This is a genomic window from Chloroflexota bacterium (assembly GCA_026706485.1).
GTDB lineage: Bacteria > Chloroflexota > UBA11872 > UBA11872 > UBA11872 > JAJECS01.
In genome coordinates this window covers 1-57,671 of sequence record JAPOYR010000009.1, presented here as the reverse complement: position 1 = coordinate 57,671, position 57,671 = coordinate 1, and the positions used below count along the sequence as shown (strand labels likewise).

Below are 57,671 nucleotides of genomic sequence, written 5' to 3'. Positions count from 1 at the left end.
CGGCGAGGTCCAAGCCTGCCAGGATCCCGCCGAGCCCGAGGCCGACGAGCGGGAAATAGGCGCGCGCCGGCCCCATGGGTCCCGCATGCCTCGGCGCGAACGGCAGCACCGTCAAGAATCCAATGGCGAGCCGCAGGTTTCTCACGGAGTCAGTTCGCCGGCTCGCGGTCGGACACGCCGGCCTCGTCGAAGGTGGCCATGTCGCTCAGGCAGGCGGCGGCGACCTCGACCAATCCCGCCGCCAGCAGCGCGCCCGTGCCCTCGCCGAGCCGCATGCCGAGATCGAGCAGCGGCTGGAGCTTCATGTGCTCGAGGGCGATGCGGTGGCCGCGCTCAGCCGAGACGTGGCCGGCGATGAGGTAGTCGCCGACGGTGGGGCAGAGGCTGTGGGCGATGAGGGCCGCGGCGCCCGACACAAATCCGTCCAGCACCACTGCTCGCCGTGCCAGCGCCCCGCCAAGCGCCACGCCGGCCAGCACGCCGATCTCGAAGCCGCCGACCTTGGTGAGCACGTCCAATCCGTCGGCAGGGTCCGGTTGATTCACGTCCAGGGCGCGCTCGACACAGGCAGTCTTGTGCGCCAGCTCGGGGTCGGTGCGTCCCGTGCCGCGCCCCGTCGTTCGCTCGGGAGACGCACCGGTGACGGCGGCGGTGATGGCGCTGGCGGATGTGGTGTTGCCGATGCCCATGTCTCCCGTGCCAATGATGGCCGCCCCGCGCTCAGCGGCCGCCATGGCCAGATCGACGCCGGCCCGAATGCAGGCTTCCGCCTGGTCGCGGGGCATGGCAGGCCCTTGGGTGATGTCGCCAGTGCCCCGCCCCGGCGCGACGACGCGGAGGTCCGGATGCTCAGGCAGCGGAACGGCCACGCCGGCGTCGACGATGACGAGGTCCACACCGCGGGACCGCGCCATGACATTGATGGCCGCGCCGCCGGCCAGGAAGTTCAGCACCATCTGGGCGGTCACCGCCTGGGGATAGCCGGTGACGCCCTGCGCCACCACCCCGTGATCGGCAGCCGCCACGATGAGCGTCGTATTCCCCACGGTTGGCCGGTCGGTTCCGAAGATGCCCGCCAGTTGGACCGACAGGTCCTCCAGCCGTCCCAGGCTGCCCGGGGGCTTGGTGAGTCGCTGCTGGCGCTGTCGTGCTGCCCGCCGCGCCCGACGGTCAGCGGGACGGACGTTGCCGACGACGCCGCCGAGCGTCACGACTAGAACTCAATCCCCTGCTGGGCGCGGATGCCCTGCTCGCGGTACGGGTGCTTGATCATCCGCATTTCGGTCACGAGGTCGGCGCAATCGATCAGCTCCTGCGGCGCATAGCGCCCCGTGATGATGACGTGCATGCGCGCCGGTCGCTGCTTGAGGGTGTCCACGACGTCGGCCACCGGCACCCATCCGTAGTGCATGGTGTAGGTGAACTCGTCAAGCACGAGGATGTCTTCCTCACCCTCCAGGATGGCTTCCTTGCAACGCCCCCACTGCTCCACGGCCAGGGCCTGGGTGCGATCCATGTCCTTGGAGAGCCAGGTGAACCCGTCGCCAAGCGCCTCGATGGGGATTTCGAGCCGCATGGCCGCGCGGTGTTCGCCAAACGTGGCGCCGGTGTGCTTGATGAACTGGAACATGCGGATTTTGAAATCCCGTCCCCAGGCGCGAAAGATCACCCCTAGGGCCGCCGTGGTCTTGCCCTTGCCTTCGCCGGTGTTGACGATCACCAGCCCGTGGCGCTTGCGACGGGTCTTGGCAACCTCGGCGGGCGGCGTGTGTGGATCGCGGCCGCTCATGCTCGGCCTGCAGTCGCGCTCGGTGCGACGGCGTCGGCCGGAGCGTCTTCACGGTCGCTCTGGCCGTTGGCGCCGGCGGCTGGGGTCGGAGCTCCGTTGCTTTCGGATGGACCGATCACGCTGATCGCCAGCGATCCCGTGACGGGATCGCGGTAGACGGCCGACTCAACGCCGAACGCGGATTCGATGATCTCCGGCACCAGCACCTCCTCCGGGGTTCCTTCGGCAAGCACCCGGCCGGAAGCGAGCAGGATCAAGCGATCGCAGTATCGCGCCGCCATGCTGAGGTCGTGGATGGCGGCCACTGCCGTCAGCCCCTCATCCACGAGTCGACGGACCAGATCCAGCACGCGCAGCTTATGCAATACGTCCAGGTTCGCGGTCGGCTCGTCCAGTAAGAGCACGCGGGGCTGCTGCGCCAGGGCTCGCGAAACGAAGACGCGCTGGCGCTCGCCGCCGGACAGCGTGTCCAGCGACCGTGACTCGAATTCCTCGGTCTCGGTCAAGCGCATGGCCTCTCGAGCAATGTCGTCGTCGGCCGGACCCTCGATCTGAAACCGCCCCAGATGGGGGTAACGCCCCATGAGCACGAGCTCGCGCACCGTGAAGCCATGGGTGTAGGGGGCGAGCTGCGGCACAAGCGCCAGCTTGGCCGCAGCCTCCTTGGCCGAGAGTGACGCCAGGTCCGCGCCCTCGAGCCAAACTCCGCCTTCGCACGGACGAAGGACACCCGCCATAGCGCGGAGAAGCGTGGACTTCCCTGCGCCGTTCGGTCCGATGACGCCAACCAGCTGACCCTGATCCGCACTCACGTTCACCCGCTCCAAGAGCGATTGGGCTTCGACTCGGAAGCTCAGATCGTCGGCGCGGAGCGCCGTGGATGGTGCCACTTGCGTCATGGGCTATTCCGCCAGACTAAACGGTGGGCTCTCGAAATCGGCGAAGTCCTCGGGCCACAGGAGCCGCGCCAGGTCCTCGGCGCCCCGGATGTTCCAGTACGAAAGCGTCGTGAAGTGCTTGCCCTCGACGATGTGAACAGCCTGGTTCTTGATTGCCGGAAGCTCGGCCAGCGCCTCATTGTCAAAGAGGCTCTGCCTGAATTCCTCCGCTCCGAACTCTTTGGGCTGGGCGATCACGATGATCTCAGGATTCATGGCAATCACGCCTTCGAGGCTGGTGGTCTGATTGCCTTCGACCCCGGCGTCGGCCGCCGCGTTCAATCCGCCCGCCGCTTCGATGACGCCGCCTTCGGTCGAGTCCGCACCAGCCACCCACAGCTTGTCGGAGTACTGGGTGAGCGTAAGCACGCGCGGGCGGGCTTCGACGGCGCCGGTCACGGCAATGAGGGCCTCATACCGGTCGCGCACCTCGGTCGCGAACTGAACCGCTCGTTCTTCTTCCCCGAAGATATAGCCCATCAAGAGGATGTTGTTGATGCGGGCCTCCGGGTCATGCTTCAGCTCAGTCTGGATCACCAGCACGCCGGCCTTCGAGAGGGCTTCGACGCCGTCGGCCGAGAAGAATGGGCTGGTGACGACGATGTCCGGCGCCTCGGCAATGATCGTCTCCGGGTCGCGGGAGATCTGGGTCTTGTCCTGGAGCAAATGGGCGACGTTTGAGTAGGTGGCGTTCTGAGAGGCGCTGCCGACCGCCACGAGCCGATCCAGCGGGACAAGGGCCAGGGTCATTTCATCGTGCCCAACCGAGGCCGTGATGATGCGCAGCGGCTTGAACGGGATGCTGACCACGCCGTTCAGCCCCTCGACTTCGCGGGGCCAGCTGAAGTTGGTGGGGTCGACGATGCCGCGAACGCTCTCAAACGCCCGCGCAACCTCCGGCGACAGCGCCATCGCGTCCTCGGTCGGAGTCGGCTCAGCGGTTGCCTCGGGCGTCGGCGTTGCCGTCTGGGTAGGAGTCGGTGCGGCGGTTGGCGCCGCGGTCTGCGTCGGGGTTGGCGCGGCAGTCGGCTCCACGGTCGGTGCCGGGGTAGTCGCCGCAACCGCCTCAGTTGCTGACGACGTTTCCGGATCTGGGCCGCAGGCCGCGAGAGCCAGTGCGAGCGCTACGAGGACTAGGGTCAGCACGGCGAGAGTGCGAAGTCGATGCATGTCTACGGGCAGTCCTTTCGGTGGGCCGACCCCGTCGTTGGGTCAACCTTGGGGCGATGCCGATTCACGGCGAGTGCGGACGCGGGAAGGTGAGTGGCTAAGGGGATGGCAAGTGGCGGCCCTTCCGTTGCTTGCGCCTCACAGCGCCTGCGCCTGACGTTTGTTTCGAATCAGCAGAAGGACGAAGAACGGCGCGCCGACGAATGCCGTGAGCACGCCGACCCGAAATTCCGCGGGCTGGACGATGGTCCGAGCGACGGTGTCGGCAACGATCACGAAGACCGCGCCGGCAATAGCGCTGAGCGGAATCAGCACCCGGTGATCGGGGCCCAGCACCAGCCGCAGAATGTGGGGCGTCACCAGGCCCACGAAAGCGATAGTCCCGCTGACGGCCACGGCCGCACCGGTTGCCAGCGCCGAGGCGGCGAGCAGCATGGCGCGCGTCAGGCCGACTCGAACCCCCATGGCGCGCGCCTCGTCGTCGCCCAGCATCAGCAGATTGAGGTCGCGAGCGGCCAGGAGGATGACGGCTGTGGCGACCAGAATCAGCGGCGCCGAGATCTGCGCGTGTTCCCAGGCGCGCGAGTCGAGGCCGCCCGCGAGCCAGAACAGGATTTCCCGCAGCGCTTCGTTGTCGGGCAGGACGATGATGATCGTGGAGACGATCGCGCCGAGAAACGCATTCACGGCGATGCCGGCCAGCAACAGAGTGGCCATGGAGAAATGGCCGCCGACGGCTGCAATGCCGTAGACGAGAAACGTGGCGGCAAGAGCGCCAACGAAGGCGAAGGCCGGCAGGGCCAAGAAGAACAAGCCCGTCGCGCCGGTGGCAATCGCAATCACCGCGCCGAGTGCGCCGCCCGCGGAAACCCCGATGATCCCGGGGTCGGCCATCGGGTTGCGAAACAGTCCCTGCATGGTGGCGCCTGCAACCGCCAGCGCCATGCCGACCACGGCGCCCACCAGGATTCGCGGCAGCCGGATTTGCTCGATGACGAGGTGCTCAGTGCGGCCGACGTCGGCGAGCTCGATCCCGACAAACGAGAGCACGATTGACGCCACGTGGTCGACCGGAATGTCGACCGGCCCCAGGCTGAGCGAAACCAGGGCCGCCGCAAGCGCGAGCGCCGCGAGCACGGCGCCGCCAACGACGAGGCGGATTGAGATGCCAGCCTGGCGATAGTTGCGCAGCGACGTCGGTCGCGCGGCCCCGAGCAAGCCTCACCTCCAGCGGCTCTCCGCTGGAGACCTGGGCTTCCGTGTGCCAGGTGCAACGACCTGACCGCGAGGACCCTCTCTATGGCGGAGAGTGGTCACCTCTCGCTCAGGCAGGTCTCCTGGCTTACGGGCTTAGGTGGTCTGCCGGGCCCTTCCCATCTGACGGTCGACAGTGGGTTCCGGCTCCAAAATCCCGCTTACAGTGGCGCAACCGCGGCGGATTTTCACCGCCTTCCCTATTCTCCCTAGGTGGGCACCTGAACGAACGGTGTTTGGGTATTCAGTTGGCGCGAAGTATTTCCGGCATCGTCGAGGCCTGTCAAACAGCCACCGTGGCGGGTCGCAGCCGCGATTGCGACCGCTCTACATTCCACCCGACGATTGCCGGACAGGGATCATCAGCCGGGCGAATCCTGTCATCGGCAGACGGTGGACAACCAGCAAACATGTGATGCACATGTGTTACTGTTTGTCACATGCCGAAGATGATTCAAGTGCGGAACGTCCCAGACGAGGTGCATCGCGAGGCGAAGGCGCGCGCCGCCCGCGCCGGACTGAGCCTCTCGGATTTCATGCTTCGCGAGCTGGAGCATGCCCTGTCGGTTCCCCCTGTTGAAGAGGTGTTGGCGCGCATCGCCGCGCGGGAGCGCCCGCAGCTCTCCGAGTCGCCGGCTGAAATAATTCGGTCTGAGCGCGAGCGGCGGTGATCGTTGCCGACGCGTCGGCAGTCGTCGAGATGCTGCTGGGATCCGGGAGTCCTGCGGGCGATTCACTGGCGCGGCGATTTGCCCGTCGCGAATCGATCTGCGCACCACATCTGCTAGACGCCGAAGTAGGTCAGGCTCTGCGCCGGTTAGCCCTGCGGGGCGAAGTGTCTGTCGCCCTTGCCCACGCGTCGCTCGAGGACTTGGGAAGGCTGCCAATCCAGCGATTTCCGCATGCGGAGTTGCTCTCCAGGGCATTTGCGCTCCGATCAAACGTGACGTTCTACGACGGCCTGTATCTGGCGCTGGCCGAGGTCCTCGTGGCACCGTTGGTTTCGTGTGATGCCGCCCTGCGTGACCTGCCCGGCTGCAGGGCGACGGTCGAGATCCTTCCGACGGGCGCGAGATCGGGCCGAGGACCAGATTCCTGAGCCATGCCCCTGGGCGACCCTGACGACCCGTTCGTGCGGCCGACGGCGCGGGTGATTCTGCTCGATTCCCGTGACCGCGTGCTGCTGATCCTGGCGACGGTCACTCCCGGCGGCGACCACGGCCCGGAGTCGTTTTGGCACATGCCCGGCGGATTGATCGAACCGGGCGAGACCGCCGAACAGGCCGCCACGCGCGAGTGCGCCGAGGAGACCGGCATCCGCAACATCAGTGTCGGCCCATGTGTCTGGCATCGCCGGCACGTGGCCCAGTGGCACGGGCGCTGGTACGACTGGCGGGAGCGCTATTTCCTGGCGCGCACCGATCAAATTCGAACCACGCCGAGCCACATGGAGGGCCCGGAGCTCGAGGAGTTTCGCGAGCACCGCTGGTGGACGGTCGACGAGGTGCAAGAGTCGGATGAGACCTTCGTACCCGGCCGCCTCGCGGCATTGCTCCCGCCACTGTTGGCAGGCGACCCGCCGAGCGAGCCGATTGACACGGGCGTGTGAGCCACCATCCAGCCTTGTGCAAGAATCGCCAGCGGACCGAAGCCCGGGGCGGTGGACGCGCCGCTGGCCGCGGGGCACCGACGGTGTTGGGAGGGTCTCATGGCGGCAAACCTGAAGCGGCTGATCGCTGTCTACCTGTTTGGCGTGGGGGCCATGGTGGCCATCCACTTCCTCGTCACGCGGTTTTACGACCCGGCATGGGAGGACGCTTCGCTGGCCGCGTGGAGCGTCATGAATCCCTTGCAGGTGATCGCCGTGGCGCTCACGGTAGTGGTGACATTCCTGCGCAAACAGCGCATGTGCGCCGCCCTGTCCGACCAGACGGTGACCCGGGAGTACCTGGAAGCGAACATCCTGTTCTATTTCTCGGTTCCATTCCTCCTGGCGCTGCTGTGGAACTGGTTCGGCGTGCAGTTTGCCGATCCGGCGCACAGCTCGGAGCTGCTGTGGATCTTCCTCGACGTCACGTTGCCGGTGTTGCTGGGCGTCACGGGGCACCAGCTGCTGAGCGAGGCTTCCGGGAAAGCCGGATAGCCAAGCGTCCGTCGACAACCTAATTCCACACACCTGCGCGGATAGTGCAGGGCGACGCTCGAGTCGCCCGTCATCGCGAGATCCCTAGGCTTGCGGCGCACCAACCCGCAACGAAATCGCGGCTAGGACCAAGCAGCTATGCTCGCGCGGCTTTTTCGCTCATCTCATAGCGAACGCGATCGGCATTCGCCAGCATTTTTTCGATAAACGCGATTAACTGCGATAGTTCGTCATCAGTGATTCGACTCATGGTCGTAACATAGAATGAATCTATTTTTGCCATGACACGTGCCGCGATATCGCGGCCTTCGTCTGTCATTTCAATCGACACCATCCGCCGGTCGGTTTGAAGGCGTGACTTTCGCACGAAGTTTCTCTCTTGGAGGTTGGACACGATCCGGCTAATCCGTCCGGTATCCAGCGCAACGTGTTTCTGGACTTCCGAAACCGTGATTGGCTCGTTCATGAAGCACACAGCAAGCACCGAGTAGACGCCCACAGCGAGTCGGTCTTGCGCCAACTCTTCTTCGATGCCGCGGTACATCATGTGCACGACGCTCATGATGTTTTCCTGCAGATGACCGATCTGCGCCTGCAATATCTCGTCTTGAATCTCGTCCTTCACTGGGCTCCACCAGATTCCGCCGGCTCTCCTGACGCTGACAGCTTCTGCATGACGGCCGTGCATGCCGCGAGTTCCTCTTGGCTAATGTCGCCCACAAGGCCCTTGTAGAACCTCAGGGCGCTCTGCATGAGTTCCGGCATCAGCTCCCGGCCTCTATCCGTCACTTCAACTCTCACGATGCGCCGATCATCCGCGAGGTGCGCCTTTGCCATGAGACCCTTGTCCTCGAGTCTAGATGTCGTCCGACTAATTTGCGTGTAGTCAATTGGAAGCATCGACTGCAAGTCCTTGATCGTAGTTGGTCCAGTAGCGAGGCAAACCCCGAGAATCGTGTATTCCACCGCATCGATTTGATACGGGCCCAGTTGCTGCCGGAGTCCTTCGACAATGGCCAGCGTCAGTCGCCTCAATCCATCCTGCAATTGAACGGCTTGGGCATGCACCGACGGGTCGAATTGCTGGCCTTCCAAGCTAACTCGTGACCATTCGGCAACGAATCTTACGATTCCAAAGCGGCAGCCCTGAGATCGTAGCATATTGGTGCCTGGGCGCACTCGATCGAAAGATGCGGGACGTGCCACTAATCTGGGATTAGTTCTGTTTAGTCTGGCAACTACTTGACGGGCGAGTGAGAGATTCCCAGACCCTTAGTGAGGCTCGATTCGTCGTCGAGCGAACCGGCGAGGATCTGGGCTATTCTCCGTCCAGGCCGCTCCCGCGTGTTGCCTGGTCAGCATGACCTCGGAGCGTTCTCATTCACTACGCTGCAGAGCCCTCCAATTGAAAGGCATTGGAACTGTCGATGAAGATCACCAGCCATACACAAGGCTCCCCCTGTTGGGTCGACCTGGCGACCACGGATCAGGCGGCGGCCAAGGCGTTCTATGCGGACCTGTTCGGGTGGGAGTGCCAGGACAACCCGATGGACGAGAGCGGCAACGTCTTTTACACGATGGCGATGGTGGACGGCGCGTTCGTGGGCGGCATGTACGAACAGCCGCAGGACCAGCGAGAGGCGGGCATTCCGCCGCACTGGATGATCCACCTGGCGGTTGACGACGTGGACGCCATCGCGGCGCGGGTGCCTGAACTGGGGGGATCGGTCGGCGCGCCGCCGTTCGACGTCTTCGAGGCAGGCCGCATGAGCATCATCAGCGATCCCGCGGGCGCGCACGTGGCGTTCTGGCAGGCCAAGGGGCACATTGGCGCCGGCGTGAAATCCGAGCCGAACACGATCCACTGGTGCGAGCTCCTGACCCAGGACCCGGACGCCGCCACCGCGTTCTATACGAAGCTGCTGGGCATGGAGTCCGAGACGATGACGATGGCGCAGGGAGGCGACTACACCATCTTCCTGTCCGATGGCGTTGGCGTGGCCGGAACAATGGCGATGCCCGAGCACTTGCGAGAGCAGAACATTCCCGCACATTGGAGCGTCTACTTCCAGGTGACGGACGTCGAGGCCATGGTGAGCAAGGCGGTCGCCAAGGGCGGCGACGTTGCCCTTCCGCCCATGGACATCGCCATGGTGGGCCGCATCGCCTTCCTGCTGGACCCGCAGGGGGCGGGATTCGGGCTCACGCAGCCGGAATGACGGACGGCCCGGCCGAGTCCCTCTAGCGTTGCCCCTGCGCCAGCCGTTGCGGGAGGCAAGGTGGATTCCCGCCTCCGCGGGAATGACGGAATTGGGCGGCGGTCCGATAGATCCTGCCGACGGGCTCTCCACGAACGAGGCATGCCGACCGCGAACCGTGCCAAGCCTCCCGAAATGGTGGATTTGTGACTGAGGTACGCGCGCCGCAGCAGGTACGCTACGGGGCCGCCGACCCCCATGCCCGTATCGAGTGCGGGGCAGGCTCCAACCTTCCCCATCGCAGGGGAAGGAGTTCATGAGGCACTCATGCAACCGCCAGCTAGCTATGCCGAAATCGTGGCGCGGGTGGTTGCGGCCTGCGACGCGCCGCAGCTGACGCTGTCCCGACACCCAATCGACGAGTTGGGCCTGGATCTCCTGCGCGTGGACGTGGCGCCGCAGACTCCGGCGCTGGCGCACGTGGGGTTGTTTGGCGGCGTCCACGGGGACGAGCCCGCGGGGTTCATCTCAGTGCTCGAGTTCCTCGAACGGCGTCGCTGGGCCGACCACCCGGGCATTGCATTCAGCGTCTTCCCCTGCCTGAACCCCACCGGCTGCGCGCTGGGAACCCGGGAGAACGCCGACGGCATTGACATCAACCGGACGTACGACCGCGACGAGGTGCCGGAAGTACGGGTGCTGCGGGCGATGATCGAGCACGACGCGTTCGACGCCTTCATTGACGCTCACGAGGACCCGGAGGAGGACGGGTTCTACGTCTACGCATTCCTCGAGGACCGCGCATGGCATCCGGAGATCGTGGAGGCCGTGGCCGAGCGCGGCCCGGTCACCGGCAAGTCGGAGGTGGACGAGACGCCGGTCTCGGGCGGCTTGATCTCCGTGGGCGAGGACCGATCACGGGAGGAAGCGTTTCAGGAGTACATGGAGGGCGGCGACTGGCCGCTGCCGTTCTACCTGTACTCGCTGGGCATGCGCTCGGGCATGACCACCGAGACGCCGGGGCAGATCGAGCTGGCCACTCGGGTGGCGATGCAGCACGCGGCGCGGGAGCGGCTGTTGGAGTTGCTGACGTTCGCGCGCGGAGCGGGAACCTGGTCCGCGGCGAAGGAGCGGGTTTGAAACCCACCCCTGCCCGAGGCATTCAGCGAGGTCGCCAGCCCAGTCCCAAGCCCCCGAGGCCCCTCACCCCAACCCTCGCCCTGTGGGAGAGGGGACTCAGGGCAGCGCGCCTACCACCCCAGCGCGTAGCCGATAGCGCCCTTGGCGGATACCGCCCCGGCAATGACGCCGTCGGGGCCGCCGTATTGGATCGCCATGGGCTTGCCGTTGGCCCAGCCGTTGGTCACTTCGATTTCGTGGCCGCGTCGCTCCAGCTCGGCAACTACCTCAGTGTCGATTCGACCTTCGGCCACCACGCGACCCGGATAGGCCTGGCGCGGGTAGAACGACGACGGGAAGTGCACCGAGTGCACCGTGGGCGCGTCCAGCGCTTCCTGCAGACTCATGCCGAAATGGACGTGGTTGAGGAAGAATTGCAGCGTCCACTGGTCCTGACCGTCGCCGCCGGGCGTGCCGAACACCATGTAGGGCTCGCCGTCGCGCATGACGAGCGATGGCGTGAGGGTGGCGCGGGGTCGCTTGCGCGGGGCCAGGGCATTGGGCCGCGCCGGATTCAGGTAAAACATCTGGCCGCGCGTGCCCAGCGGAAACCCCAGCCCGCGAATCACCGGCGAGGTGCCCAGCCATCCGCCACTGGGGGTTGCCGCGACCATGTTGCCCTCGGCGTCCACGGCGTCCAGGTGGGTGGTGTCGCCCAGGTGCGCGTGGCCGAGGCCGAGGTCACGCACCTCGCGGGCCTCGAGCTGCAAGGCCTGGCGGTTGTCCTCGGCCACGTCGATGGTGGCGTACGTCGGCACGCCGTTCCCGAGATCACCGGGCCGCATCTCCAGGGACGCCCGCTCGCCGACCAGCGAGCGGCGTTGAGCGGCATAGTCTTCGGATAGCAGCCGGTCGAACGGCACGTCGTCGAAGCGCGGGTCGCCGTAGTAGGCCTCGCGGTCGGCGAAGGCCAGCTTGGAGCACTCGATCACTGTGTGCAGGTAGTCCGCCGAGTTGTGGCCCATCGCCGCCAGATCGATCCCCTGTAGCAGCGACAGTTGTTGCACGAACACCGGGCCCTGGGTCCAGCTGGAGCACTTCGAGACCTCCAGGCCGTGGTAGGTGAAGCTGACGGGCTCCTCGAAATCCGCCTCCCACTCGGCGAAGTCCTCGTAACTGAGGAGGCCCGAGTGCGCCGAGCCGCTGGCGTCTTCGACTGGGTTGGCCGTGATGAAGTCGATGATGCGCTCGGCGATCTCGCCCTTGTAAAAGGCGTCGCGCGCGGCCTCGATGCCGGCCACGCGCCCGCGACCGGCAGCGTCCTGCTCGGCGCGGCAAAGGATGCGCAGCGTCTCGGCCCACGCGGGATTGCGAAGCAGGGCGCCGACCTCGGGCGCACGCCCCGACGGCAAGTAGACCTCGCCGGTGCTGGGGTAAAGCTCGGTGTACTTGGCTTCGTTGCCCGCCAGGCTGTCGTGCAGGCCCGGGTAGACGGCAAAGCCATGCTCGGCCAACTCGATGGCGGGCTGCGCGATCTCGGCGAAGCTCAGGGTTCCAAAGCGGGCCAAGGCCGCGGTCCACGTTCCGACCACGGCGGGCACGCAGGCCGGCAGATAGCCGTCGCCGGGGATGAGATCGATGCCGTGCTCGCGGCACCAGTCGATGGTGAACGCCTGCGCCGACCAGCCCATGCCGCTGAGCGCGTAGACTTTGCGCTCGCGCGCCGAGTAGATGAGCGTCGGCACTTCGCCGGCCAGCCCGTTGCTCTGGGGCTCGAGCAGGTTGAGGCAGAAGCACATCGCCGCGGCGGCGTCGATGGCATTGCCGCCCTGCTCCATGATGCGGAAGCCAGCGGCCGTGGCCAGATAGTGACCCGACGTGACGACGCCGCGCCGGCCCATGACCACCGGGCGCGTGGCATGCGCCGGCCGCTGCCCGGGGCTGTCGTCGCCGAGAAACGTCGTGACCGTCATGGGCTACTGAACCATCGCGGAGGACGCCGGCCACCGCGTGCGGTGGCCGGCGTCCTCACGTCGATAGGTCTAGCTCGCCGTTTCGGTCGCGCGCAGCTCGTCGGACCAGTCGCGCCAGAGGTCGCCGTCCGGGTAGGCCAACGCCTGCTCGTCCGGGAGGGATTCCTCGGTCTTGTCGTAGGCGTAGATCGTGGCCTGACGGATGATGTCGCTGCTCGTGTTCTGCCCCGCCATGTGCAGCATGTTGGCGTGCCAGAGGACCACCGAGCCGCAGGGTCCGTGGGTGTCCACGACCGGCGTGTCTTCCTTGATCTCCGAGATCGGCGGCGTGACGTAGCCGTCGAACTTGCCCGCGGAATGCCGCAAGCTCAGCCAGTCGTCGTTGGACGGGATGTCGCCGCGGTGCATCGCGGACCACCGGTCCCAAATCCGCTGATGGCTGCCGGGCCACAGGTGCAGACCGCCGGCGCCAAGCGGCAGATCGTCGAAGTAGGCCGCGATCTGGAGCCGCCGCCGGCTCTCATACATGCCTTCCGCCGCGTGAGCCGAGGGGTACCTGGCGCTCGGCTGGACCTTGGCGTACGGGTACTTGTTGACGCGGCCGCCCGGGCTGTTGGGCAGCGTGCAATAGAGACCACGCGATCCCTGGGCAGTCGCCCACACGGGACCGGTCTTGGGCAGGCGCAGCTGCTCGGTCTTGCGCGTGGCCTTGCCGAGCCACTTGTCGGACTCCGGACCCAGGTGGACCTCCATGCTGGTGATGTGGTCCTCGGTCAAGAGCGCCGGGCCGATGGTGGTGTTGGTCTCGTCGAGACCGTTCGGCCAGATGACCTCACCGTCGCCGAGCAGCTGCTCCGCGATGTCGAACATGGCGCGGGGCGCCAGGTCGAGCAGCAGCTCTTCGGCACCGTTGCGAATGTAGAGCCGGTGGCCGCCGCCGCCGAAGTAGGGGTCGCCGCCGCCCTCGGGACGCTTGTAGCCTTCCCGCTCCTCGTCGGAGAAGGGCAGCCAGGTCGCGGGGTCGTCCCGCTTCATGCTGGGTCGGTGCTCGGCGATCAGCTCCCACATCTGCTCGCGGGTTTGGCGGCAGAGCTCGAGGTCGAGCACTGCCGGCAAGACCAGGAAGCCGTCGCGCTTGAACTGGGCGATCTGCTCGGTGGTGAGCCGCGGAACCTGCGCCACGCTGTTGGATGGCGTTGCCATGGGATCCCTGCCTCGTTGAGAGACGAGTGTGCGGATGCTTGATTATGGCCTATCGACGCGCGGCTGGGGAGTAAAACTGCCACGCGCGCCGGTCTTTTTTCGATCCGATGCGTGCCATTTGGCGGCGAGGCGTTACCGGCTGGCGCCAGGCACTGCGAATGCCACGACGCGATTGCCGGAGTCTGGCCCGCTATCTCGAGCTTGACCCGTCCTCGCCACATCAGATTTGCTGCCCGACCCGGCGGCGCGGCACCGTGTGTAGGGTTGCGCCTCACCTGACGGGGGCTTGGTATGCGCCTCGATGAGCTTGCCCTGACGCCCGAAGACTACGCGCCCAAGCCACCCACCGTGCCGCGGCTCAAGATCGGCATTATGGGCTGCGGCGACGTCGCCAATTCAGCTCACCTGCCCGCCTACCGCGACTTCGGATACGAAGTCGTCGCCTGCATGGACACCGATGCCCAAGCGGTCGATTCGACCCGCAGCCGCTGGGGCATTCCACGGGGCGGCACGAACCTCGCCACGCTCCTCAACGATCCAGAGGTCGAGGTGGTGGACCTTGCCGTGCACGCCAACGTGCGGTCCGAGGTCCTCGTCGAGATCGCGGCGGCGGGAAAGCCAATTCTTTCGCAGAAGCCGCTCGCCATGGATTGGGCGTCCGCCCAGCAAATGGTCGGCGGCGTCGCGCAGGCCGGCGTGCCGCTGATGGTCAACCAGCAGGCGCGCTGGGCGCCCGCTCATCGCGCCATCAAGGTGCTGCTCGACCGTGGCGTCTGCGGCCCGCTCTACAGCGTGGCCCACGTGCGGAGGTCCTGGCAGGACCATCCGGACCGCTGGTGGCGCCACCTGCAGGATTTCAATGTCGTGGACCACGGCGTCCACTACATCGACCTGGCTCGCTACTTCACGGGGCGTTCGCCCGACGCCGTGAGCTGCACGACCAGCCGAGTCCCGGGCCAGCTCGCAGTCTCACCCCTTTGTCACTCGCTGCTCATGCACTTCGACAGCGGCGACCTGCTCTGCACCGAGCATTTCAACAACATCGTGCCCAATCCGGCGGCTCATGCCGACACCTGGTACCTGGATGGGCTCGACGGCTCGATCATGGGCACGCAACAGTGGGTAAAAGTCTCTCGCAGGGACACGCCCGACCGCCGGGTGCGTTTCCCAATCGGGGGCCGGTGGTTCCCGGACGCCTTCGGCGGCAGCATGGCCGAGATGATGACCGCGCTAGCGGAAGGCCGGGAGCCGCTGACCTCCGGCCGCGACAACCTGCATTCGATCAAGATCGCCTTCGCCGCCGTCAGAAGCAGCGAGGAAAGCCGCACCGTTCGACTGAGCGAGTTCGACTGAGCTCGATCCAGACTCCGACCACCAGATTGCCGTTCGAGCGGCCCGACCGGCCTCGCTCGCGGACTACTCGTCCTCTTCCGGGAGCAGCAGCACGCGCAGATAGCGCTCGTCGGTGAGGTAGAGCCGGGCCGCGGCGGAGACCTGCTCCAAGGTCACGGCGTCCAGCCGTTCTTCAAAGTCGAGGATCCCCGAGAACTCCCCATCCCGCTGCACGACGGTCTGGATCTGGCCACGCCAGAAGCCGTTGTCGCGCAACTGCTCCTCGCGGGGCGTGCGCAGCAGCTCCTTGGCCGTGTCCAGGTAGTCCTGCTCGCCGCCGTCGCGCAGCCAGGCGATTTCCTCGAAGATCGCGTCAAATAGCTCGTCCGCACGGGCGGGGTCGCTGCCGAAGATCACATAGAACAAAAACTCGGGTTCCGGAAACCGGGTCGCCCTAGTGATGGCCCCGACGCTGTAGGTGCCACCGAGCGCCTCGCGCAGACTCTCGCGCAGCCGGATTTGGAGCATCTCGCCCACCAACGTCAGCGCGAGCGCCTCTTGACGGCTCCATTCCATGTCGCCGGCGAACACCACCGCCGTCCGGCTCCGAGGTTCGATGCCGATGCGGACGACGTGCTCCTCCAGCCCAGACGGTCGCTCGACTCCTACGTCGCGCCACTGCTCGACGCGCCCCGTGGTCGGCAGGCTGGCCACGTATGTCTCGGTCAGCGATCGCAGGGTGTCCCAGTCGAAGGCGCCAACGAACACGAAGGTGGCGTCACCCAGGTCCGCGAACCGGTCGACGTAGACCGCTTCCGCGCGCTCCAGGCTGAGCTCGTCGAGCAGCTCGAGCGTGAGCGGCCGACGCCGGAAGTGATTCTGACTGTACGCCGTGTTTAGCGCGTCGGCGAACACGGCGTCCGGTTGGTCGGCGCGCGTCTCCGCGGTGCTGCGCAGGCTGGACTCGTAGGTCGAGTAGTACACCGGATCCAACCTGGGCTCGGTGGCATAGAGATAGATCAGCTGGAATAGCGTCTCCAGGTCTTCCGGCGATGAGCTGCCGTTGAAGCCCTCATAGAGCTCGCTGATGTAGGGCGACACCGAGACCCGCTTGCCGGCGAGCAGCTTGCCCAAGGCCACGTTGTCGTACGGGCCCACGCCGCTGCCCGAGACCATTGCGGCGGCGTACGTGGCGGATACGTGGTCGGCATCGTCCACCAGCGAGTGTCCGCCCGGGCTGAACGCGCCGAAGATGACCTCGTCATTCTTGAAATCGGTCTGCTTGGCGATCACGGTGATCCCGTTGGACAGCGTCCACTTGACGGCGTCGATGGACTCGATGGCTTCCTCGCTAGTGATGCTGCCGGCCGTCGGGATGGCGGCCATGAGCGGCACGTCGGCCACCTCGTCCTTGTAGGGCTCGACCACCAGCGTGTCGGCCGCGGCGAGTCTTGCCTGCAGCTCGGTCTCCAGGTCCTCGTCCGACTTGTCGCCGCTTCCTTCGGGTCGCATCACCAGGAGCACCGTATCTCCGGGCTCGCTCCAGGTCGCGGCCACGGCGTCGACATCCGCCAGTGAAATCTCCGGCAGCAGCGCCTGGTAGAACTCCCACTCAGCCTCGATGCCGGGAACCGGCGTCCCGCTCAGGAAGTGGTCCGCGTACTCCTGGGACAGATTGGCCGACTCGCGCTGATCACGTTCCTTGTAGACGCTTTCCACGGCGCTCAGCAGGTTGGCCTTTTCGCGAGCCAATTCGCTTTCTGTGAACCCGTGCTGGCGGGCGCGCTGGGTCTCCTCCAGCAGCGCCGCGAATCCTCGCTCGACTCCGTCCTGCTCCACCCACGCCGCAAACTGCACGAGGTCTACCGGCTGGACGAATCCTCCCCGCAGGGCATTGGCCCCGATATACGGAGGATCATCGACCTGACCGCGCTCGAATAGCCGGGCGTTGAGCATCATGAACGCCAGGCGCTCCACCACGATGCGCCGCAGCGCCGCCAGGTTGTCGCCTGACTCGGGCGGCAGCTTTCGCACCAGGAACATTTGCGTCGCGGGCGCCTCGGGATCGCTGAACACATTGACCCGCGGCTCGTCGTGCTCGGGCACGCCATAGCGAGGTCGATCTGTCGGCGGCCCGACGGCGGCCGCCGCCTGGCCTGCCTCGCCCTCCGGAGGCGGCGCAAAGTATTGCCGCACCTTGGCTTCGATCGCCTCGGTGTCGAAGTCCCCCACGGCGATGACGGCCATCAGGTCGGGCCGATACCAAGTCTGGTAAAAGTCCACCAGACGCTGTGGGGGAGCGTTTTCGAAGACTTCGGGCAGCCCGATCGGGTCCCGCTCGTTATAGCGCGAGTCGCCGAAAATCAGCGGAAACCAGTTGTCCTGGAACCGCGCGCCGAAGCCTCGAAACAGGCGCCACTCTTCCAGGATCACGCCGCGCTCGAGCTCAACTTCGTCCGGCGCAAAGGTGATGGCGAACGCCCACTCACTGAGGATCTGAAACGCCTTCTCGAGGATTTCCGGATCGTCAGTGGGGATCTCGACGAAATATCGCGTGACATCGAATCCCGTTGACGCGTTCACGTCGGGCCCGAAATTGCTGCCGATGGACTCCAGGTACTCGACGATTTCCTGCTTGGCGAAGCGCTCGGTGCCGTTGAATGCCATGTGCTCGACGAAGTGCGCCAGGCCGCGCTGATCCTCCTCTTCGAGGATCGAGCCGGCCTTCACGATCAGCGAGATGTGGGCGCGCTCACGCGGCTCCTCGTTCTGCCGGATGTAGTAGACGAGGCCGTTGCTCAAGGTGCCCCGCACCACGCTGGGATCGAAGGCCAGCGGCGCGTCGGGGTCGGAAGGCACGGCAACCGCGGGCGTGGGCTCTGGCGTAGGCGTCGGCTCAGGAGTAGGAGTGGGTGTGGGTGTGGGTGTGGGTTGGGGAGTCGGGGTCGGCGTGGGCTCCGGCGTTGGTGTCGGGGTGGGGTCCGGAGTCGGCGTGGGTGTTGGCTCGGGTGTTGGAGTCGGGGTGGGTTCCGGGGTCGGCGTAGCCGTGGGTTCCGGAGTCGGAGTCGGCGTGGGCTCGGGAGTCGAGGTGGGCGTGGCGGAAACTGGCGTTGGGGTGGCCGTCGGTGCCACAGCCACGCGCGTGACGACGGCCGTGGGCGTCGGTTCGGGAGTCGGCGTCGGCGCGACGGTTACGGGCGTGGCGGTGGCGGTGGGCGTCGGATCCGGGGCGGGTGGCACTTCGTCGCCGCACGCCGCAAGTACGACCGCGAATAGCGCGACCGCGGAAATGATCGCCGCCAGGTTCAGACGTGTGCGCATGGAAGTCACTGTGCGTTGTTCAATCGAGTGTTCGCCGGCACTCGTCGACTTTCAGGGAACTGTCTGCGATGCATGCGCCGCGGGCGGCGCCTCCACGGCGCGCGATCGTAGCAGGCTGGCCCACTCCCGCGACGGTGTCTCCATTCGGCACGGTGCTCCCTCGGAGGAGACGCATATCCACGCCGGCGGGTGCATGTGACCTCAAGAGACTGGGGCCGAGAATTCGGACCACGTCAACCTTGCCGGATTGGCGGGGCTTTCTCGGTAAGTCTTGGTCCGGTTCGCGGTTGACTCGGCGCAGTCTTGCGAGTCGCGGCAACGGCTGACTGGTCGCCGTCCCGTGCCCGGCTTCGGACGCGTCTGGGAGACTCATCCGGCTCGATGCATCCGGTTGCACGCCGATCAACGTCCTTCGAATGGCGAGTACTCCGGTTTACCGAACGTGGGTTCCGTATTCGCTGAGGCCATGCGCCCAAATGACCCGCAGGTCAGGTCGGAGTAATCGATTCGATTCCGGGGATCCTTCCACGCTCATAGGGCATCCGGAGCTACGAAGTAGTGGAAGTGGCTCTCACGGGATCTATTGATTCTCCAGGATTCCCACCTGCTGCAGAAACCTCCGCACGGCTACCGCACACTCCTGCGGTTTTTCGAGTTGCAGGAAATGTGTCGTGTCGGGAATGAACTCATGGTCCACGTCCGCGTCCTCGTATTCGAACGACGGGTCGCTCGGGTCCTGTGCGGCGGGGTCTGCGGCTACGGTTTTGACGGGAAACCTCATGGCGCCGAAATCGACGGTCACCGCATACGTCGAGGCGTGGTCCCAGATCTGCGCCTCGAACTCGGCGGGACACCGGAGCTCGAACCCCTGGCCGGTCGCCGACTCCTTGAGGGTCGTTCTTGCCACAAGTTCGAAGACTCCCGGAACGGCACGCTGAAAATAGGGCAAATAGGTATGAAGTTCCGCCAGCTCTTCCCTGGACCGGAACCATTGTGTCCGCCGTCTGAGCATGTCGGCTGTGTCCTTAGCCCGTGATTCGAACGCCCGGTACATGGAGCCGCTGTTGCAGAGGGGTGGGGCGAAAAGCACCAAGGCGGAGTAGCCGTCTCCCCGCGACGGCGCATGAAGGCATGCCAAGGCTGAGATCGAGTGAAACACGCCAACGGTGGGTTTCTCGCCGTAGCGACGGCCAATCGCCTCACGAATGCGGTCGTGGTCTCGTGCAAAGGTGTCGACGCGGTGATCCATCTGGGCGCCGACTTTGTTCCAACCGTGATTCCGCAGGTCGTGGACCAGCAAGTCGAAGTCGCGGCTCAGGAGCGACCAGAATGGATAGTAGAGATCGATGGCAAGGCCGTTACCGTGGCTCAGCACCAGCCTCGGACCCTCCGGGTTTCCGTGGCGTCGCAGCATGATCACGGTGTTGTCGTCCACCTGGACTGGGTGAACCGACAACGGCTTTGGAATCTCCCAGACGGCTGCGAGAGGTCCTCTCACGGAAGGCTCCCTCCTGCTAGAGCGATCATGGACGCCAGGATCGATCGGCGGATCGAGCTATGGACGAACCAGACCGTCAGCGCCGCGTTGACGTAGACGAGCCGGCGTGGTCTGCGGGAACATCGGAGATTCGCCGTCAGGGCAACCTCAATTTAGGTCGCCGAGACGGCTCTGTCAGATTCCAGACCACGGAGCACAACGAGGCGACGTATCTCGTGCTCGACGCTCCCTAGCTCGTTCCCATCTCCGCGATCAGCCCATGCCAGCGCGCAAGGAACAGCCGGCGCCATTGGGTCCCAGCAGCCCGTAGCACTCGCCCGCCTCAATGGCCAGCGACGCGCCGTCCAGCGCGATGATCGGTTCGGCGGCGCGTTTGCGCGCTTCGCGCCGGCGCAGGAACTCCCAGGGCCGCCGGCGCGGCACGCGCGGCTCGAACTGCTTGGTCAGGGTGTCGGTTTCGACGCGCGGCATGGTTTGCGTCCCCGCGCCTGCGTCGATCCGCTCGATGCGATGGGGCCGAGCGGTCATGGGATCGTACCAACCCGGATTGTCAGTGCCCGACGCCGGAGCGGAGGTGCGACTCTTGACGCGGCCGAAGCTGCCATGTCCGCGCACGAGGCAGCCGAAGCACGACTTCCGGATGAGCGCTGTCCCGGCCGCCTACGACGAAGCTTGCCTCTGCGACTTATGCGCCGGCGGAGTCGGCTTCGGTACGCTGATGGCCCGCGTTTTCAGTCGCGAGCAGATCGAGTCTTGCGCATCACGCTCGTCCGGCACGCCGAGTCCGAGGCGAATTCCTTGAATATGTACGGTAGTCAGACCGATACCGGGCTGACCGACCGCGGCCGCCGGCAATGCGCCTTCCTGGCTCAGCAAAGGGATCGATTCGACGGTGCGCGGATCATCGCCAGCGACCTCGCGCGCGCGACCGAAACGCTTCGTCTCGTCCTTGGGTCCGCAGTGGACGCGACCCTCGAGCAAGTCTGGCGCGAGCGCGATTTTGGCGGCGCCGCCGGGATGACGGCGGATGCGGCGCGCGCTCGCTATCCCGCACTGTTCGATTTCGAGGGTGGCGGATGGTTCGCGGCCAAGACAGAGGACGGTGAGTCCCTCGCCGACGTGGATCGTCGCGTCCGCGTCGCGCTCGAGGAGATCGTGGCGCGCGACGACAGCCACGTCGCCGTCTTCACCCACGGCGGCCCCATACAGCTTTCGATTTGCGCAGTGCTCGGCCTGGACCCGCGCACGCACATGCGGCGATTCAACGTCGAGAACACCGCGATTGCGACACTTCAGAGTTCGCCGTGGGGTGTCGTAGTCACTGGGTGGAATGAGGTGTCGCACCTGCCGTCCGCGGAGCGCACGGGCGTATTCGAGGCCTAGGAAACCTCTGATTTAGTCGCGGGTTGGCCAAGAACCGGACCCGGCTGTGCCTGTTGTTCGGGTTCGCCAATCTGCCGCTCGCGGCACGCGCCGCGCCGGCGTAAGCGGGCGCATTGCGCCCCGCGCGGGGACGATCGCACCCCCGCAACGGATAGAGACGGCGGATCGAGTCAGCGCGCTGCCCCCAGGCCGTGATCCCGGACCCGCGCTCAAGCCTAGGCGCTCAGGCCCCCCTGTTGTTCAGAGGTTTCTTAGAAGTCCCACGCAATTCCTAGTTCCGGCCGTGACTCTTTCAGGCGCACCAGGGGGCGTCTGCACTCCAGCGGTTAAAACTGCGGATGGGCTGGCCGGCCAGCCGGGCGCGGGCGTCAAACCAGAGGTCGCGCCAGGCGTTGTGGTCGGCGAGGGCGGATTCCGGGTTGGAAGCGCTGCGGGCGACGAAGTCGGGAAAGTCGGCGCGGCCGTTGATCTGGCCAGTGGGCTGATAGCGCAGGTCCATGCTCCAGCGCACGCTGTCGCTGAGGTTGGGAAGAGCGCAGTGGGGCGTGAAGCGAGTCATCAGGAGGACCGAACCGGCGCGCATCGGGAGCGGCAAGAAGTCGTTTTCATCCAGTGCCTGTGGAGTTATCGCCAGGCCCTCGTTGCCGGGGCAGTGATTGAGGATTCCGCCCCGGTGGCGCCGTGGCCAGACGCCAAGGCAACCCATCTCGGCGGAGACGTCGGTGATTGGCATCCAGACGGTGAGAACCTCGCTGGCGTCGGCATCGGCGGATTGCACGCCGATATCCTGGTGGGCCGACGTGGTGAGGGTGTTTTCATCAGGGATGCCGTTCCATTGATTGTCAGTCCTGGCGAGTGAGAGAGGGGTTTTGACGCGGATGTGTTGGATTGGGCTGGAGGTTATCTCGGGTCCGATGATCGACTCGACAAGGTCGAGCAGGATCGGGTGTGTGAGGATGCTAAAGGCGCCGTTCCCGAGGTAAATCGGGGTGTCGGAGTCAATTGATCTCCTCTGTGGGAGAGAGATGTCGAATTCTTGGGCGGGAAAGGCGCCGGGGGCGCGGAGAACCTGTAGCACACGCTGCCCGAAGGACTCCTCAGAGTCGTAGTGTTTGATGTCGCCGGCCTCAAGCAGGCGGCGAGCGATCCGGTCGAGAATGTTTCCGAGCTCTTCGTTGAGCAACTTGAAATCGCGGGCCGGGTCGAAGACATCATCGATGACGAGATACCCTTCGCGGTCAAAGAAGTCCCTTTGGCTCGTGCTGAGACCCCGCGCGTTGGCGATCATCCGTCCTTCCTCCTGTGGCGCGTTGAGCGACGTGGTGACGGTCACAGCCTAAACTCCTCAAGGGATATCGGGCGGCACAGGGGTCTCCGCCGCAGGCCGGTCGGCCTGCGGCGGAGATTGGTTGCTGTGTCAACCGCCGAAATCGAGCTCGACCGGCTCAGCGTCCTTGAAGAAAAACTGCTCGGGGCGCGCGGGGCCCGGGCTATAGGCCGCTTGCCCATATGGGAGAACCTCCGCCACATTCTCAAGCCGGTTGCTCCGAACTCGCACACCAATGAGCGCCGGCGACAGGCCGACCGTCCCGATGACCCACAGGTTGTCCACCATGATGCGGTGAATCTCCTTGCCGAGTTCCCGGGCTTCTTCGACGGAGACTCCCTTGGCTCGCTGGTGGAGTTCCTGCTGGCGCCGGATCTCACTGCCCGCGGGCGGCTCCAACCCTCTGGCACCGCCAGTCTCGTACCAGATCCCGTAGAGCGGGGCGGCAGAGGCCGCGGAGGCCATGAGGGACGATCCCGGGTAGAGGAGCGGTGTGTCGTTCCCGTGCAGCGACCAAATCCAGATTTGCAACTCGCCATTTGCCCGTCGCACGTTGAACAAGCTGCGCTCGAGCACCTGAAAGTTGACGCGGATTCCGAGGTTCCGCTCCCACATCTGACCCACGGACTCAGCGATACCTGGAAAGTCCACAAAGGACGCCGCGACCGAGACAAGATCCAGAATCAACGTGCCTTCGCCATCGCTGCGCAATCGGAAACCGTCGGCATCGCGTTCTGCCAGGCCCAGCTCGTCAAGGATCGCGTTGGCCTTCGCAGGATCGAAGTCGGCATACTTCGTGCGGTACTCGGGCTCGGGGGCGTAGGGCGAGCCAGGGGCTGGCGAGGTCGTGCCGGGCGAACCCAGGCCCACCCAGTGAATCTCGTTTAGCTCGTCGCGGTCGATGCCGTGCGACAGCGCCCGCCGGAAGTCAAAGGTCTCAAGCCACTTCTTGATCTCCGGGTCATCACCTTGCCACGCCTGGTTGAAGTGAAAGCCACCCTCGGTGCCGTGGTTTCCGTTATAGAAGCTCACGGTGTAGCCGCCTCTGATTTCGTTGGCCTTCAAGACGGGTACGTTGCCGATGACGATGTGCCGGACCTGAAAGTCAAGTTCGCCAGCTACGGCCCTGAGGTTTAATACCTCCAAGTCCTCGGCAAGATCGGTCCGGATTCGGTCAATGTAGGGCAGCTGATTGCCCTCGATATCCACAGCGTGATAGTAGGGATTTCGCTCCAGCAATACCTGCGGTGTGCTGTTAGCGGTTAGAGGCTTCCAGGCGGTTGTCACCGGACACCCCGGGTTGCGCACGGGGTGCGCGACCGTCTTCATGTGCTGGACCCAGTTTTCGTAGCCGGCGTCGCTGGCCAGCTTCGCGGCGTTGTCGTCACCGACGTGCTTGGGGTGAAACTGGGATAGGTAGTGCTTGGGTGCCCAGATGCTATTTCCGAGGTGACTCGAGGAGAACGCGCCGCCAGGCGGGTTCGAAGCCAGCTGCTCGACGAAAACGAAGTTGGGTGCGCCGAAGCGGACTCTGACCGTGTAGTCGTCCACCTTCTCCCACGTACCCTGTTCACCTTGGGAGTCGGCATTCCAGGTAGACCCGCCTGGGTGGTAGTCGTCGTTCAGATACAAGTCCTCGTACCAAAACATGACGTCGTCAGCAGTAAGCGGCGTGCCGTCGGACCAGCGGTGCCCCTCGCGCATGAAGAAAGTAAAGGTGGTCCCGCCGTCACTGACCTCCCACCCCTTGGCGATATAAGGGACGACTTTGGTTAGCTGGCTGTTCCAGTACAAGAACGTGTCGTGGAGGATGCGGTCAAAGTTGGCGAGGTCGCCGGGCCCAGTGAACGCCCGGCGCATCGTGCCGCCATACTTGCCAATTCGCCGCAGCGGCCGGTAGACCAACGGCTCCTTTGGCAGCCGCTCCGAGATAGGTGGAAGCCTCCCGGCCTGCACCAACGCGGTCCATTGCGGCGCCTCGGAGAACGACTCCGGAATGAAGCCAGTCACGACGTCGACGTTCTCACCGCTGGCCGGCTGGAGGGCCGGTATCACCCGCTCGGTCTCAATGACCTTTTCTACGACCTTCTCGACCGGAACTTCCTTGATCACGGTGGTCGCGACCGGCACTTCCACTTCCTTGGTGACGATCTTCTCTTGGATCACCACCCTCTCGACCGGGACCTCTTTGATCACAGTCGTCTCGATCGGCACTTCCTTGGTGGCGACCTCAGTCTCGCCACAGGCCATCAGAATCGGCACGCCCGCGACTCCGACTGCGCCGCCTCCGATCAAACGAAGCCAATGTCGACGCGACAGGCGTTTCATAACCAACCTCCCCGGTACCAACCTCGGATGCGATACCCGCTTTGCTCAACAATCACGCTTGCGCCGACCGGAGATGCCTAAAGCCGGTGCGACGATCCCGATGACGATTTCGATATCGTGCGCATCGCGCAATCGTGCGCATAGCGTATGCGAGCACTATTGATGCGTCAACGCAGGCGATGCGTACGCTGCCACCTGTTAGGGCCGTTCAGACTGCGTCTGCCGCTGCGTACGAGTTGTTGTTGAACATCCCTCTCGTATACGGTATCCGGGAGGCGCCGCTGGTTCATCGGACGCGGCGCACCTGGGGTTTGTCAGCGCTCGGCGATCCGTCATCTGTGGTGGTCAACAGTCCGGCGCTTTGCGGTTTCGTTAGGGTTCTCTGCGACGTATGCTGGGAAAGCAGCGAATACAGACGTGAGTTCTCGGCTCTCAGTGCCGCGTGGGGCTGTGCATCGCGAGGGCGTCGTCTGATTGCGGGAAGAGGATCCGGATCCTCCTGCTGACATTGGCGCATGAGCGGACAGACGGCCAGCGCGGCAATATCCCCTGGCGGCTGGGCCGCGTCGGCTCGTGCAGGCGCTCGGTGAGCGGATGCGGCGTTCGCCGTTCAAGTGGCGACAGCCCATCATCGCCAGCATTCACACCAGACCATCGACCGAGTTTCGCAGTTGGCGCACGACACGGGGGGTTATAGACGTGCCAAAGTTCGGCCTGGCCATCTCGTCGAATTATTTCGTGGAAGATGAGCGTGCGGGGGGGTTGGAGCCGATTGTGCGCGGCCTGGCCGCAGCCGGAATCCGCGGCTGCGAGCTCTCTTTCAAGCACGTGGAGCCCCCTGTCGATATCGCGGTGGTGCGATCGGTGCTCGATCGGCATGGCGTGCAGGCCCCAACCATCCACCCACCAATCGGCGCCACGAATCTGGGGGCGCTGGACGAGGACCACCGCCAGGCTTCGGTAGCGGAGATCAGCGCGTGCTTCGAGCCGTACGCGGCGCTGGGCGGCGGCGCGGCGATCGTGCATCCCAGCGGCAGCGGGGTTCCACCGAACAAGTCACTCGAATGGGACGAAGGGAACCGCGCGGCGCACCTGGATGCCTTTCGTCGCTCGCTGGACGAGTTGCTGCGGATGGCCGAGACGCTCGGCATTCGCCTCGCCTGCGAAAACATGCCGTCACATGGCCGGCCCCGGCCGGGGGTCCTGATGGAAGAGGTGCGGGCCGTGATCGACGGCTACCCCGATGAGGTGGGACTCTGCCTGGACACCGGGCACGCGTACATGAGCGGGCTCGATCCAGCGGCCGAAGCGCGCATCGCTGGCGAGCGCCTCATGGCGTTGCATCTGCAGGACACGGACGGCGTGGCGGACCGGCACTGGATGCCTGGCCAGGGAGATGTGGATTGGGCGGAGTTGTACGCGGCGTTGACCACCATGGGCTTCGACGGTGCGTGGACGTTCGAAGTCCACATCGAACCCGCGGCGGCCGCGGCGGCCGCCCGGCGCGTCGCGGACGGCTGGGTGGCCGGGCGGTTCTAGCTCGGCTGCGCCCGGGCCACGCTTGGCCAGCCGCCCGCGCTAGGGCTGAAATGATCCGATGGCAGGCTGGGGCTGAAATGATCCGATGGCAGGCTGGCTGATCCGCCGAACGCTGTTTGCGTTCGCGACGTTGTGGGCGATTTCGATGCTGTCGTTCGTCGTCATTCAAATCCCGCCGGGCGATTACGTGACCTCATACATCGCGCAGTTGCAATCGCAGGGCACCATCTTCACCGACCACGAAGCGCAGGCGCTGCGCGATCTCTACGGGCTCGATCAGCCGGTCATCTTGCAGTACTTCCGCTGGCTGGGCCTGATGGCGCAGGGAAATTTCGGGGTGTCTTTCGAGTTCAACCGGCCGGTTCTGGATGTGATCGGCGATCGATTCCTGCTGACTATTGTGGTGTCGGTAGCGGCGCTGCTGCTCACGTGGATCGTGGCGCTGCCGATCGGCGTCTACTCGGCCGTCAAGCAGTACTCCATCGGCGACTATGCGTTCACCTTCATCGGGTTCATTGGTCTGGCGATTCCGGGCTTCCTCTTGGCGCTCGTGCTGATGTATTTCGGATTTGTTCTGTTTGACGCCAACGTCGGTGGCCTCTTCTCGCCGGAGTACGCCCAGGCGGATTGGAGCTGGGCCAAGTTCTGGGATCTGATGCAGCACATGCCGATACCCGCGCTGGCGCTGGGACTGGCGGGGACCGCGTTCCTGATACGCATCATGCGGGCGAACTTGCTGGATGAGCTGCGTAAGCCGTATTTGGTAACCGCGCGGGCGAAGGGCCTGACGAACAGCCGGGCGGTGCTCAAGTACCCGGTGCGCGTGGCACTGAATCCGTTCGTGAGCATCGTGCCTTTCGTGCTGCGAGACATCGTGGGAGGCAGCGTGATCGTATCGATCGTGCTGAGCTTGCCGACGCTCGGGCCGATTCTCCTGAAGTCGCTGATCGCGCAAGACTCCTTCCTGGCGGGGACGATCATTCTGTTATTGGGCGTCATCACGGTAGTCGGCACGCTGATTTCGGACATCTTGCTGGTGATTCTTGATCCGCGAATCAAGTTTGAGGCGCGCGGTGGCTGAGGACCACACCACCCGAACGATTGAGAGCACAGTGGCCGTCGGCGGCGCGCGCGAGGAAGAGCGCATCTCGGTCGCCACACAGTGGCAACTCACCTGGTGGCGATTCCGCAAACACAAGGTCGCGAACATCGCGGCGATTGTGCTGATCACGTATTACGTGGTGGTGCTGTTTGCGGACTTCTTCGCCTACGCCGATCCGAACTTGCCGGCGGCCAAGCGCGGTCTATTGCCGCCGCAGCCGATTCACCTGTTCGATGACGACGGGTGGAACCCGCATGTGCTCGCATTCGAGGGAAGTCGCGATCCGGAAACGTTCGAACGCGTGTACGAGATCCTGGGCGATCAACCGATCTCGGTGCAGTTCTTTGCGCAGGGATTGGAGTACGAGATCTTGGGCATCATTCCGTGGGACCGGCACCTGATCGGTGTGAGCGACGACGCGGGTGGCACGCTGGCGCAGGAGCATGTGTCGCTGCTGGGCACTGATATTCAAGGGCGCGACATGTGGTCGCGGATCGTTTTCGCGACCAGGATCTCGATGACGATCGGGCTGATCGCGGTGGCGATCAGTCAGATTCTGGGAATCGTGATCGGCGGCGTGTCGGGGTACTTCGGCGGCCTGATCGACACCGTGATTCAACGCATCATCGAAATCGTGCGCTCGATCCCGCAGATTCCGCTGTTGATGGGAATTGCCGCAGCGGTGCCGAAGGACTGGTCGATCGAGCAGATCTACTTCGCGATCACAATCCTTCTGGCGTTGATCTTGTGGACCGAACTGGCGCGCGTGGTGCGCGGCCGCTTTCTCTCGCTGCGGGAAGAGGACTTCGTGATGGCCGCCGAGCTGGCCGGGGCCAGCCGCATGCGCATCATCCTGCGACACATGGTGCCCTCGTTCCTGAGCCACATCATCGCGGCCACGACGCTGGCCATCCCCACCATCATCATCAGCGAGACCTCGCTGTCATTCCTGGGTCTAGGCTTGCGGCCGCCCGCCATCTCCTGGGGGGTGCTGCTGCAGCAGGCGCAGAACATTCAGACGTTGGCGCTGTCACCCTGGCTGCTGCTGCCGGCGCTGCCGGTGATCGTCGCGATTCTGGCGTTCAATTTCCTCGGGGACGGTCTGCGGGACGCCGCGGATCCGTACGGGACCTAGCTGATGGCCACCCTTGCCGCAGGGAAACGGCGGCCACTGCTGCGCGTGCAAGACCTCAAGACCCATTTCTTCCCAGATGAGGGCACGGTGCGCGCGGTGGACGGCGCGAGCTTCGAGGTGTGCGCCGGCCAGACCCTCGGGATCGTGGGCGAGAGCGGCTGCGGAAAGAGCGTGACCGCACGCTCGATATTGCGCATCGTCGAACATCCAGGCGAAATCGTGGAAGGCGAGATTCGTTTTCTGCATCGAACCGACGGACGGGAAGTCGAACTCGATCTGGCGCAGATTTCGGCCGACGGCCCGGAGATGCGGCAGATTCGCGGCGGCGAGATCGCGATGATCTTTCAGGAACCCATGACCTCGTTCAGTCCGGTGCATCCGATCGGGAGCCAAATCGTCGAGGCCATCCGGCTGCACTCGCCGTTGGGCAAGCGCGAAGCCCGTGAACGCGCGGCCGACCTCTTGCGGCAAGTCGGCATCTCACGAGCCGAGGCGCGCCTTAACGAATACGCCTACCAGCTGAGCGGTGGTCTGCGGCAGCGCGCGATGATCGCCATGGCGCTGTCCGCCGAGCCGAGAGTCTTGATTGCCGACGAGCCCACGACGGCTCTGGACGTGACGACGCAGGCGCAGATTCTGGACCTGCTGCGGCAGCTTCAGACCGACCTCGGTATGGCGATCATCCTGATCACGCACAACCTGGGCGTGGTGGCCGAGATGTGCGACAACGTTGTCGTGATGTATCTGGGACGGGTGGTTGAGGAGGGTTCCGTGGATGCGATCTTCCACAATCCCAAGCATCCCTACACACGCCTGCTGCTGCAGTCGATCCCGAGCCTGTATTCAGAGGCGCGTGTCCCGCTGCCCACCATCAGCGGCGCCATCCCGCATCCCTACAACCGGCCCGAGGGCTGCCCGTTCCACGATCGCTGTCCACAATTCATTCCGGGAACGTGCGATCGGCACGTGCCCGAACTCCAGGCGCTCGATGAGCGAACGTCAGATCAATTGGTGAGCTGCTTCCTGTATCACGAGCCCACGGACGAGCGGGCATGACCGTCGAAGGGCCGAACGGACACCCTCTCCTCGAGGTGAAACGCCTCAAGAAGAACTTTCCCATCCGGAAGGGCTTTATGCGCCGCGAGGTGGGCGCGGTGCGAGCCGTGGACGACGTGTCGTTCCACATCGACCGGGGCGAGACGCTGTCGCTGGTGGGTGAGAGCGGTTGCGGGAAGACGACCACGGCCCGCTGCATCCTGCGCGCGATCGACCCGACGGATGGCCAGATTCTGTTCCGGCCAACCGAAGACACGGTGTTCGATGTGGCGCAAAGCACGCGGCGCGAGCTGCGGCGGCTGCGTCGCGACATGCAAATGATCTTTCAGGACCCCTTCAGCTCGCTGAACCCAAGGTTCCCGTTGTTGGAGATCGTCGGTGAGCCGCTGCTGGTGAACGGCATGCGCAGCCGCCGGGAACGGCAGGAGCGGGTGGAAGAGTTGCTGCGCTTGGTGGGTATGCGTCCTGAGTACATGCGCCGATTCCCGCACGCCTTCAGCGGCGGGCAACGGCAGCGCATCGGAATCGCCCGGGCGCTGGCCCTGAACCCCACATTGGTCGTGGCCGACGAGCCGGTATCCGCGCTGGACGTTTCGGTGCAGGCGCAGATCCTGAATCTGCTGCTCGACCTGCAGCAGAAACTCGGGCTCACGTATCTCTTCGTGGCGCACGACCTGAGTGTGGTGAAGCACCTCAGCGACCGGGTGGCGGTGATGTACGTGGGCCGCCTGGTCGAGATGACCGATCGTGAGCGTCTGTTCAACAGCCCGAGGCATCCGTACACGGAGGCCCTGCTGTCGTCGGTGCCGGAGCCGGACCCGCGAAGGCGCTCGCAGCGCATCGTATTGGAGGGCGAGGTCGCGAATCCGGCGGCGCCACCGTCCGGGTGCTATTTCCACCCCCGCTGTCGCTATGCGCAGGACGTGTGCCGGACCGACACGCCCGTCTGGGAAGAGGCGGCGGAGGGTCACTGGGTCGCGTGTCACCGCGCGAAGGAACTGGAGCTGGCGGGTGTGCGCGACCGGCTACCCATGAACACGGCGGCGGGCAACATCACTAATCCCGCGACGAACGCCACGCCAGCGACCTGAGATCTGACGTCTCCTAGCGGAACTGGTAGCCGATCGGCACGTGCCGGCCGCGATCGGCCGCGAGGCTGAGCACGCCGCGCAAGTCGTTGAGCAGAGGAGATTCCGCCGGCACCTCAGCCACGCTCACGAATGGCCTCCGGCGCGACATCCGCGACGTCAATCGCCTCCCCGGTCTCGGAACTGCGCAGCAGCGCCTGCAGCACGGCCATGGTGGCCAGATTGTTACGCCCGCTGCTGGCAGGCTCTTTGCCCAACCGGAAGGAGTCCCTGAAGAAGATGGCGAGGGTCTCCTCTAACCAAGCGTCGTCGTAGCTCGTATCGAGCGTCACCGGTTGCTGGCTGCCGTCGAGCGCAATCTGGATCAGCTCGGCCGCGTCGTCACCGCGCCCCGGATGCGCGGCGCGGTGCACCAAGGTTGCGGCTTCGCAGTCGATCCGAAAGCTATAGCCGGGCTTGTGCGATTCGAAGCTGGACAAGTATTGGACCACGGAACCGTCGTCGAATTCGAGCGTCGCCTGCAGCGAGCTGGGCGCCACGGCATCGCTGAATCCTGGCGAAAAGAGGCGGCCGAAGACGCGCGTCGGACTCCCGGGCATCATCGCGATGAGCGAATCGATGGTGTGGACGTCTGCCCGCCAGAGTCGCGAAGTCCCGTCCTCGGCGGCCGGCTCGCGTGCAGGCAGATCGTGCCGCAGGTATCCGAAGCCGACCCCTCCCAACGCGCCCTGCGCCAAGAGTTTCGCGATGGTGCGTTCCACCGCCGCGAGCCGGTACTGCTGGGCGACCACGATCGCCAGGTCCTTCGCCGCGGCGATCTTCACGGCCTCGGCGGCATCGGCGTAGTTGGTGGTGAACGGCGTCTCGGTAAAGACGTGCGCCCCGGCCCTGACGGCCTCCAAGATGATGGCGGCGTGCGCCGACGCCGGCGCACAGACGAAGACGGCCGCAATCTCATGCGCCTGCAGCGCGGCGGCGAGCGAGGCGTGGCAAGCGAGCTCGGGCAAGTCAGTGAACTCGCGGGCCTCGCCAAACCGCTCCGCGTCCGTGTCCACCAAAGCGACGGGCGTGAAGCCGCCGACCCAATGCGAGGCGCGGAGGTAGCGCATGCCGCGACCGCCCAGGCCGACGTAGGCGGTGGGAACCGGCTCAGGTTGCATGACCGAGAGCGAGATTCCAGAAGAGGCGCACGGGAATTGTAGTCAATGCTCAGCGAACATCGTGACAAGCACGCGGCGCGCCGCTTCCTTCGGATCCTGCTCGAGGTCGCAGGCCACAAGCCGCTGCGGGTCACCATCGATCATCACCCGGCCTACCGCAAGGCGATTCGCTGGATCCTCGGTCGGACGGTTCTCCACCGACGCATCCAGTGTCTGAACAACCTCGCCGAACAGGACCATCGCGCCATCAAGCAGCGCTATTACCCGATGCTGGGCTTCGGGCGTTTCGAGCCAGCAGCGCGATTCTGCGCGGCGTTTGACGAGCTAGGACACTACTTCCGGATACGGCACCGAGGCGGCGCCCATATCCCGCTGCCCGAGCAGCGACGGCTGTTCGTCGCGCGCTGGCAGGCATTGGTCAGCGAGATGGCTGCGGCGTAAGTCGGCAGACCGATGGGGGCTCCTCGTCCCTCACCACCAGCGACCTGAGATCTGACGTATCCGAGCGGAACTGGTAGCCGATCGGCACGTGCCGGCCGCGATCGGCCGCGAGGCTGAGCACGCCGCGCAAGTCGTTGAGCGAAGGCGCAGGCGCCTTGTCAATGTGCACGTGCTTGTCGTGGACGAGAGCCTCCCGCACCCAGCGCAGGTTGTCGTGCGGACGGGTCTCGATGAAGACGACCTCAATCGTTGGGTCCTCCAGTACGTCACGCGCCGCCAAGTGGCGAACGTCGCTGAACGGCGCGCGTTCGCGCTGGCGCTCCCATTCCGCGGCGTCGGGTTCGAACGCGCCCACCAAGTCCATGTGGGGCGAGCGACGAATGGCCTCGGCCTTGCCCCAGGCGTGATCGTGGCTGATGCCGATGAACGCGGCGCGCAGAGGAGATTCCGCCGGCACCTCAGCCACGCTCACGAATGGCCTCCGGCGCGACATCCGCTGTGAGGGCGTTGAACGAACGGGCTGAAGGCTTGATGTCGCGAAACGCCGTGAATCGGCGGCTTTCGCCGATCCACTTCGGTTAGGAGCGGGGGACGGGGCTCGAACCCGCGACATCCAGCTTGGAAGGCTAGCGCTCTGCCAACTGAGCTACCCCCGCCGATGCTTGAATTATCGGGCGGTGCCGGATTCGGGGCAATGGGGGAATGGGCAATCTCGCAATCCGGGCGCCGTGCGGGATCCAGCCTAACCAGGCGACCTCAACTCGCCGGTTGAAGAGGTGGGGTGGATTCCCGTCTTCGCGGGAATGACGGAATAAAGGCGGAAATGACGAAGCTGCCGTGTCACCGGTCCAATGGTGGCCGACCCAGAGGCTCGTATTCGGGAAGAATCGGCCCGCTACTCGACGGCGCCGTGCTCCAGCGCCCAGGATCTGGCCTGGCGCAGCGACTGCATGACCTCGTCGTCCGACACGGACTCTTCGTGGACTTCGTAGGTGGCGTCGCCGAAGATCCCGATATCGAACGTGATCCGCTTGCCGGGATCGCGCGCGACGGTGAGAGGACCGTCGAAACCCTGCTCGGCCAATCCCGCCATGAACGGCTCCAGCGGAGCGACGCCATCTCCCAGATCCACCGGGCAATATTCGCCCTCCGCGGCCACGTCCTTGAGGTGGACCACCTTGATCCGGTCGCCGGCGATGTCGAACAGCTCGGCGGGGTCCTGTCCGCCCGCCGCGAACCACCCGGTGTCCGGACCCGCGCCGATGCGCGAGCCAACCGAGCCGTTCAGCCCCGAGTAGTCCGACGGGCGGCCGAACGGGTAGGGCCACTGGTTGGCGATGGCGAGGTCGATCTGAAACTTCTGGCACAGCGGCTCGAGCTCGCGGGCCTTGCTGAGATTGGCGCATTCGGCCACCACGCGGCTCGCCCCGAGCCGGGACGCGACCTCGAACATGCGCGGCATGCGGGTCCAGTTCTCCTCGGCGCCGGTCGGGTAGTACGCGACGACCTCCAGGCCGGTGCGGGAGATCTCGTGCGCCACGTTGTCGATCAACGCATTGGTCATGGTGTTGTAGTCGCAATGGACCGACGACAGCTCCACAAAGCGATAGCCGGCCTCGGCGATTTTGACGACGGCCGTCTCGATGGGATCGCCGGCGAAGACGCTGGTCATGCAGGCCAGCTTCATCGGGGCGGCGCTCCGTGTCGGACCGTTATTCCCGACTCCAGGATGCCGGCGTGACGCGACCCGGTCGGGACCATGCCGATACCCATCACGGACAAGCCGCAGCGGGACATTCATCAACGCGCAATGCGCTTGAGAACGAGGGCAGGAGCGTCATGGGGCATGAGTCTACCTAGCAGCCGCCGCTCCTGCGAGACGCCCCGCGTGGCACCGACTGCGGGCTGGGTCGACCAGGGCGTACAGTGCTCCTCGCGAGCCGCATAGCTGCTGCCGCCGGTGGGAGACAACGGATGGACGCCGCGTGAATTCGCTGCAGTCAGAGGTTCGCGAACGACTGCGCGGGCCGATTAACTCCGTCCCCGTGGCGTTCAGCGAAGACGGGCAGATCGACTACGCCGCGCTGACGCGCATGATCGATCGGTCGCTGGACGCCGGCTGCGGCGTCGTGATGCTCACCTGGGGCAACAGCCTCATGTCGCTGCTCACCGACGGCGAGGTGGCCGACGTGCATGCCGCAGTGGCGCGCGACGTGGCGGGACGGGCGCTCACGGTGGCCTGCGACAACATGTGGGGGCTGCCGAAGTGCGTGGAATTCGGACGTCACGTGCGCGAGCTGGGGTTCGACCTCTACATGGTACGGCCCCCCATCGCCATGCCTGGCACGCCGAAGTCGCTGGCGGACTACTACACGGCAGTCGCCGCCGAGATTCCGATGATGCTGGTGGGAGACGTGCCGTTCGCTACCTGCGAGTCCCTCGCGACCGTGGCGGGCGTCTGCGCCTTCAAAGAGGATGCGTCGCTGGACTACGCGCATGAGATGGGGATGCGCTGGGGCGACCGCTGGACGGTGGCGGGCGGCGGGGGTCTCAGGCGGCACCATATCCTTGCGTCCCACGAGTGGTGCCCCGCGTGGCTCGACTATTTCGTGTGCAGTCTTCCGGACCCGGCGTTCGACTACTGGGCAGCCAGTCGGGCGAACGATTTGGCGACGGCCTGGCGCCTCGTCTCACGCTGGGAGTTGCCACTGCGCGACTACGCCGCGGCAACCACCTACGGCTGGGACGGGTTGGTGCGGCACGCTCTTCCGGAGCTCTTCGGCACCGCGCCGCGCTGGCGCCGCTCGCCCGCACCGAACCCGAGCGACGCCGAAATGGCGGCGCTGCGCGTGTTCCTCGAAGGGCTGGAGTGGCCGCTGCCCGATGCGTGAGGGCATTGCCGATCGCGCGTTGGCCGCCGAGCCGATCTATCTCACCGATCTGTCGCGGTGCCGCCCGGCGGACGCGCTCTCGCCCAAGCCCCGCCGCAGGCACTGGCGCACGCTCAGCTACACGGCCGACGGCTTCGACGGCGTGATGCTGCTGGCCGGGCCGGAGACGGCGGCGCCCGACATCCACCTGCCGCTCGAAGTCGACGGCTGGCACGCCGTGTCGATCGGGGTGATGCCGGCACGCACGGTCGAAGAAGGCGGCGGCCTGGAGCTCGAGGTCCGACTGAGCGACGAGCCCGTGCCCACGCTGATGAAGCTGCCGCCGGACCGCGAGACGCCGCCGTCGCTGGTGGAGATGTACTGGAAGACCGCCGACCTGACGGGGCGCACCCTCGTCCTGGGCCAGGTTACGGCGCGGATGGCGCCAGGCGATGAACCCGGATCGGTGCAGTGCGGGTCGGCGCGGGTGGCTTATGTCAAGCTGGTGCCGCTCGACACCTCCGAGATCGCCGGCGTCCAGGCGGACCAGGCTCGTCGCGACACCCGGCGACTCTTCGCCCACCAGGACGCGAATGGCCCCCTAGGTCTCTGGCGGCTCACCTCGGCGCGCGACATCCAACGCGAGATCGAGCCCTACCGCGACACCGATTTCTCCCGGCTCTACTGGGAGGTCGGTCGCGGCGATCTAATGTTCTCCCACACCGACTTGGGACGCGAAGCTACCTTCGACGGGCTGGGCGACTTCGCCCGGGTCTTCGACCGCCTGCACGTGGAGAGCCGGCGCGCGCTGCGCGAGCAAGACATCGATCCCTTCGACGTGGCGGTGGAATACGCATACGAAGTCGGCCTCGAAGTCCACGCGGCCTATCGGGTGGCGGGGTTTCGCTTTCCACCGCCCTACGACCATTTCAACTGGGGCAACAGCGTCTACGAGCGCCATCCGGAGTGGCGCGGCGTCAACCGCGAGGGCGGGCTGACACCCCGCCTGGCCTACACCTATCCCGAAGTGCGCGTGAACGTGGTCGGGCTATTGCGCGAGATGTGCCGGCGCCCGATTGACGGCGTTTGCCTGCTCTACTGCCGCCGCCCGCCGCTGGTCGAGTACGAGCCGCCCGTCGTCGAAGGATTCAAGCGGCGATTCGGTCTGGACCCGCGCGCGCTGGACCCCCTGGATCCGCGCTGGCTGCACTACCGCGCCGAGGTCCTGACGGAATTCATGCGCGAAGTGCGGCAAATGCTGGATGAAACTGCCGGCGCGCAGGGGCGTTCGGAGCCGTTCCACCTCTCGGCGGTGGTGCTCAGCAGCGACGCCGAGAACCTGGAGAACGCCATCGACCTGCGGCAATGGGTGGCGCAGGGTCTGGTCGACACGATCATTCCCTATACCTCCGAGCGCGACCTCGACAGCACGACGCCGGCCTGGACCGACCCGGCCTCCATGCAATTCTTCGTAGACCTCGTGCGCGGGACATCGGTGACGCTGGCGCCGAACGTGATGCCGCGGCACATGCCTCCAGGGGACCTGCGCCGGCGGGCCGCGGACATCTATGCCGCCGGGGCCGAGCACATGTTTTTCTGGGACGCGGCCGGCGGCGGGGGCCGGGCGCACTACGGCCCGATGTGGAACGCGCTGCGCCGGCTCGGACACCGCGAGGAAATCGACGCGTGGTGCGCCGACGGCGCGCCGGATATCGACGCGCGCGTCACGCCGCTGCAAACGCTCGGCGACTGGAATCTGGACTACGCGACGCCGGGTTGAACCGTCCGTCCTACCCGACCTCTCATAGGCATCCGTAGCATCCTCCCAATCCGTTCGTTGAACCCTTCGACAAGCTCAGGGCGAACGGATTGGGGCCAATTCGCCTATATATCCAGCGTGTTGGCGCGCTCCCACTCGCTGGTGTGCCCCATGAAGTCGTTCCAATTGGCCATCTTCAGGCTCACGTAACTGCCCACCAGCTCGTCGCCCAGCCCGGCGCGCATCTCCGCGCTGCCGTCCAGATTGCGCAGCGCGTCCAGCAAGTTCAACGGCAGCCGCGGGACATCGACGTCCGCTCCGGCTTCGTACATGTTGTTGTCGAGACGCTCGCCCGGATCGCGCCGCTGCTCGATGCCGTCGAGCCCGGCGGCGAGCAGAGCGGCTTGCAGCAGATAGGGATTGGCGGCGCCGTCCGGCAGGCGCGTCTCAAGCCGCCCGGCGTCGGGAATGCGCACCATGTGGGTGCGGTTGTTGCCGGCGTAGCTGATCGCGTTCGGCGCCCAGGTCGAGCCGGAGGTGGTGGTCGGCGCATTGAGGCGCTTGTAGCTGTTGACGGTGGGGTTGGTGATGGCGCATAGGGCCGGCGCCGCGTGCAGCACCCCGCCCAGGAAGTGATAGGCCGTCTCCGACAGGCCCATCTCCTCGGTTTCGTCCAGAAATACGTTGGTGTCGCCCGAGGCGTCCCACAGCGAGAAATGGACGTGGCAGCCGCTCCCGGTGAGCTGGGTGAACGGCTTGGGCATGAAGGTGGCCCGCAAGCCCTGCTTCTCGGCCAAGTGACGGACCATGAACTTGAAGAACGCGTGGCGGTCAGCCGTGGTAAGCGCGTCGCTGTAGGTCCAGTTCATCTCGAACTGCCCGTTCGCGTCCTCGTGGTCGTTCTGATAGGGCCCCCAGCCAAGCTCGTTCATCACGTCGCAGATTTCGCGGATGAGCTCGTAGCGCCGCAGCAGCGCCATCTGGTCGTAGCAGGGCTTGTCCTGCGTGTCCTGCCCGTCGGCAATGCCCGAGCCGCCGGCCTCAAGAATGAAGAACTCGCTTTCGACGCCCGACTTCATCTGGAAGCCGCGGGCCTTGGCGGCATCGATGACCTGGTTGAGCACCACTCGCGGCGCATGACCCACGGGCGCGTCGTTCATCACCAGATTGGTCGCCACCCAGCCAAGCTCGGGCTCCCAGGGAAGCTGGATCAGGCTGGCGGGATCGGGCACGGCCCACAGGTCAGGATCGGCCGGGGTCATGTCGAGGTGGGCAGCGAAACCGGCGAAGCCGGCGCCCTCGTCCTGCATCTCCTCCACGGCGTGGGCCGGCACGAGCTTCGAGCGCATGACGCCGAACAGGTCGGTGAAGCTGAAGAGCAGGTACTTGATGCCCTTGTCGCGAACCATGGCCGCCAGATCGTGGTCCATTCGATGCTCCATCTCTGCGTACGCGCCGGGTCGGGTATCGAGGCTTACGGTAGCGCGAATTGCGCGCGGGCTGCCCGACGGTTCAGGTGACCGCGGCTAGTCCGAGGCGCCGAGGCCAGGAATCCAATTCGTGCCGGCCAGTGGCACCCGCGCCATCGCCGCGGCTTCGGGGGTGAGCGCCACGAGGTCCTCCGGCTCGAGATTGAGCATGTGCGACTTGCCGCAGGCTCGCGCCAGAGTTTGGGCTTCGAGGACCATGGTGGACAGGTAGTTGCGCACCCGCCGTGCCGCGGCCTTCGGCTCCAGCCGTGCTTCGAGCTCCGGGTCCTGGGTCGTGACGCCGACTGGACAGCGGCCGGTCTGGCAGTGGTGACAGTAGCCGGGGGCGGTGCCCAGGGCCGCATAGTCCTCCAGGTACAGCGGGCGGTTGCAGTTGAGGGCAATGAGCGCGGCGACACCGATGGAAACCGCATCCGCGCCGAGGGCGAGGGCTTTCGCCACGTCGGCCCCGCTGCGAATCCCGCCCGACACCACCAGCTGCACCTTGCGATGCATGCCCAGCTCTTGCAGCGTGTCGGTGGCCTGGCGCACGGCCGGCAGGGTCGGGATGCCGACGTGCTCGATGAAGATGTCCTGCGTCGCGCCCGTGCCGCCCTGCATACCGTCGAGGACGATCACGTCCGCGCCGGCCTTGACCGCCAGCTGGACGTCGTATTGCACGCGCGTGGCGGCCATCTTCACGTAGATCGGCTTTTGCCAGTCGGTAATCTCGCGCAGCTCGCGGATCTTGATCGTCAGGTCGTCGGGGCCGGTCCAGTCGGGGTGACGGCTGGCGCTGCGCTGGTCGATGCCGGCCGGCAGCGTGCGCATGTCGGCCACGCGGTCGCTCACCTTCAGCCCAAGCAGCATGCCGCCCCCGCCGGGCTTGGCGCCCTGGCCCACGACGATCTCGATGGCGTCGGCGCGGCGCAAATCATCGGGATTGAGCCCGTAGCGCGACGGCAGCACCTGGTAGACCAGCGTCTTGGAGGCGACGCGCTCCTCGTCGGTCATGCCGCCGTCGCCGGTGGTGGTGCTGGTGCCCATTTCGGTGGCAGCCATGCCGAGCGCTTCCTTGGCATTGGCGCTGAGCGACCCGAAGCTCATGCCGGCGATGGTGACGGGAATCTTGAGCTCGATCGGCTGCTTGGCGAAGCGCGTGCCCAGGGTCACGTTGGTGTCGCAGCGCTCGCGATAGCCCTCCAGCGGGTAGCGCGACAGTGAGGCTCCCAGCAGGAGCAGGTCGTCGAAGGTGGGAAGCCGCCGCTTGGCACCCCAACCGCGAATGTCGTAGAGGCCCTCGGACGCCGCGCGCTGGATCTCGGCGATCGTCTCGGGCGGAAACGTCGCAGACTCGCGCAGGACGCCGGGGTCGGACGGCTCGGCCATCAGTAGGTGCCTGCGTGATCGACGTGAAAGTTGTACAGCGTGCGGGCCGAGCCGTAGCGGCGAAACGACCCGGGGTCGGCGTCGATACCGGCGCGGCACAGCAGCTCGGCCAGGCGGCGGCGGTGGTCGTCGGTCATGTCTTTCTCCACGCAATCCGCGCCCAGGCCACCGACTGATCCGGCGACGTACAGCTCGGCCTCGTAGATCGAGTCGCCGAGTCCCGCGCCGGCGTCGCCGCACACGACCAGGCGGCCCGCCTGGGCCATGAACGCGCTCATGTGGCCGACCGAGCCGCCCACGACGATGTCGCCGCCCTTGAGGGAGATGCCGCACCTAGAGCTGGCGTCGCCCTCGATCACCAGCAGGCCACCGTGCGCCGAGGCGCCGGCCCCCTGGCTGGCGTTGCCGGTGACACGCACCGTGCCGGACATCATGTTTTCGGCCAGGCCCGGCCCGGCGTGTCCGCGAACCGTGACTTCGGCGTGCTGGTTCATGCCGGCGCAGTAGTAGCCCACGTGCCCTTCGATTGACACCGACAACGGCGCGTTGAGGCCCACGGCGATGGAGTGCCGGCCGTCCGGGCCGACGATGCGCCACGGGGTCCGCCCGTCGTCGCCGTTCAGATTGTGCAGGCGTTGATTTAGCTCGCGGATGTCAACGCGATTGAGATCGACGGTGATCATCCGGTCAGTTGCGCGACCAGGCGTAGACCGTCGCCGGCGCGGGCTCCCAGATCCGCGCGCCCGCGGCCCCCGGCAGATGGGCGATGGAGCGGTACTCGGACGCCATCGCCACCCACTGGTCGGTTTCGGCCAGCACCGCGGGCTTGCACGCGATGCCGTCACGCAGGACGGCGAAGCCGTCGCGCGTGCCGATGGCGAACGTGAAAAAGCCGTCGAGATCTTCCAGGCTCGATTCGAGCGCTTCTTCCAGAGACGCGCCTTCGGCCATGCGATGCGTGAGGTAGCCGGCGGCGACCTCGCTGTCGTTGTCGGTCTGAAAGGTCATGCCCTGGCGCTCAAGCTCGCGGCGCAACCGGTTGTGGTTGGACAGCGAGCCGTTGTGCACCAGACAAAGGTCGCGCCCGGTCGAGAACGGGTGCGAGTGCTCGGTGGTCACGGCGCTCTCGGTGGCCATGCGGGTGTGCGCCAACGCGTGCGAACCGGTCATCTCGCCGATGGCGTAGCTCCCGGCCACGTCGTCGGGCAGCCCTTTCTCCTTGTAGATCTCAATCTCGGCGCCGACGCTGGTGATGCGCACCTCCGGGTGGTGGCCTCGAAGCCAGGCGCGCGCTTCGGCTTCCGTGGCGTTGACCACGATCACGGCATGCGTCACGCGTACATGCAGATCGACACGCCCCGCAAACGCCGTGCCGAGCCCTTCCGCAAGTGCCTCCCAGTCGAAGCCGGTTTCGGGGTGATAGAGGGTGAGCTTGAGGGCGCCGTCGGGAGCGGGGTCGTGGTAGATCGCGAACCCGGCGCTGTCGGGACCGCGGTCGGCCATGGCCACGAGCATGGGCTCGAGCCATTCACCCAGCGATGGCTCCAGCGATTCCTGCTTGAGGAACAACCCAACGATGCCGCACATGTGGCCAGGGTCCCGATCAGGTTCGGCCCGGTGGGGCCGCCGCGCAACCCGCGATGCTACTTGAATTCACGGGCCAGCGCGTGCAGCGCGCATAGGCCGACGGGCTTGCCGTCGAACTCCTGCATCGCATCGAGCAGCGAGCCCCAGGCGTAGTCGGCCGAGGCGCTGTCGCCGAGCAGGTGGAACACCGGCGTTTCGCCTACTTCAACGCGCACGATGACCGCGCTCAGCCGGGCCACCGAGGTCTGCGCGACCGAGCCGACGGGGAATGCCGGCTCACGCATGTCGACGCCGCACACCTTCGCCAGGCACTCGGCAGCAGACGCGCCCGTGAGGGCGAACCAGAACATCCCGTCAAATCGAGGCAGCGGGTAGGCACGAGCACGATGGGCGTCCGCCGCGCCCGCTTCGAGGCGGGCGCAGAGGCTGTCGGCGCCCTGGATTGCCCCAAGCACCAGCACCTCGGTCCATGACCGCGTGATCGCGATTGCGCCGTCCGGCTGGACACTCGCTTGGTTGGGTTTGTCCGGAAGGTCGACGCCCTGGGCGGTGAGCCACTCCCGCGCGCCGGGACCCCGAAATCCCACGCGCGGCAACGGCGAGAGGTCGACCAGGCCCAGCCGGCGGGCCGCGGCGGCCTCGCCGCCGGGATCGCCGAAGTCGGTCACGACGGTCACGCCGGCGTGCTCGCCAAACGTGCCTCCGGCGGCTCGCAGGGCGTCATCGATCGGGCTGCGTGACTCAATCACGGCTACATGCCCTGCCTGGTGTTGTCGGGGTCGTAGAACGGCAGCCGCGCGACCTCGGCCTCGACCAGCCGTCCCCGCGCCGCCTTGATGGTGATGATGCTGCCGACCTCGGCCTGGTCGGGCGCCACGTAGGCCAGACCGATGGCCTGATCGAGGACCGGCGACCACGCCGACGACGTGACACGACCCGTGATCTCGCCGTCCCGCACGACGAGGTGGCCTTCGTCGGGCACGGTGGCGCGGCGGTCGGACACGGCGTAACCAACGAGCCGGCGGGAAAGGCCCTTTTCACGCAGGATTTCGATTGAGCGTTTGCCGATAAAGAAGGACTTGCGGCGGCCCAGCGCCCAACCCAGGTCGACCTCGTGCGGATGGGTGAGACCGTCGGTGTCTTGGGTGACGATCACGTGACCCTTTTCCAGCCGCAGGACGCGCTGGGCCTCCACGCCAAAGGGTCGGATGCCGTACTCGCGGCCGGCGTCAATCAGCGCCTCCCACAGCCCCAGGCTCTGGGACGCGGGCGGGTGAATCTCGTAGCCCAGCTCCCCGACGAAGCCGATCCGCAGCAGACGCACGTCCACGCCCGCCAGCGTGCCGGTGCGTGCGGCGAGATAGGGACATGACTCGGGCGACAGGTCGATATCCGTCCCCAGCTTCTCCAGGACGCGGCGGGCCTTCGGTCCGGCGATGTTGATGGCGCCATAGGCCGGGGTGACGTCCGCAATATCGACGTCGAGCTGCCACTGCGCCTGGTACCAGAGCAGCAGGGGATAGAGCTGCTCCGCACCCGACGTGCTGGCCGTCACGTAGTAGTGGTCGGGTCCCAATCTGGCCGCCACGCCGTCGTCGACGACGATGCCCTGCTCATCAGTCAGCAGCGCATAGCGGGTGCGGCCCGCGCGCAAACGGCGGAATGATGGGGTATAGGCGCGTTCGAGAAACTCCACCGCGTCAGGCCCGCGGATATCGAAGCCGCCGAGCGTGGAGACGTCGATCAGGCCCACCGCGCAGCGAACCGCCAAAACCTCGTCGGCAATGGCATCGGCGCGCTCATCCGAGCGCCCGTAGTAGGCCGGGCGCATCCAGAGGCCAGCGGTCATCATCTGCGCGCCCGCGTCGACGTGCCAGCCGTGCATAGGCGTGTGCCGCACGGGTTGGAACCCACGGCCGGCGAACAGACCGAAGCGCGTGGGGTGAGTCGGCGGGCGAGTTGTCGTGGCGCCGATTTTGGCCGAGGTGGTGTCGCGGGCCGCCGCCGTGACCGCGGCCGTCGCGATGGCGGAAAGGCGGCCCTGGCTTGGGCCCATGCCCACGGTCGAGTATCGCTTGAGGAGCTCGATGTCCTCGTAGCCCTCCGCCAGGGCGTCCTCGATCTCGCGCACGGTCACGTCCTCGTCGAGGTCGACGAACTCGTGGCCGTGCGGGTGCGGAAATACGGGCCACGTCGCACTCGATTCATCGGCATCGGGTCGAGCGGAGATCGCCGAGGCATCGGCAGCGGAGCCCGACAGGTCTGCGGCGGCCGCCCCAGCGGCGTGTTCGCCTTGCGCCAGGGCCAGTTCCACCGTCGATGCTCCGGCAACGACGCCGGCGGCGAATGCGTGATCCGGCAGCGACGCCAGACGCGGCACCGCGCCGTGCCCGTCGGGCCGAAACTTCGCGCCGGCCTGCGCCAGCAGACCTCCGGCGGGCGACACGCCCGCGGCCACGACCAGCAGGTCGCAGTCGATCCGTTCTCCGTCGGCGGCGCATGCGCCGGGTCCGGTGACGCGAGTGACCAGCACGCCGCCGATCTGCAGGCGCTGCGGATCGCGCCATGCCTCGCGCACGGTGTGGCCGAACAGGATTCGATGCCCGCACGCTTCGGCTTCGGACGCCATCCGGCCGGTCGGCGCATCAAGGCGGCAGTCAACCACAGCGGCCACGTCGATTCCGTGCTCGGCCAGATCGAGCGCCGCGGCGTAGCCCTCGTCGTTGACCGTCAGCACCACGGCGCGCAGGCCCGGCCGAACTCCGAAGTGCCGGATCAGGCGCTGCGCGGCAGTCGCCGACACGATGCCCGGCAGGTCGTTGTTGCGGATGACGGCCGGCTGGCTCGTGCCACCGGTGCAGGCGATGACGGCCCCGGCGCGGACCTTGTGCAGGCGATTGCCCTGCGCCACGGCCAGCCAGTTGTCGCCGTACCAGCCGGTGCAGGTTGCCGAGGTCATCACGCGGACCGATGGCAGGGCTTCAACGCGCCGGCGCAGGTCGTCAAGGGCGCCGTCGCCGGCTTCTAGCCGCCCGTAGGTGAGCCAGCCGCCCAGCTCGGGCTCACGTTCGATGAGCAGCACGTCTAGGCCCTGAGCACCGCACGCGGCTGCGGCGGACAGTCCCGCCGCACCGCCGCCGATGATCGCAACGTCGCAGGTGGCGTACGCCTTGTCGAAGTACTCGGGCGCCCACGTCCGGTCGACGCGCCCGAGGCCGGCCGTGCGGCGGATGATCTTCTCCCACCAGTTCCAGACGCCGCGCGGCTTGTAGAAGGCCTTGTAGTAGAACCCCACGGGCAGGAAGCGCTCGAAATGTCCAAGCAGGGCTGCCCAGTCCCTCTCAAGGCCGCCGACGGTGTTCTGCGCCTGCACTCGCAGGCCGGGTTCGATCGCGCGCGTGTCGGCGTGCACGTTGGGCTCGGTTTCGAGCTGGACCAGGGAGCCCGCCTCGTCGCCGGCGAAGCCAAACGACCCTCGCGGCCGATGCAGCTTGAAGGAACGCGACAGGCACCACACACCGTTCGCGGCCAGCGCGCTGGTGATGGTGTCGCCCGCATAGCCCGTGTAGTCACGTCCCTCGAATTCGAACGTCACGGGCCGGGTGCGGTCGATCCGGCTGCCGGCCGGCGGCGGCAGGCGCTCGCGCGTCATGGCTGGTCTTGGCGAGCGTCGGGGCCGAAGAGCTCGCGGGGCAGGAAGGTGCGCACGATCTCATCGGTGACCGTGTCGCGGTCGGCGATGAACCAGAAGCTCGTGGGCACGTGATACCACCACTCGCGCACGATTCCGGCGGCGTTGTCATGCAGGAAGAGATAGTCGGCCCAGGCTTCGGCGTCGGCCTGGTCGGGATCGGGCGCCGCGACGACCTCGCCGCCGCAGGTGAACTCCTGGATCGGGCGCGGTCCGTTGAGCGGGCAGGGCATGACCTTCATGCGCGCACCTAATGGCCCACCGACGCCGCGCCCTTTTCGCCGACCTGCTCGAATTCGGCGAAGCGGCTGAGTCGAAACGGCTGCAGAAGGTCGGGCGTGCGCCCGGTGGCAACGAGCTCCGCCATCCGCTTGCCGCAGACCGGCGTGGCCTTGAAGCCCCAGGTGCCCCAGCCCGCGTCGATGTACAGATTCTCGACCGGGGTGACGCCCATGACCGGGCTGAAGTCGGGCGTCATGTCGCACATGCCGGCCCACTGGCGCAGCATCTTGACGTTAGCGAGGAACGGAAACAGCTCGAGCACCGGCAGCAGGGTGCCCTCGGCGAATTCCAGCGTCGACCGGTTGGCGTAGAGCCCGTAGGGATCGGTGGCGCCGCCGATGACCACTTCGCCCCGCGCCGATTGCCAGATGTAGACGTGGAGACTCCCCGATACCACGATGGGATCGAGCCAGGGCTTGAGTGGCAGCGAGACGCAGGCCTGCAGCGGCACGGTGTGGATCGGCAGGCGAAAACCGGCCATGGCCGCAACCAGCGAACTCTGCCCGGCGACCGCCTGGAGCACGCGGTTGCACCGAATGTTCCCGCGCGAGGTCTCGACGCCAGCCACGCGACCGCTCTCAACCTGGATTCCCGTAACTTCCGTGTCGGAGTGCAGCTCGACGCCCTGCGCGGCGGCGCGCGCGGCGTAGGCCCACACCACGGCGTCGTGCCGTGCGGTGGCGCCGGGCGGGTGATACAGCGCCGCCAGCACCGGATGCCGCACGTCGGACGAAAGATCGAGGCCCGGCGCCAGCTTGGCGATCTCGTCGGGGAAGATCAGCTCGGAATCGACGCCGAAGTGCTTGTTGACCTCGGCGCGCCAGCGCATGGTTCGGATGGCCGAGTCGGCGTGCGCCAACGTCAGGTGGCCGCGCTCGGTGTACTGCAGGTTGAAGTCGAGCTCGTTGCTCAGCCCGCGCCAGAGGTCCAGTGACTCGGCGTAGAACTGCACGCCTTCCTCGGTCAGATAGTTGGCCCGCACGATGGCGGTGTTGCGTCCCGTGTTGCCGCCGCCGAGATAGCCCTTGTCGAGCACCGCGATGTCCGTGATGCCGTGCTCGGTCGCCAGGTAGTAGGCCGCGGCGAGTCCGTGGCCGCCGCCGCCGATGATCACGGTGTCGTAGGCGCGCTTGAGCTCCGGGCGAGGCGGAAGAAACCGGTCAGGCGGGCGGCGCGGTCGCAGTCCGTATTTCAGCAAGCCGAGCGGCATGGCTAAGCGACGCTGTCGGGTGCGACGGGGAACCGCCGATCAAATCGCGCTTGAGACACGGCAGGGAATCGCAACCGGCCATACGCCGCATCTTTCGGAAGGCGCCCGATGATATCGCGCTCCCAGCGCCGCGGCGCCGGCAGGCATAATCGGGAGCCGGTCTCGCGGTGGGCGGGGACGGCAGGCAACGCGTGGAGCGCTAACCGGCGGCAGGCAACTACGTTGGCGCGCGGGAATTCAAGGAGATCGCACCGTGGCCACGATCGGTCGATATGTGCGCAGCGTCCCGAAGTTCTACTTGGCGCTGATCGCGCTGATTGTGGTTATTGCGGTTGTGATCGCAGTGGTCGTGCTCGCGCAGGGTCCCGGCGACGAGGCGGCGGACGCGGCTGATGCAACGCCCGTGGCGACGGTCGCCGCCCAAGCCGCCGCTCGCACAGCGGCTGCGGCGATTACCGCCCGTCCGGCCACACCGGCCGCGCAAACGCCGAGCACCGAGTCCACCGCGGCCGCGGCGGCCGCAACCGACGCGGCCGCGCCCGAGGCCACACCGACCGTGGCGATCTACGCCGAGGTGCGAGCGCAGGCGCGGGTCGAGGTCGAGCAGCAGGCAGCAGTCTCACGCACCGGCCTGCCGACGGCCGGAGACTCTCAAGTAGACGCCACGGGGTTCGAGGTCACCCTGGTTGGAGTGGCCAACCTGCCCGAGTTGAAGCAGTTCACCGGCTCCCCGTTCAAGCCAAAGAACGGCGTCTTCAAGCTCGTGAACATGCACTTCAAGAACGAATCGTCGTCGTTCATCACGATCGCCAAGGCCAACATCGTTCTGCTCACCGCCGACGGTGAGGAGATTGCCGTGAGCAACCTGGGGACGAACGCGCTGACGGGCATGGTGCCCGACATCGAACGAGGCCGCCCGCTCTACCTGGTGGAGAGTCTGCCTGCCGGCAAGGAAGCGAGAGTGAGCGTCGTTTTCGACGTGCCGCTCGGCTTGACCGGGCTCAACATCGAGATCGAGGGCTTCCTCTTCGAAGTGCCGGATCCCACGTAGCAGCCGCGCGCTAAGCTCGCCGCATCCGGCGCGAGCGAACGGGCCGCACAATGAACGCAACGCACGACGATCTCGACCTGCGCGTCGCCGAGTACCGCATCAACGGCTTTACGGTGTTCGAAAACGCGCTCCCGGTGGAGGTGGTGGACGCCCTCCACGCGGCGTTCATGCCCCTGCTGGAGGCCGTGCGCGCGCGCAACTCGCGGGAGCTTTCGGGCGAACTGGCCACGGGCCGCGGGCGACTCGGATATCCCAACCGCTACACGGTCGACCTGCCCTGGGCCATGCCTTTCTCAGATCCCGCCGTTTACCAGCACCCCACGGTGTTGGCGTTCATGGACCGCTATTGGGGCGTGTCGGACTACCAACTGACGGGCTACACGTCGAACAACCCCTATCCCGACAGCACTTATCAGCGGTGGCATCGCGACATGGCGCTCACGACGCCGCACATCGGCACCCAGACCTGCGACACGGTGAGCGCCAAGATTCCGCTGGTCGACACGTTCGAGGAAAACGGCAGCTTCGAAATCCTGCCGGGCACGCAGTACCTGGCCGATCCCAGCCTGCAAGGCCGCTACAACGACGTACTAGAGGCGGGAGACTTCAGGCCCAGGCGGCTCAACCTCAAGAAGGGCTCGATCTGGATGCAGGACCCGCGCCCACTGCACCGCGGCACGCCCAACCGCTCCGACCACGCGCGCCCGGAACTGTGCCTGGTCTACACGCGCCCCTGGTACTACTCGGGCCACTGGGTCGAGATGACCGGCGCCCAGTTCGATGAGCTATCGAATCGGGGCAAAGAGCTGCTGGCGTCCGCGCGGATTACAGACGGCGGGTCGGGCTAGGCATCACCGAGCGCTACGCTCCAATGCAAGTGGCTGGCTCTGTCAGCTAGCGCCCTTCGCAAGCTCAATCCACCGCTATTGGGACCCAGGCAATCCCGTCAACGTGCGCGAAGTGTCGATCAGCTGAAATCAAGTCGGCGCCAGTCTCCATGGCGTGGGCCGCAATCCACACATCGTTGGTCGGAATGGGGCGACCCTTCGCTCGCAGCGCCGCCGCAATTCTGGCGTAGCGGTCCGCGGTTACCTCCCCCACTGGAACGAAGGAAACGTACGGGCTATTTCGAAACGCACGAAGGTCGGCGAGATTGCTGTGGAAGTGCGACCCCAGACGAAAGCCATGCATCAATTCGCCAACCACAACCGCCGAGAGCAGGATTTCCTCGGCACTGCGAACTATGTCCATAACCTGCTTGTGCCCGCGCACGAGCAGCGAGTAGGCATTGGCGTCCAGCAGACCCGTCACCGCCAGAGCGACTCGTCGATGGTGTCGAACTCGCGCAGCGCAGCATCCAGTTCATCCGCTCTGTCCGCAGACCAGGTCCCTATCAGATGATCCAGGGAATCGCCGATGACATCCGCGCCTCCGGCACCGTCCGTGAGCCCGGCTCCCTTTCGCAGCAACTTGAGCGCGGCCTGATTTAGGGAGATCCCATCACGCTTTGCAAGCCGGCGCAGCCGGCGGCTCAATTCGTCGTCGAAGCCTCTAACCGTGAGTTGGTGCACTTCAGATCACCCATCTGAGTCACAAAGTGAGTCACTATGAGTCATCGTATCACTCATCAACGCTGAGACTACGACTTGAAGGGTGAATGCAAAGACTGGCGCGGCCACCATCCCGCTATCCGGAGTCGCTTGGCGGACGGGTCTAGGCCGGCACGAACTTATGCAGCCGGTTGGCGCGTTGGACCTCGCAGACGTAGAGCGCGCCCTGGTCGTCGATCCAGACGTCGTGCGGCGCCCCGAACTGGCCGGGGCCGGGGCCGGGCTCGCCGAACTGGGTGCTGCCGAAAGCGAACTGATCGAGGTCCGATGATAGGGGAGGTGGGACTACGAGGCGGGCTCGAACACCAGCTCCGGCACCACCACTTCCCACGCATCGCACTGAAGACGGTCCCGGAATTCCGCTTCAGAGCGCTCCCGGTCCCATGTGACGACGGCCAAGACCCTGGCGAACGTGCAACGCACGCCGTCGGGGGCCTCGAAACCACGAGCGAGCCGCCCGACGACCGTCCCGTCGCGATCAAGCAGCTCCCAGCGATTCGAGCCGATTCGCACCTCCAGCCTGTCGCCGGGCGAGAGAGAGGCAATGGCGCGATGCACGGGATGATCACGATGCTTGTATCCCGCGAAGCTGAGAAAGACGTCACGCAGGCTGAGCCGCCGATAGCGACGCGTCAGTTCCGGGGCTGCTGCCGGGAGTTCGGTGGGCGATGGGCGGAGCAGTATTGACGAGCTGCCCATTAAGTCGTCTTGGAGCGGGTGCGACCCCGAAAAGCGCGCCAGGGCAAGCGTCTCCCGTGCGCGAGTCTTGGCAACGTAGTACAGACGGCGCGGGGCATCGGCATCCTCACCACGTCCCGCGCGGTCCCAACCTCCGTCCAACACGACCACGTGGTCGAACTCCAAGCCCTTGGCGCGATGCGCGGTCAGTAGAAGGAGGCTGCGCTGGCGTCGACGCACTTCCCGTCCCCACTCCGCCAGCCATTCGATGAAGTGACTCACCGACGTTTCCGCGCCGCCGGTTTCCAACCCCCACTCGTCAATGGCCTCACCCAGCAGGTCGGTCCAAGGGCCCGAGGGTTGCCCGACCAGCCAGTCGTTCAGATTCGCGCTCGCTACCAACTTTGAGTCCCGCCTTCGAACCCAGCTCAGGAGCGCCTGCGTCTCCCGCAGGTGCCAGACTCCCGTAAACTCCTCATTCCCCATCTGAACCGGAATCCCCTCGAGTTCGCAGAGGCTGCGCACCGGATCCAAGTAGCTCCACTCACGAGCCACCACCGCGCAGGTGGACCAGTCCCAGTTCGGCGCGAGTCCTGACAACCGCTTCAGCTCGGCTACCGTTACCTGAGCCTGTGAGATGGGATCGTCTCCCGCCGGCAAGATCTGCACTCGACCGCCGGCGACCGGATCACGTTCAGCCCATGCCCCGCCTTGGGGGTCATTCTCCCGGGCACGGTTTACGTGGATGGGGTGACCGGTCTTCATCCGTTGCCGGGCAGGCTCGATTACGGTGTTGGCGGCCGTGACGATATGTCCGGTGGAGCGGTAGTTGTCGGTGAGATAGGCCGGCTTGGCTCCATAGTCCGCTTCGAAACGTCGTATGAACTCCACCGACGAGCCGTTGAAGGCGTAGATGTTCTGATCGTCGTCGCCCACCGCGAAGAGGCTGATCCTGTCGTCTTCCTCCGCGAGGGTTCTGCCGGCCAGAGCCGAGATCAGTTCATACTGGTCGAGGCCAATGTCCTGATACTCATCCACCAGGATCCAGCGGAAGCCAGCCAACAATCGGGATCGATACTCGTCCGCTTCGTCGGACGGCAATCCCTCCCCACGCAGCAAGGCAGCCGCCTGCTTGAGAATCTCCTGGAATTCACCGTCATCCAGTCGATTTGCCCGCCCCGAAAAGCTAGCGCCGACCAGCCGCATGGCCAGCGCGTGGCAGGTGAGCACCAGCACGCCCTTGGCATCGTCGCCTATGAGGTCCGCGAGGCGTCGCCGTATTTCGACCGCTGCGTGCCTGTTGTAGGCGAGGGCCAGGATGCCGCGAGGCTTCTCGCGCCTGGCGCGAATCAGGTAGGCGATGCGGTGCACCAGCACCCGCGTCTTGCCGGAGCCCGGGCCCGCCAGCACGAGCACGTTCGTCTGCTCCCGGTCGTCCGCAACGATGCGGCGCTGGATGGGATTGTTCAAGCTCTCGACGATTGCTCGCCACGATTCGGGCGTGGTCTGGCGCGAGATTTCCCGCTCCCTGTCGGGTAGCCATCGCCTCAGAAACTCCGCTTGGCTATACCTGAAATAGTCCATGGCCAAACTCAGAGCGTCGGCCATGGAGCCAAGACCCTTCGCCGCATACTCGGCCATGACGTGGATTTGCAGCACCTGCTCGTCGTAGTGGAGCTTGAGGGGTGCGAAGTCGGCCTGGGCAAAGCGTCGTGTTTCCGGCCTCAGGCGGATGGTCATGGCTGGACGGAATACGGTCAGGCCCTTGTTCAGGCGTATGACTTCCTGTTCGTGCAGCCACAGAAGCGCACGGTCCATCAGCCTGGCGGGGTCTCTGACCTCGCTCTTGAGGACCAAGTCGGACTCGATGGCCTGCCGCAGCTTTCCCAGGGTCGTCTCGGCCAGCAAGTCCGTCCCTCGGCGTCCCGACGGCAGGCAGGCAAGCAGGTGGTCCAACAGACGCCCTGCGGCCGCGCGTCGCAGTTCGGCGGTCTTCTCCAACGCCGTCCATTCGCGCTGCAACGTCACCTGCACGGTCTCTGCATCGCGCCCACGCACTCCCAGGCTTCCCCCACCGCCGCCCTCGCCCCGGCCGTCAGCGGCAATGCTGCGGACGATGCGCCGCAGGAGTTCCGGCAGCGCGTAGTTATGGCCGTCGTCCTTCAGCCGCTGGGTGGCGAGGCGGAGATGCAGGGGGAACGTGTCGCCCTTTTCCATGTCCGGCGCCGTCTCCCGCAGGAGGTCGATAAGGCCTCGCTCAAGTGCCGTCGCCTGCTCAAAGCGTGCCCGGGAGGCGCGCCGCACCCCTGTGTGGACGAAGGCCGTCAACACCGTGTCGTTGCGGGCGATGCCCAATCGCTCCAGATCGTGGAGCGCCGCCCGCACGCCCTCGGAGTTCAGGCCCGATGCGGCCATCAACTCGTCGGTGGAGATGCCTTCGTCGGCGTCAGCCTCGATGAGCGACTCGGCAATGGCCAGCAGTTGGCGGCGGTCGGCATCCGCGATTGGCGCCTTTTCGAGCTTGAAGCTCGCCTCTTCCACCGAACTCACCCGCAAAGAGGACGGGAACACCTGAACCTTGTTTTCCTCCCGGGTCAGCAGCACCGCTTCCTCCAGCCAGGCCACTGAGGTGCGCACTCGGGTGTCGTCGGTGGCGGAGTCTCGCTCGAACGCCTGCTCGTCATCCTCACCCAGGATTTCGCCCGCCGTGGCCACCACTTCGCCGCCCAAGCGCTTCCTCCGGTCGAGATTCCGCAGCGCCCTCAGCACGCCGTGGATTTCGCGTCGCGTAAGCCGGGAACGGGCCGACATGCCGAATTGCCGCTCCACGTCATCCGCTGAGAAGAGCAGCACGCAGCGCGCCCTCTGCTGGTCCCGTCCGGCGCGCCCCGCTTCCTGGAGGTAGTTTTCCAAGGAACCTGGTATGTCGGCGTGGATCACGACCCGCACGTCCGGCTTGTCGATGCCCATGCCGAAGGCGTTAGTGGCGACGATGGCTCGCAGATCGCCGCGGATGAAACGCTCCTGGACGTTCTTCTTGGTCTCCGGCGGCAGTCCTGCATGGAAGTGGTTCGCATCCATGCCTTTCGCCTGCAAGAACTCCGCAACCTCTTCGGCCTGCCGCCGGGTCGCGCAATAGACGATGGCGCCGCCCGGCAGCTCTGTCGGCAGATCGGCCTCTATGACCTGATGAATGTCGGAGAACTGCCCTTCGCCACTCGTCTGCACCACCACGAATTCCAGGTTGGTACGCCGTGCGCCGCCGTCGAAGACCTTCAGCTCGATGCCGAGTTCTTGCTGGAAGTAGTCCACGATCTCGGTCTTCACGTCGGGCTTGGCCGTCGCAGTCAGGCAAAGCACCGGCGGCACCGGCCCTTTCCCCGCTCGCTCTCGCATGTAGCGGCCCACATAACGGTAGTCGGGCCGGAAGTCGTGGCCCCACTTGGAGAGGCAGTGGGCCTCGTCCAGCACCCAGGAGCCGATCTCGCGTTGGTCGAGGACGCGGCGCGTGGACACGCTGCGAAGCTGCTCCGGCGAGATGATCAGGATGCTGGCGTCTCCCAGCCGCACCCGGTCCAGAGCATCGGATCGCTCCGGCATGGACAGAAGCCCGTTGATGGTGACGCAGGAACCAATGCCTCTCGCTTCGAGTCCTTGGACCTGATCCGCCATGAGGGCGACCAGAGGTGAAATCACGACTGTCAGAGCGCCGGTCTTGTCATAGCGGGATAGCGCTGGGACCTGGTAGCAGAGCGACTTTCCAGCCCCGGTGGGCAGTATCCCGAGCACATGCTTCCCTGCCATTGCCTCCTCGACGATGGACCGTTGCATGGGCCGCCCAATCTCGTCCGTCGGCTCAGGACGGAAATCGGAAAAACCGAACCAGCGGGCAAGCTCTTTGCCGGCGTCGTGCCGATCCCGGCACCATCCACAAGCGGAATCGGCGCAGGCGGAGTCACGTAGTCGGCGCACCAGCCGACCCGCTTCGGGGAACTGATGCCGCACCCAGGGAGGCACTACCGAGGTGCCCCCGGACACTGACATCCATGCCAGCGCATAGGCCAGCGCCCAACCGTGTCGGGTGACATTCGCCATGACGTCGTGTGCATGTGTCTGACAGGCGTTGCCGGCGAAACGTGCCCGAATCGCATCATGCGCCACTACGTCGGATGGTCTTCGCGCACCACGCAATGAGGCGAATACCCTGTCAAATCCCGCGCCATCTTCCTGCGTGGTGAGCCAATGCCAGGCCGTCAAGAGGTCAGCCGGTGCTTCGCGCAGCGCCCTTTGCTGATTGGCGAAGACCTCAAGCGTCAATCTGGCGTCCAACTCCGGGTCGTTTCGGCGCCCGCGCTTGAGTTTGCCGTCCTGGTAGTGCTTGACGAGGTGGTGGTAAGGATTGCGCGGAAACGCCAGGGGATTAAGCCTGAGCGTGTCCACCGCTGGCAGCCGCAACAGTTTGAGGCTTGGACTCGCAGCCTTTAGATGGGGCAAGTCGAATTCGATGAGGTTGTGGCCCAGCAGGAACTCCGCGCCTGCGGCAAGGTTGTCCAGCTTGGCTAATGCACCAGCGAGTCTGTTGTGCTCTACAGAGAGCGTCAGAGACTGACCGGTGTCCGGACGTACTCCCGCGAACGCGCGGATGCGTCGATCTTTGACGCGGACTTCAAGGTCCAGTGAGAGGCAACGCGACAATAGACGGCTGCTGGTGTCAGCCGAGGAAGTGGATTCTCTTGTCGTGGTCCCATATTTGGAACGCATTTATCACCGATGCTCTCACGGCGAAGGGCACGCAGGAGCTTGCTCACCCAGCGATCAAGGCACTCGACGAGGTCCGAACACCACAGGGCAGTTGCAAGTGAACAAATCTTCAGTTGACTAGAGTCTACAGTGCTAGGGCAAGAGTTTTCGTAAAGGTCCTTGCTTCGGTTAAGTCTGGTGGACAGTCCTACACCGGCACGAACTTGTGCAGCCGGTTGGCGCGTTGGACCTCGCAGACGTAGAGCGCGCCCTGGTTGTCGATCCAGACGCCGTGCGGGGCGCCGAACTGGCCGGGGGCGGTGCCGGGCTCGCCGAGCTGGGTGATCCGCGTGCCGTCGAGATCGAGCACCGAGACGCGTCCGTCGAGCTGGGCGACGTAGATGGCGTCGGCGTCCTCGTCCACGAAGAAGTCCGTCGGGCGGTGGAGGCCGGTCCACTCTTCCTGGAAATCGCCGTCCCGATTGAAGACTTGCACGCGGCTGTTCTCGCGGTCGGCCACGAGCACACGGTCGTCGCGGGTGACCCAGATGCCGTGCGGCAGGTCGAACTCGCCCGGCCCGCTGCCGGGACTGCCCCAGGACTTCTCGATCACACCGGCCGCTGAGAAGCGGTGGCACTTGGCGGCGCGGTAGCCGTCGGAGATAAAGACGGTGCCGTCGGCGGCCAGGTGGGTGTTGGTGGGGTGGTTGAAGCCGTCGAAACGCGGCGGCTCGCCCGGCGGCGGGTCGCCCTTCATGTGGTAGTCGTCGTCGCTGGACCGGATGTGCAGCAGGCCGATCTTGCGCAGCACTTGACCCGCCGTGTCGCAGACCCACACGACCTGGGCGAAGCGATCCGTGAGCCAGAGCTGCTCCTCGTCGTCGATGAACGCCCCGTGCGCGTGGCTGACGAACGTGTCGCCCCAGTGATCCACCAGCGAGCCCTCGCGGTCGAAGACCAACATGGGATGCGTGCCGCGGCCGAAGCAGTAGAGCCGCCCGCGGCTGTCGGTCACCACGCCGCCGATCCACCCGGTGGAGATGTTGGGCGGGATCTTGGCCCAGCCAGGAACCAGGTCGTAGGTAAATCGACCGCTGCCGGTGCGCATGATCGGGCCTTTGGAATCGCGTGATTGAGCGGACGGCGGGAGCGTAGCAGCCGGCGTCCAAGTGGATTGGAGCACCGGCACAAGGTTGACGTCGTCGGTCGATCTACACCACCGTCACCAGGACATCGCCCTCGCTTCAAATTGACCGCACCGCTGCCACGTGACCCTAATCCGTTCGCCTGAGGTCTCCCAGGTCGCCGCCACGTTCGGAATCATCGCGGCCACGGCATTTGGGGCGTCGGTCTACGGGCCGTTGCTCGTGCCGATCCAGGCGGAGTTCGACGTCAACTTCGCGACGCTCAGCGTGCTGGTGGCCGTTCCCTCGCTGAGCCGGGTTCTCGTCACGCCGGCGGCGGGCTATTTGACGGATCGCGTGGGTCCGCGTCGACTGCTCGCCATCGCTTCGCTCGCGTTCGCGTTGGGAGGGCTGGCCGCCGCCGCCGCGCCGGGGTTCTGGGCCCTGGTCGGCGCTGTGTTCGGGTCGGGCATGGCCGCCGCGTTCATCGAGAGCGCCTCCGTGGCCCACCTGGTGCGGCTGGCGCCCCCGGCGGCCCGTGGGCGCACGATCTCGCGCGGGCTGACGGGATTTCAGATCGGCATGCTGGCGAGCCCGGTTGCCGCCGGAGGTCTGGCGGTCGCCCTCGGATGGCGCTCGGCCCTGGTGATGGCGGCCGCCGTGGCGGTGATCGGCGCGGTGATTGCGGTTGCGTTGATCCGCGACGCAAAGCCGGTTGCCAGCACTGCGGATGAGACGCGGTCCGCACCGGGCCGCCCGGTGTCGTGGCGCGCGATCGCCGGCGTGCTGGCGTTCGGCGCCCTGCTCTGGGGCGGCGCTTCGACGCTGCGGGCCGTCGCCCTGCCGCTCTACGGCGGGGTGACGCTGGAGCTCGACCCGGCAACGGTGGGACTGGTGCTCTCCTTGCTCACGGGTCTCCGCGCCGTAGCCACGTTTGCGGGCGGCCACCTGATGGACCGCTATGGCCGGCTGGTCGTTATCGGCGCAACCGTGGTGATGAACCTACTGAGCACCCTCGTGCTGCTGTTTCCCGCGCACGTGGCGTTCCTCGGGCTCACGGCCTTCTGCTATTCGATGGGCGGGTTTGGCGCCACCTCCCCCGTGATTTTGCTGGCCGACCGGGTGCCGGCCCGACATGCCGGACGGGGTGTGGCGGCGCTACAGGCGTCCTCCGGGACTTCGGCGCTGCTGCTGCCGCTCGCGGCCGGCGCGCTGATGGACGCCGCTGGCATCGTCGCGCTGGCGCTCATGCTGCTGCCGGTGTTCGTCCTGGCGATCCTGGTGGGGGCCGTGGTTGCCCGTCCACCCGGCGCCCGGCCCCAGCCATCGTCCGTCGCGTCGGTGGACTAGGGAAAGGTCCCGGTCCCACTCTCCACCACGGAGACCTTCGAATGGTCAGGTAGGGGCGGGTCTCAGACCCGCCCGATGCCATGCGTCCGGCGCGCTTCCAGGTCCTGCCGGACTGGATTCCGGCAGTCGCCGGAATGACGGAGGGATTGAGCAAAAGGTGTGCCTTCGCGGGAATGACGAAGGGGATTCGCAGAGATCTCCCGTCGCCGAATGCGTCCGGTTCCCTCTCCCTAGTGTGGGCGAGAGCGAGAGCGTGGCCCAAACTTGGTCTGGGGTGAGCGGGTGCGTCCGGTTCCCTCTCCCCGCCGTGGGAGAGCAACTGTGTGGCCGGTGACGGGTTTAGCTGGCCATGGCGGGGTTCCAG

At 66.0% G+C, this 57,671-nt stretch carries 51 protein-coding genes, 1 tRNA gene and 1 riboswitch (1 of these 53 running past the window's edge); of the genes, 20 read left to right on the top strand and 32 right to left on the bottom strand.

The genetic code is table 11. The annotated features are described in order from the left end of the window. The 6 genes from OXG79_07110 to OXG79_07085 form a co-directional block, all read right to left on the bottom strand. Window positions 1–145 carry the 5' end (the start) of an adenosylcobinamide-GDP ribazoletransferase gene (locus tag OXG79_07110; protein ID MCY3783538.1) on the bottom strand. It extends 608 nt beyond the left edge of the window, so only the first 145 of its 753 coding nucleotides appear in the window; its start codon is at window positions 143–145; the stop codon falls past the left edge of the window. A 4-nt stretch (window positions 146–149) separates the two neighbouring features. Beyond that, entirely contained in the window at window positions 150–1,211 is a 1,062-nt protein-coding gene (cobT, locus tag OXG79_07105) for a nicotinate-nucleotide--dimethylbenzimidazole phosphoribosyltransferase (protein MCY3783537.1), read from the bottom strand. Between the two features lie 2 nt (window positions 1,212–1,213). Continuing rightward, a complete protein-coding gene (gene cobO / locus OXG79_07100; GenBank protein MCY3783536.1) occupies window positions 1,214–1,789 on the bottom strand; it encodes a cob(I)yrinic acid a,c-diamide adenosyltransferase in 576 nt (191 codons plus the stop codon). Then, window positions 1,786–2,688 (bottom strand): ABC transporter ATP-binding protein, encoded by a 903-nt coding sequence (locus OXG79_07095; protein ID MCY3783535.1) that lies wholly within the window; start codon window positions 2,686–2,688, stop codon window positions 1,786–1,788. Before OXG79_07095 ends, cobO begins: the two co-directional genes overlap by 4 nt. Window positions 2,689–2,691: 3 nt before the next feature. Continuing rightward, window positions 2,692–3,639 carry an ABC transporter substrate-binding protein gene (locus OXG79_07090; GenBank protein MCY3783534.1) on the bottom strand — a complete coding sequence of 316 codons (948 nt, stop codon included), beginning with the start codon at window positions 3,637–3,639 and terminating at the stop codon, window positions 2,692–2,694. 396 nt (window positions 3,640–4,035) lie between these two features. After that, window positions 4,036–5,115, bottom strand: a complete 1,080-nt coding sequence (locus tag OXG79_07085) for an iron chelate uptake ABC transporter family permease subunit (protein ID MCY3783533.1) — start codon at window positions 5,113–5,115, stop codon at window positions 4,036–4,038. 91 nt (window positions 5,116–5,206) lie between these two features. After that, window positions 5,207–5,391, bottom strand: a riboswitch (cobalamin riboswitch). A gap of 209 nt (window positions 5,392–5,600) precedes the next feature. On the opposite strand from OXG79_07085, the gene OXG79_07080 reads away from it, so the two are divergent. The 4 genes from OXG79_07080 to OXG79_07065 all read left to right on the top strand — a co-directional run bounded on the left by OXG79_07080 (window position 5,601) and on the right by OXG79_07065 (window position 7,294). Beyond that, on the top strand, window positions 5,601–5,822 hold the full coding sequence (locus OXG79_07080) for a hypothetical protein (GenBank protein MCY3783532.1): 222 nt from the start codon (window positions 5,601–5,603) through the stop codon (window positions 5,820–5,822). Then, window positions 5,819–6,250 carry a type II toxin-antitoxin system VapC family toxin gene (locus tag OXG79_07075; GenBank protein MCY3783531.1) on the top strand — a complete coding sequence of 144 codons (432 nt, stop codon included), beginning with the start codon at window positions 5,819–5,821 and terminating at the stop codon, window positions 6,248–6,250. Before OXG79_07080 ends, OXG79_07075 begins: the two co-directional genes overlap by 4 nt. A gap of 3 nt (window positions 6,251–6,253) precedes the next feature. Then, a complete protein-coding gene (locus tag OXG79_07070; GenBank protein ID MCY3783530.1) occupies window positions 6,254–6,760 on the top strand; it encodes an NUDIX domain-containing protein in 507 nt (168 codons plus the stop codon). A gap of 99 nt (window positions 6,761–6,859) precedes the next feature. Continuing rightward, complete coding sequence (locus tag OXG79_07065; protein ID MCY3783529.1) at window positions 6,860–7,294, top strand: hypothetical protein; 435 nt, start codon at window positions 6,860–6,862, stop codon at window positions 7,292–7,294. A gap of 136 nt (window positions 7,295–7,430) precedes the next feature. Here the strand turns inward: OXG79_07065 and OXG79_07060 are convergent, their stop codons facing one another. Beyond that, window positions 7,431–7,919 (bottom strand): MarR family transcriptional regulator, encoded by a 489-nt coding sequence (locus OXG79_07060; protein MCY3783528.1) that lies wholly within the window; start codon window positions 7,917–7,919, stop codon window positions 7,431–7,433. Continuing rightward, window positions 7,916–8,389, bottom strand: a complete 474-nt coding sequence (locus tag OXG79_07055; protein MCY3783527.1) for a MarR family transcriptional regulator — start codon at window positions 8,387–8,389, stop codon at window positions 7,916–7,918. Before OXG79_07055 ends, OXG79_07060 begins: the two co-directional genes overlap by 4 nt. A 332-nt stretch (window positions 8,390–8,721) precedes the next feature. Here OXG79_07055 and OXG79_07050 point away from each other — a divergent pair, with 332 nt between their 5' ends. Next, complete coding sequence (locus tag OXG79_07050) at window positions 8,722–9,513, top strand: VOC family protein (protein ID MCY3783526.1); 792 nt, start codon at window positions 8,722–8,724, stop codon at window positions 9,511–9,513. 306 nt (window positions 9,514–9,819) lie between these two features. Beyond that, window positions 9,820–10,632, top strand: a complete 813-nt coding sequence (locus OXG79_07045) for a M14 family metallocarboxypeptidase (protein MCY3783525.1) — start codon at window positions 9,820–9,822, stop codon at window positions 10,630–10,632. 110 nt (window positions 10,633–10,742) lie between these two features. On the opposite strand, the gene OXG79_07040 is transcribed toward OXG79_07045, so the two are convergent. Both OXG79_07040 and OXG79_07035 read right to left on the bottom strand, forming a co-directional pair. Next, window positions 10,743–12,584: a gamma-glutamyltransferase family protein gene (locus tag OXG79_07040; GenBank protein ID MCY3783524.1), complete on the bottom strand. Its 1,842-nt coding sequence runs from the start codon at window positions 12,582–12,584 to the stop codon at window positions 10,743–10,745. Window positions 12,585–12,653: 69 nt separating this feature from the next. Continuing rightward, a complete protein-coding gene (locus OXG79_07035) occupies window positions 12,654–13,787 on the bottom strand; it encodes a phytanoyl-CoA dioxygenase family protein (protein MCY3783523.1) in 1,134 nt (377 codons plus the stop codon). Window positions 13,788–14,078: 291 nt separating this feature from the next. Between OXG79_07035 and OXG79_07030 the strand changes: the two genes are divergently transcribed. Next, window positions 14,079–15,140, top strand: coding sequence for a Gfo/Idh/MocA family oxidoreductase (locus OXG79_07030; GenBank protein ID MCY3783522.1), 1,062 nt, complete (start codon window positions 14,079–14,081; stop codon window positions 15,138–15,140). Between the two features lie 63 nt (window positions 15,141–15,203). On the opposite strand, the gene OXG79_07025 is transcribed toward OXG79_07030, so the two are convergent. The 4 genes from OXG79_07025 to OXG79_07010 all read right to left on the bottom strand — a co-directional run bounded on the left by OXG79_07025 (window position 15,204) and on the right by OXG79_07010 (window position 20,466). Continuing rightward, window positions 15,204–17,978, bottom strand: a complete 2,775-nt coding sequence (locus OXG79_07025) for an insulinase family protein (protein MCY3783521.1) — start codon at window positions 17,976–17,978, stop codon at window positions 15,204–15,206. Window positions 17,979–18,015: 37 nt separating this feature from the next. After that, window positions 18,016–18,372 (bottom strand): hypothetical protein, encoded by a 357-nt coding sequence (locus OXG79_07020; protein MCY3783520.1) that lies wholly within the window; start codon window positions 18,370–18,372, stop codon window positions 18,016–18,018. Between the two features lie 648 nt (window positions 18,373–19,020). Continuing rightward, window positions 19,021–19,938, bottom strand: a complete 918-nt coding sequence (locus OXG79_07015; GenBank protein ID MCY3783519.1) for an alpha/beta hydrolase — start codon at window positions 19,936–19,938, stop codon at window positions 19,021–19,023. 252 nt (window positions 19,939–20,190) lie between these two features. Then, the gene (locus tag OXG79_07010) at window positions 20,191–20,466 is read right to left on the bottom strand and encodes a hypothetical protein (protein ID MCY3783518.1); all 276 of its coding nucleotides are present in this window, start codon (window positions 20,464–20,466) and stop codon (window positions 20,191–20,193) included. A gap of 276 nt (window positions 20,467–20,742) precedes the next feature. On the opposite strand from OXG79_07010, the gene OXG79_07005 reads away from it, so the two are divergent. After that, the gene (locus OXG79_07005; GenBank protein ID MCY3783517.1) at window positions 20,743–21,321 is read left to right on the top strand and encodes a histidine phosphatase family protein; all 579 of its coding nucleotides are present in this window, start codon (window positions 20,743–20,745) and stop codon (window positions 21,319–21,321) included. A 292-nt stretch (window positions 21,322–21,613) separates the two neighbouring features. Here OXG79_07005 and OXG79_07000 read toward each other — a convergent pair whose 3' ends face one another. Together OXG79_07000 and OXG79_06995 are read right to left on the bottom strand one after the other, a co-directional pair. Continuing rightward, window positions 21,614–22,654: a phytanoyl-CoA dioxygenase family protein gene (locus OXG79_07000; GenBank protein MCY3783516.1), complete on the bottom strand. Its 1,041-nt coding sequence runs from the start codon at window positions 22,652–22,654 to the stop codon at window positions 21,614–21,616. An 84-nt stretch (window positions 22,655–22,738) separates the two neighbouring features. Further along, window positions 22,739–24,862 (bottom strand): ABC transporter substrate-binding protein, encoded by a 2,124-nt coding sequence (locus OXG79_06995; protein ID MCY3783515.1) that lies wholly within the window; start codon window positions 24,860–24,862, stop codon window positions 22,739–22,741. A 708-nt stretch (window positions 24,863–25,570) separates the two neighbouring features. On the opposite strand from OXG79_06995, the gene OXG79_06990 reads away from it, so the two are divergent. From OXG79_06990 to OXG79_06970, 5 genes are all read left to right on the top strand, one after another. After that, the gene (locus OXG79_06990; GenBank protein MCY3783514.1) at window positions 25,571–26,515 is read left to right on the top strand and encodes a sugar phosphate isomerase/epimerase; all 945 of its coding nucleotides are present in this window, start codon (window positions 25,571–25,573) and stop codon (window positions 26,513–26,515) included. A gap of 85 nt (window positions 26,516–26,600) precedes the next feature. After that, window positions 26,601–27,596 carry an ABC transporter permease gene (locus tag OXG79_06985; GenBank protein MCY3783513.1) on the top strand — a complete coding sequence of 332 codons (996 nt, stop codon included), beginning with the start codon at window positions 26,601–26,603 and terminating at the stop codon, window positions 27,594–27,596. After that, window positions 27,589–28,752: an ABC transporter permease gene (locus tag OXG79_06980; GenBank protein MCY3783512.1), complete on the top strand. Its 1,164-nt coding sequence runs from the start codon at window positions 27,589–27,591 to the stop codon at window positions 28,750–28,752. Before OXG79_06985 ends, OXG79_06980 begins: the two co-directional genes overlap by 8 nt. 3 nt (window positions 28,753–28,755) lie before the next feature. Further along, a complete protein-coding gene (locus OXG79_06975) occupies window positions 28,756–29,808 on the top strand; it encodes an ABC transporter ATP-binding protein (protein MCY3783511.1) in 1,053 nt (350 codons plus the stop codon). After that, the gene (locus tag OXG79_06970; protein MCY3783510.1) at window positions 29,805–30,899 is read left to right on the top strand and encodes an ABC transporter ATP-binding protein; all 1,095 of its coding nucleotides are present in this window, start codon (window positions 29,805–29,807) and stop codon (window positions 30,897–30,899) included. Before OXG79_06975 ends, OXG79_06970 begins: the two co-directional genes overlap by 4 nt. A gap of 113 nt (window positions 30,900–31,012) precedes the next feature. On the opposite strand, the gene OXG79_06965 is transcribed toward OXG79_06970, so the two are convergent. Next, the gene (locus OXG79_06965; GenBank protein MCY3783509.1) at window positions 31,013–32,056 is read right to left on the bottom strand and encodes a Gfo/Idh/MocA family oxidoreductase; all 1,044 of its coding nucleotides are present in this window, start codon (window positions 32,054–32,056) and stop codon (window positions 31,013–31,015) included. 45 nt (window positions 32,057–32,101) lie between these two features. On the opposite strand from OXG79_06965, the gene OXG79_06960 reads away from it, so the two are divergent. Further along, window positions 32,102–32,497, top strand: coding sequence for a DDE-type integrase/transposase/recombinase (locus tag OXG79_06960; GenBank protein MCY3783508.1), 396 nt, complete (start codon window positions 32,102–32,104; stop codon window positions 32,495–32,497). On the opposite strand, the gene OXG79_06955 is transcribed toward OXG79_06960, so the two are convergent. From OXG79_06955 to OXG79_06945, 3 genes are all read right to left on the bottom strand, one after another. After that, window positions 32,475–32,969 carry a Gfo/Idh/MocA family oxidoreductase gene (locus OXG79_06955; protein ID MCY3783507.1) on the bottom strand — a complete coding sequence of 165 codons (495 nt, stop codon included), beginning with the start codon at window positions 32,967–32,969 and terminating at the stop codon, window positions 32,475–32,477. The genes OXG79_06960 and OXG79_06955 overlap by 23 nt on opposite strands. Window positions 32,970–33,080: 111 nt before the next feature. Then, window positions 33,081–33,153 (bottom strand) — tRNA-Gly (locus OXG79_06950). Window positions 33,154–33,392: 239 nt separating this feature from the next. Continuing rightward, window positions 33,393–34,184, bottom strand: coding sequence for a sugar phosphate isomerase/epimerase (locus OXG79_06945; GenBank protein MCY3783506.1), 792 nt, complete (start codon window positions 34,182–34,184; stop codon window positions 33,393–33,395). 298 nt (window positions 34,185–34,482) lie between these two features. Here OXG79_06945 and OXG79_06940 point away from each other — a divergent pair, with 298 nt between their 5' ends. Both OXG79_06940 and OXG79_06935 read left to right on the top strand, forming a co-directional pair. Then, a complete protein-coding gene (locus OXG79_06940) occupies window positions 34,483–35,388 on the top strand; it encodes a dihydrodipicolinate synthase family protein (protein MCY3783505.1) in 906 nt (301 codons plus the stop codon). Then, window positions 35,381–37,147, top strand: coding sequence for a family 10 glycosylhydrolase (locus tag OXG79_06935; protein ID MCY3783504.1), 1,767 nt, complete (start codon window positions 35,381–35,383; stop codon window positions 37,145–37,147). The genes OXG79_06940 and OXG79_06935 overlap by 8 nt, the downstream gene beginning before the upstream one ends. Window positions 37,148–37,251: 104 nt before the next feature. Here OXG79_06935 and glnT read toward each other — a convergent pair whose 3' ends face one another. The 8 genes from glnT to OXG79_06895 all read right to left on the bottom strand — a co-directional run bounded on the left by glnT (window position 37,252) and on the right by OXG79_06895 (window position 46,754). Further along, complete coding sequence (gene glnT / locus OXG79_06930) at window positions 37,252–38,556, bottom strand: type III glutamate--ammonia ligase (protein MCY3783503.1); 1,305 nt, start codon at window positions 38,554–38,556, stop codon at window positions 37,252–37,254. A gap of 96 nt (window positions 38,557–38,652) precedes the next feature. Continuing rightward, window positions 38,653–39,984, bottom strand: a complete 1,332-nt coding sequence (locus OXG79_06925) for an FMN-binding glutamate synthase family protein (GenBank protein MCY3783502.1) — start codon at window positions 39,982–39,984, stop codon at window positions 38,653–38,655. Next, complete coding sequence (locus OXG79_06920; GenBank protein ID MCY3783501.1) at window positions 39,984–40,667, bottom strand: hypothetical protein; 684 nt, start codon at window positions 40,665–40,667, stop codon at window positions 39,984–39,986. The genes OXG79_06925 and OXG79_06920 overlap by 1 nt, the downstream gene beginning before the upstream one ends. Before the next feature lie 4 nt (window positions 40,668–40,671). Next, on the bottom strand, window positions 40,672–41,571 hold the full coding sequence (locus tag OXG79_06915; protein MCY3783500.1) for a glutamine amidotransferase family protein: 900 nt from the start codon (window positions 41,569–41,571) through the stop codon (window positions 40,672–40,674). Window positions 41,572–41,627: 56 nt separating this feature from the next. Continuing rightward, window positions 41,628–42,320: a sarcosine oxidase gene (locus OXG79_06910; protein ID MCY3783499.1), complete on the bottom strand. Its 693-nt coding sequence runs from the start codon at window positions 42,318–42,320 to the stop codon at window positions 41,628–41,630. Between the two features lie 2 nt (window positions 42,321–42,322). Then, window positions 42,323–45,223 carry a 2Fe-2S iron-sulfur cluster-binding protein gene (locus OXG79_06905; protein MCY3783498.1) on the bottom strand — a complete coding sequence of 967 codons (2,901 nt, stop codon included), beginning with the start codon at window positions 45,221–45,223 and terminating at the stop codon, window positions 42,323–42,325. Then, on the bottom strand, window positions 45,220–45,504 hold the full coding sequence (locus OXG79_06900; protein MCY3783497.1) for a sarcosine oxidase subunit delta: 285 nt from the start codon (window positions 45,502–45,504) through the stop codon (window positions 45,220–45,222). The genes OXG79_06905 and OXG79_06900 overlap by 4 nt, the downstream gene beginning before the upstream one ends. An 8-nt stretch (window positions 45,505–45,512) precedes the next feature. Continuing rightward, window positions 45,513–46,754: an FAD-dependent oxidoreductase gene (locus OXG79_06895; protein ID MCY3783496.1), complete on the bottom strand. Its 1,242-nt coding sequence runs from the start codon at window positions 46,752–46,754 to the stop codon at window positions 45,513–45,515. A gap of 253 nt (window positions 46,755–47,007) precedes the next feature. On the opposite strand from OXG79_06895, the gene OXG79_06890 reads away from it, so the two are divergent. Further along, complete coding sequence (locus OXG79_06890; GenBank protein MCY3783495.1) at window positions 47,008–47,805, top strand: hypothetical protein; 798 nt, start codon at window positions 47,008–47,010, stop codon at window positions 47,803–47,805. 50 nt (window positions 47,806–47,855) lie between these two features. After that, window positions 47,856–48,653, top strand: a complete 798-nt coding sequence (locus OXG79_06885; GenBank protein ID MCY3783494.1) for a phytanoyl-CoA dioxygenase family protein — start codon at window positions 47,856–47,858, stop codon at window positions 48,651–48,653. A 64-nt stretch (window positions 48,654–48,717) separates the two neighbouring features. Here OXG79_06885 and OXG79_06880 read toward each other — a convergent pair whose 3' ends face one another. Continuing rightward, entirely contained in the window at window positions 48,718–49,116 is a 399-nt protein-coding gene (locus tag OXG79_06880) for a type II toxin-antitoxin system VapC family toxin (GenBank protein MCY3783493.1), read from the bottom strand. Beyond that, a complete protein-coding gene (locus OXG79_06875) occupies window positions 49,113–49,376 on the bottom strand; it encodes a hypothetical protein (protein ID MCY3783492.1) in 264 nt (87 codons plus the stop codon). The genes OXG79_06880 and OXG79_06875 overlap by 4 nt, the downstream gene beginning before the upstream one ends. Window positions 49,377–49,554: 178 nt before the next feature. Between OXG79_06875 and OXG79_06870 the strand changes: the two genes are divergently transcribed. After that, the gene (locus OXG79_06870) at window positions 49,555–49,686 is read left to right on the top strand and encodes a hypothetical protein (protein MCY3783491.1); all 132 of its coding nucleotides are present in this window, start codon (window positions 49,555–49,557) and stop codon (window positions 49,684–49,686) included. Between the two features lie 14 nt (window positions 49,687–49,700). Here OXG79_06870 and OXG79_06865 read toward each other — a convergent pair whose 3' ends face one another. Further along, window positions 49,701–54,854 (bottom strand): RecQ family ATP-dependent DNA helicase, encoded by a 5,154-nt coding sequence (locus OXG79_06865; GenBank protein MCY3783490.1) that lies wholly within the window; start codon window positions 54,852–54,854, stop codon window positions 49,701–49,703. A gap of 187 nt (window positions 54,855–55,041) precedes the next feature. Further along, complete coding sequence (locus OXG79_06860; protein ID MCY3783489.1) at window positions 55,042–55,941, bottom strand: hypothetical protein; 900 nt, start codon at window positions 55,939–55,941, stop codon at window positions 55,042–55,044. 160 nt (window positions 55,942–56,101) lie between these two features. Between OXG79_06860 and OXG79_06855 the strand changes: the two genes are divergently transcribed. Beyond that, the gene (locus OXG79_06855; GenBank protein ID MCY3783488.1) at window positions 56,102–57,307 is read left to right on the top strand and encodes an MFS transporter; all 1,206 of its coding nucleotides are present in this window, start codon (window positions 56,102–56,104) and stop codon (window positions 57,305–57,307) included. Window positions 57,308–57,671 lie beyond the last annotated feature (364 nt).

Excerpts from the sequence above, each read along its gene's own strand:
- cobO (MCY3783536.1), bottom strand. The coding sequence starts at position 1,789 with ATGAGCGGCCGCGATCCACACACGCCGCCCGCCGAGGTTGCCAAGACC.
- OXG79_07095 (MCY3783535.1), bottom strand. The coding sequence starts at position 2,688 with ATGACGCAAGTGGCACCATCCACGGCGCTCCGCGCCGACGATCTGAGC.
- OXG79_07090 (MCY3783534.1), bottom strand. The coding sequence starts at position 3,639 with ATGGCGCTGTCGCCGGAGGTTGCGCGGGCGTTTGAGAGCGTTCGCGGC.
- OXG79_07080 (MCY3783532.1), top strand. The coding sequence starts at position 5,601 with ATGATTCAAGTGCGGAACGTCCCAGACGAGGTGCATCGCGAGGCGAAG.
- OXG79_07070 (MCY3783530.1), top strand. The coding sequence starts at position 6,254 with ATGCCCCTGGGCGACCCTGACGACCCGTTCGTGCGGCCGACGGCGCGG.
- OXG79_07065 (MCY3783529.1), top strand. The coding sequence starts at position 6,860 with ATGGCGGCAAACCTGAAGCGGCTGATCGCTGTCTACCTGTTTGGCGTG.
- OXG79_07050 (MCY3783526.1), top strand. The coding sequence starts at position 8,722 with ATGAAGATCACCAGCCATACACAAGGCTCCCCCTGTTGGGTCGACCTG.
- OXG79_07045 (MCY3783525.1), top strand. The coding sequence starts at position 9,820 with ATGCAACCGCCAGCTAGCTATGCCGAAATCGTGGCGCGGGTGGTTGCG.
- OXG79_07040 (MCY3783524.1), bottom strand. The coding sequence starts at position 12,584 with ATGACGGTCACGACGTTTCTCGGCGACGACAGCCCCGGGCAGCGGCCG.
- OXG79_07035 (MCY3783523.1), bottom strand. The coding sequence starts at position 13,787 with ATGGCAACGCCATCCAACAGCGTGGCGCAGGTTCCGCGGCTCACCACC.
- OXG79_07030 (MCY3783522.1), top strand. The coding sequence starts at position 14,079 with ATGCGCCTCGATGAGCTTGCCCTGACGCCCGAAGACTACGCGCCCAAG.
- OXG79_07010 (MCY3783518.1), bottom strand. The coding sequence starts at position 20,466 with ATGACCGCTCGGCCCCATCGCATCGAGCGGATCGACGCAGGCGCGGGG.
- OXG79_07005 (MCY3783517.1), top strand. The coding sequence starts at position 20,743 with ATGTACGGTAGTCAGACCGATACCGGGCTGACCGACCGCGGCCGCCGG.
- OXG79_06990 (MCY3783514.1), top strand. The coding sequence starts at position 25,571 with ATGCGGCGTTCGCCGTTCAAGTGGCGACAGCCCATCATCGCCAGCATT.
- OXG79_06985 (MCY3783513.1), top strand. The coding sequence starts at position 26,601 with ATGGCAGGCTGGCTGATCCGCCGAACGCTGTTTGCGTTCGCGACGTTG.
- OXG79_06975 (MCY3783511.1), top strand. The coding sequence starts at position 28,756 with ATGGCCACCCTTGCCGCAGGGAAACGGCGGCCACTGCTGCGCGTGCAA.
- OXG79_06970 (MCY3783510.1), top strand. The coding sequence starts at position 29,805 with ATGACCGTCGAAGGGCCGAACGGACACCCTCTCCTCGAGGTGAAACGC.
- OXG79_06965 (MCY3783509.1), bottom strand. The coding sequence starts at position 32,056 with ATGCAACCTGAGCCGGTTCCCACCGCCTACGTCGGCCTGGGCGGTCGC.
- OXG79_06960 (MCY3783508.1), top strand. The coding sequence starts at position 32,102 with ATGCTCAGCGAACATCGTGACAAGCACGCGGCGCGCCGCTTCCTTCGG.
- OXG79_06945 (MCY3783506.1), bottom strand. The coding sequence starts at position 34,184 with ATGAAGCTGGCCTGCATGACCAGCGTCTTCGCCGGCGATCCCATCGAG.
- OXG79_06935 (MCY3783504.1), top strand. The coding sequence starts at position 35,381 with ATGCGTGAGGGCATTGCCGATCGCGCGTTGGCCGCCGAGCCGATCTAT.
- glnT (MCY3783503.1), bottom strand. The coding sequence starts at position 38,556 with ATGGACCACGATCTGGCGGCCATGGTTCGCGACAAGGGCATCAAGTAC.
- OXG79_06925 (MCY3783502.1), bottom strand. The coding sequence starts at position 39,984 with ATGGCCGAGCCGTCCGACCCCGGCGTCCTGCGCGAGTCTGCGACGTTT.
- OXG79_06920 (MCY3783501.1), bottom strand. The coding sequence starts at position 40,667 with ATGATCACCGTCGATCTCAATCGCGTTGACATCCGCGAGCTAAATCAA.
- OXG79_06915 (MCY3783500.1), bottom strand. The coding sequence starts at position 41,571 with ATGTGCGGCATCGTTGGGTTGTTCCTCAAGCAGGAATCGCTGGAGCCA.
- OXG79_06905 (MCY3783498.1), bottom strand. The coding sequence starts at position 45,223 with ATGACGCGCGAGCGCCTGCCGCCGCCGGCCGGCAGCCGGATCGACCGC.
- OXG79_06900 (MCY3783497.1), bottom strand. The coding sequence starts at position 45,504 with ATGAAGGTCATGCCCTGCCCGCTCAACGGACCGCGCCCGATCCAGGAG.
- OXG79_06895 (MCY3783496.1), bottom strand. The coding sequence starts at position 46,754 with ATGCCGCTCGGCTTGCTGAAATACGGACTGCGACCGCGCCGCCCGCCT.
- OXG79_06885 (MCY3783494.1), top strand. The coding sequence starts at position 47,856 with ATGAACGCAACGCACGACGATCTCGACCTGCGCGTCGCCGAGTACCGC.
- OXG79_06865 (MCY3783490.1), bottom strand. The coding sequence starts at position 54,854 with ATGCGTTCCAAATATGGGACCACGACAAGAGAATCCACTTCCTCGGCT.
- OXG79_06860 (MCY3783489.1), bottom strand. The coding sequence starts at position 55,941 with ATGCGCACCGGCAGCGGTCGATTTACCTACGACCTGGTTCCTGGCTGG.